The following is a 51,112-nucleotide window of genomic DNA, read 5'->3' as shown; positions in this document are numbered from 1 at the left end:
TTTTAAAGCATAACAGCAGTTATGTCTATTTCTTTTACCCATTTTTCTACTTTTATTTGTAATTCAGACAATATTTACTTGTCAAAGTGCTTTTGTCAGCTTTGCTGACATGATCTCTCAAGATTCCGAGAGATTATTATATTATTTAATTTCAATACTTTATTTAGTTTCTATTTTGTTGTATAGGCAATTTATACAGGACGTATAACCTGCCGGCGTAACATCCCCTTTACTCCCCGACCGTTACTTATTACTCAACCCCACCAATCAATTCCCCAACATCCTTAACTCCCATACTCTCCATATATCTCTCAATTCCTTCAATAACATCAACCGTTGCCCTAGGATTCATAAAATTAGCAGTCCCAACAGCTATTCCCGTAGCTCCAGCCAACATGAACTCAATAGCATCTTCCCCATTACATATCCCTCCAAGACCTATAATAGGCAATTTAATGCTATTATATACCTGATTCACCATTCTTACTGCAACAGGTTTTATAGCAGGTCCCGAGAATCCTCCAACTCTATTAGCAAGTACAGGTTTCCTCTTATAAATATCTATCTTCATACCTAGCAAAGTATTAATTAATGAAACACAGTCCGCCCCACCTGCTTCTACTGCCCTAGCTATTTCTGTAATATCTGTCACATTAGGACTCAATTTCACTATCAAAGGTTGTTTAGCATATTTTTTCACCTCAGATGTAACATACTCAGCCATTTTAGGGTCAGTCCCAAATGCTACACCACCCTCTTTAACATTAGGACAAGATATATTAAGTTCTATCATATCTATATCTGCATCTTGAAGTTTCTCAGCCACCTCTACATATTCATCTACAGTTTTTCCAGCTATATTAACAATAATTCTGGTATCATACTTTCTAAGAAAAGGAATATCTTCCTCTATAAAAACATCTACACCAGGATTTTGTAAACCAACTGCATTAAGCATTCCACCATAAGTCTCTGCAATTCTTGGTACTGGATTTCCTAACCATTCATTACTTGCAACTCCCTTAACAACTACTCCCCCAAGTCTATTAAGGTCTACAAATTCCGAGTACTCTTTCCCAGACCCAAAAGTTCCAGAAGCAGTCATCACGGGATTCTTAAAATCAATCCCTGCTATATTTACTGAAGTATTCATTAAAATATTACCTCCTTAGCATCAAAAACAGGTCCATCCTTACAGACTTTTTTATGAACATATCCTAACTCATTATCTGCTTTAATCTTACATATACATCCTACACAAGCCCCTATACCACAGCCCATTCTTTCTTCTAATGATATCTGAGCATCTACTTCTAATCTCTCAGCCATATCTTTGACAGCAGCCAACATAGGTTTTGGTCCACAAGAATATATGATACTTCCTTTAGCTCCCACTTTTTCCATCAACTGAACTACATTTCCTTTTTCTCCAACCGAACCATCATCAGTCGCAACATGAACTTCTGCATATTTCTCAAATTCCTTCGTCAAGAACGACCCACTTCTGAATCCAAGAAAAACTTTTTTCTTACCAGGAAGATTCTTCACAAGCTCAAGAAGAGGTGGCGCACCAACCCCACCACCAACAATAATACTCTCTTCACAATCTTTAATCTTGAACCCATTACCTAATGGACCTAACACTTCAATTCTATCCCCTGAATCAAGGTCAGAGAATTCCTTAGTTCCCATACCAACAATCATATAAACAATCGTAACTAATCCACACTCTCTATCCACTTCACAAATACTTATAGGCCTAGGCAATATCCTACTTTCAGCCTTACAATAAACATTAATAAATTGTCCTGCCTTAGCATTAACAGCAATCTCTTCCTGCCTAATAACCATTCTATATACATTATCCGCTATTTCCACATTAGATATTATCTCTGCCTCTTGCTTATCTCTAAAATTATCCTGACACATAATATCTCCTTTCCAGATGTTATTCATCAACTTACTATTTGCACTATAATCCCGTTCTAACACTTTACCCTGACCCCTAAATTGTACACATCCGTATCCTCATGTTTCAAATCTGTACACAAGATATCTAACAATCCTCTAGCTGTATCAAGAGAAGTCAATACTGGTACCGAAGCTTCTATTGCCGCTCTCCTAATCCTGAATCCGTCTCTTGTTGAATCATTTGCTTTAGTAGGTGTATTTATTACTAAGTCTAACATACCACTTCTAATTAAGTCTAGAATATTTGGTACGCCTTCACTGATTTTCTTTACGATACTTACATCTATATCATGTTCTTTTAGAATTTTTGCAGTACCCTCTGTTGCGAGGAATCTATATCCCTTATCAGCAAATCCTTTTGCTATAGGTATGAATTCTTCTTGGTCATAAGGTTTTATAGTAGCTAGGATTGTTCCACCTTCTTTTGGCATATTCATACCAGAAGCTATGAATCCTTTGAACAATGCCTCTTCAAAAGTCTTTCCAACTCCTAGAACCTCACCTGTTGACCTCATTTCTGGTCCTAAGCTAACTTCTACATCAGGTAATTTTTGAGTAGAGAATACTGGTACTTTAATGGCTATTGTATCTGCTTCTTTATATAATCCTGTTCCAAATCCTAACTCACTAAGTTTACTTCCTAGCATTACTTTTGTTGCTAGGTCAATCATTGGAACTCCTGTTACTTTACTTATATATGGAACTGTTCTAGAAGACCTAGGATTTACTTCTATGATATATACTTCATCCTTATATTCAATGTATTGAATATTAATCATACCAACTACTTTTAGAGCTTTTGCTATCTGTCTGGTATGATGAAGAATCTTGTCTTTTATTTCCTGCTCAATATTTTTGGATGGATATATTGATATACTATCTCCTGAATGGACTCCCGCTCTTTCAAGATGTTCCATGATTCCAGGTATTAAGATATCTTCTCCATCACATATTGCATCTACTTCAATCTCTCTACCTATCAAGTATCTATCAATCAATACTGGGTTCTTGCTGTCTCTTTCAAAGGCTTGTACTAGGTATCTTTCCAATTCTATCTTGTCGTAAGTAATCTCCATACCTTGTCCACCAAGTACATAGGATGGTCTTACAAGTACAGGATATCCTAATATTTCTGCTTCTTCCAATCCTTCCTGTAAATTCCATACCGCTTTACCCTTAGGTCTTTCTATTCCAAGAGACTCCATTAATTCATCGAATTTTTCTCTATCTTCTGATTCATCTATTTGCTTAGGCTTAGTTCCTAACACATTTACATTCATTTCATCCAGAAATCCAGCTAGCTTAATGGCTGTTTGTCCTCCAAATTGAAGTATGACACCATCTGGGTTTTCTTTTTCAATGATATTAAGTACATCCTCTTCTGTAAGCGGTTCAAAATACAGTTTATCAGCTGTATCAAAATCTGTACTAACCGTTTCTGGATTGTTATTGGCTATTATTGTTTCTATTCCTGCTTTTTTCAGTGCTAATATACTGTGTACACTACAATAATCAAATTCTATTCCCTGTCCTATCCTAATAGGCCCAGAGCCTATAACCATTACTTTTTTGTTATCTGAAACTTCTACCTCATCATATTCATCATATGTTGAGTAATAATATGGTGATAGAGCTTCAAATTCACCACCACATGTATCTACCATCTTAAATACTGCTTTTATATGGTAGGCTTTTCTAAGATTGTATACTTCTACTGGTTTACAATTTACAAAATCCGCTATAGCTTTGTCAGAGAAACCTTTTTTCTTAAGATATAACATCCATTCTCTATCTACATCATCTATTGTCTTAGTTCTGAGTTTCTCTTCCTCATTAACTATTCCTTTTATTTTATTTACAAAGAATTCATCTATTCCAGTAATTCTACATACTTTATCTATTCTATAATTTCTTCTTAGAAGCTCAGCTAAGTCAAATAATCTTTCATCATCAGGTATCTGTACTCTTCTTTTTAATTCTTCCAAACTTCTTGTAGCTGCTTTTTTATGATATAGTGAGTATTCTCCTATCTCAAGGGAACGAATTGCCTTTAATAATGCTGATTCAAAGTTATTTCCTATTGCCATAACTTCTCCAGTGGCCATCATCTTAGTTCCTAATGTCTTTTTAGCTCTTCTGAATTTGTCAAAAGGCCATTTTGGTATTTTTATAACACAATAATCAAGTGTTGGTTCAAAACATGCTTTTGTCTTCTTAGTTACCGCATTACTAATTTCTTCTAGTCCATAGCCTAATGCTATCTTAGTACTTACTTTGGCTATTGGATAACCTGTTGCTTTTGATGCTAGAGCTGAAGAACGACTTACTCTTGGATTGATTTCAATTACTGCATATTCATAGCTATCTGGATGAAGTGCTAACTGGACATTACATCCTCCTTCAATCCCTATAGCATTTATTATGTCTATAGACGCTTTTCTTAACATTTGATATTCTACATCTGATAGAGTCTGTGATGGTGCTACAACAATACTATCACCTGTATGTACTCCAACAGGGTCAATGTTTTCCATATTACATACAGTTATACAGTTGCCAAAAGAGTCTCTCATAACTTCATACTCTATTTCTTTCCAACCTTTTATTGATTTTTCTAATAAAACCTGTCCAACTCTGCTTAATTGTAGACCTTTAGCTAGTATTTGTTTTAATTCTTCTCTGTCTTCAGCAATTCCTCCACCACTTCCACCAAGTGTATAAGCTGGTCTTACTACAACAGGATAACCAATCTTAGCAGCAAAATCTACACCTTCTTCCATACTGGTTACAATTTTGCTCTCTATTACAGGCTGGTCAATTCTCTCCATCAATTTCTTAAAATCTTCCCTGTCTTCTCCTTCTTTTATTGCCTCTATGGACGTTCCTATCACACGAACGTTATACTTATCTAGTATTCCACTATCATAGAGTTCAACAGCTATATTAAGTCCTGTTTGACCACCCATACCCGCAATCAAACTATCAGGTCTTTCAATATCAATTACTTTTTCTAGATACTCTATAGTAAGTGGTTCTATATATACTTTATCAGCTACTTCTTTATCTGTCATTATCGTAGCTGGATTACTGTTAACTAATATAGTCTCGATTCCTTCTTCTCTCAGTGCTTGACAAGCTTGTGTCCCTGAATAGTCAAACTCTGCCGCTTGTCCAATAACTATAGGTCCTGAACCTATTACCAATACTTTTTTTATGCTCATATCCTTAGGCATCTAATTTACCTCCTTGGTCATTCATTATGTCAATAAATTCATCAAATATACCATCTGTATCATATGGTCCTGGACAAGCTTCCGGATGAAACTGTATACTATACATCTTATACTTATTATGTCTCATACCTTCAATAGTATTATCATTCATATTTACATGAGTTACACTAACATCCTTTGGCAGACCCTCATCAGTAACCACATAACCATGATTCTGTGATGTTATCATTATTTTGCCAGTTTTCAAGTCCTTAACTGGATGATTAGCCCCTCTATGTCCAAATTTCAGCTTCTCAGTATTACCACCAAGAGCTAGAGCTAAAAGTTGATGTCCCAAGCATATACCAGTTATAGGCTTTTTCCCAACTATCTTTTTAATCTCCTCAATAGCCTCTGGTATATCCTTTGGATCTCCAGGTCCATTAGACAAGAATACTCCATCAGGTTCTACCGCCAACACATCTTCTGCTTTCGTATTAGCTGGAAAAATAGTTAGTTTGCATCCTCTACTCTTAAATGAATCAATAATATTTTGCTTAATTCCAAAATCCATCATAGCAATATGTAACCCATCACCATCTTCAATCTGCACTTCCTTAGTAGTAACTTCTTTTACCGCACTATTATTATTAAATCCATCCAACTGTAATTTTATCTGACTATCAGTTAAATCCCTTAATGTTATAATCCCCTTCATAGTACCATAGTTTCTAATTATCTTAGTCAATGCCCTAGTATCTATACCTTCCAAACCTAATATCCTATTCTCTTTCAAATAAGTATCAAGTTCAAACTCACATCTCCAGTTACTAGGAGCATCACATTTTTCCCTAACAATAAATCCTCTAACCTTAGCTCCCTTAGACTGCATATCATCCAAATTAATACCATAATTTCCAATCAAAGGATACGTCATAGTAACAATCTGTCCATAATAAGACGGGTCAGTCAATACTTCTTGATATCCTGTCATTCCAGTGTTAAAAACAACCTCTCCAACTGTCTCCTTAAGATACCCAAAAGCTCTCCCATGAAATACAGTCCCATTCTCAAGAATCAATCTAGCTCTCATATAGTAAACTCCTTCTAAGTCATCAATTATCTATCATCATAAACCTTATCTTTAATTTATTATTTTAATTATCCATACGTGAGTCCATCATCCAATACCGAAGGTAGTAAAGGGGTATGTGAAGCAGCGAGCCACGGACGGCGAGCTATCTTACCCTATTCAAATCATCTCTCATACTAATCACAGCTTCTCTAGCCGCCTTACCGAATTCCTCAACCTTGAACTTATTCCTATAAGCTTCCTTAGTATAAGCCGCAATAATTCCTCTAGAAGAGTTAACTATAGCTCCCAATCCATCTTTATTAAAACATCCAGCCAAATCTTCCGCTGTAGCCCCTTGTGCACCATAACCAGGTACCAAGAAAAACGTCTTAGGCATAATTTTTCTAAGCTCAGTACTCTGCTTTGGATAAGTTGCTCCTACAACTGCTCCTACTCTGCTATAACCAAGCTCACCCATTGATTTCTCTCCCCAACTAGCTACAAGCTTTCCTACTCTCTCATATATCTTTTCACCTTCTACAACAAGGTCCTGTATCTCTCCACTATTTGGATTAGATGTCTTTACTAGCACAAACAATCCTTTATCATACTCATTACAATTTCCTATATAAGGCTCTATGGAATCATAACCTAGATATGGGTTTAGAGTTATGAAATCCTCTTTATATACTTCAAATGCTTCTTCCTCAACTTCTACTCTACCAATATGTCCATTGGAATATGCTAAAGCTGTTGAAGCTATATCACTTCTTTTTATATCTCCTATTACTATAAGACCTTTTTCTTTTGCATAATTTATTGTATCTATATAAGCTTTCAGCCCATCAACACCAAATTGTTCATACATTGCAACCTGTGGTTTTACAGCAGGTATTAAGTCATATACATTATCTATTATTTCTCTGTTAAAGGTATAAAATGCATCAGCTACTCCCTTAAGACTCTTTCCATATTTCTCATATGAACTTTCTTTTATATATTCTGGTACAAAATTCAATCTAGGGTCTAATCCTACAACAGTTGCATTATCCATCTCTTTAATCTTTCTTATTAATTGATCTACCATTATTATCTTCCTCCTTATATCTCTTTAATTGAAAACTACTTTTCCATTTACAATTGTATATTTAACCTTTCCTTTTACATGTTTTCTATGGAAAGGACTATTTTTGCTTTTTGAATGAAATCTGTTCACATCTATTTGATATTCTTCTGTTGGATTAATAATTGTTATATCTGCGATTTTCCCAATCTCCAGTGTTCCTTTATTGATTCCTAACATCTTAGCTGGGTTATAACTCATTTTCCTGATAAGTTGAAGGGGTGTTAATATCTTTGTTTCAACTAGTTCAGTTATTCCTAATGCTACAGCTGTTTCAAGTCCAACTATACCATTTGGAGCTTTTTCATATCCAAGATTTTTTTCATCAATATGATGTGGAGCATGGTCAGTGGCGATTATCTCTATTACTCCATCTTTTAATGCTTTTTTTACCGCTTCTACATCTTTTTTACTTCTTAATGGCGGGTTCATTTTTGTATTCGTGTTTTCTATTGTTACATCATCTTCTGTCAAAGTATAATGATGTGGGCATACTTCAGCAGACACATTTAAACCACTATCCTTAGCATTTTTTAGAAAGTCTATACTCTCTTTCGTACTAATATGACAGATATGAAGTCTAGCTCCTGTTCTTCCTGCTATAATTATATCTCTTGATACAATTATATCTTCTGATTCTGGTGGAATCCCATCTACACCTAATTTATTAGCAATGCCTTCATTCATAATTCCTATTTTAGCTAAATTGGCATCTTCGCAATGTGATAATACCGGTATATTTAATTTTTCAGCTTGTATCATAGCATCATTAAGTATCTTTGCATTCATTACTGATTTACCATCTTCACTTATAGCACATATCCCTGCCTCTACCATAGCTTCAATATCTACTAGCTGCTCTCCATTTTGTCCTAATGTTATTGCTCCTATTGGTAGAACATTTACAACAGCTTCCTTTTCTGCTTTTTGTTTTACCATCTCTACTAGCTCTTTTGTATCTATTGAAGGGTTAGTATTAGGCATAGCACATATCGTTGTAAAGCCCCCTGCCGCTGCACTTTTACTTCCTGTTGCTATAGTTTCCTTATGTTCATATCCTGGTTCTCTTAGATGTACATGTACATCAATAAGTCCTGGTGTTACCCATAATCCTTCTGCATCTATAATTTCATCTACTTCACAAGTAATGTTTTTTTGCATCTTTACTATTACATCATCATCAATAAGTAAGTCTAGTTTTTTAACTAAGTCGTCTTTTGGATTAATTATTGTTCCATTCTTAATTAATAATTTCATTAATTCAACCCTCCTGAGTTTATTTGTAAATAATGAAAAAGGGAATACACATGGTATAATCAATTACCAAGTATATTCCCTAATATTACAAAGTTCATTTTTTTCAATTACAAATGAGGACAGAATTGCCATAATAATATTCTCTGTCTTCATACTATTCATTATGCAGTTTGTATATTTTTTTATACAATAAAAGAACGCACCGATGTCTCGCATCATAATTTCCTCCCTTGCTGGTCTCTCTGTACCAAATTAAAGGTCGACTTGCGTACTGTCGAATTAGTTTTATATATTTTTATAAATGATATCATAATCTAATATAAAAGTCAATATTTTCATTAGAACTTCTTAAAGTAAATCACCAACAAAACCTCATAATATATTATATTGCAAAAGGGAGTAAAAGATCAATATTAAGTAATAAAACCCTTTAACTCCCTTAACTTTAAATAGTACAAGAAAAATAATTTTTAATTCATTGTTGAGTATGAGTACTTTTTATTATCTAAAAGTATCATAATCATCTTCTGTAATATCATTCAATACTTCTCCAGCTTCATCCTCAAAGGCTCTAGCCTGAGATAAATCTTTTAAAGAAATTATACCAACTACGTTCTTATCTTCTACAACAGGAATTCTTTTTACTTGATTATGTGACATTAAATGAGCTACATCTTTTACATTCATATCAGGTGTTGCTGTTATAACATCTTTTGACATGATATCTTTACACTTTGCATCTTGAGCATTAATATCTTCTGCAATAGTTTTTAAAACAATATCTCTATCAGTTATGATTCCAACTAGCTCATTATTATCTTCTACAGGTATTGAACCAACATCCTCATCTCTCATTTTTTTGGCAGCTTCTTTAATAGATGTATCTTCATTAACGGAAACTATATCAGATGTCATTATTTCTTTAGCTTTCATGTTTATACACTCTCCTTCTAATAACTTATACCATTTATTATTAGAAGAAAAGCTATATAATATACACAAAAAATCTCCAACTAAGCTTGATTTACTTAATTAGAGATTTTTTAACTATATCCTTATACCATGACTCTTATAAATGGGAACAGTAAACATTATTCCTTTTCCTGTTTTATCAGTATTTAAGTCAAGGATTATTTCAATTTCATTCATTACATTTATTGCAGCTTCTTCAGTAGGCAGTGCAACAAAAATAGTCTTATTATATTTTTTGTTATCAGCATTATTCATGTAGTTAAACATCTTAGAAGACATTTTTATATTACACCCTTCTATGGCTGATAATCCAAATGTATCAATGACTGTATATCTAGATATTCCTAGAGCCGCTAACTTTTTCTTGACACTCTTGGATTTTTTAACATCATTTATAACTATAAAAAGAATATACTTACAGTTTAGCATATATCATCCTCTTTTCTTAAATAGGATTTTTTAATAATATTCACTTTCGAATTCCTTAGCCATAACTTTTTTGTTTTCTCTACTTTCAATATGACGTTGTAACTCTCCGCCTCGCATATGTGTAACAGGTAATACAAACATAATACCTTTATTAGGTTTTTTCATATCTCCACCTATTACTCTTTCTATATGGTTCATCACTAGTTCAACCTGCTCTTCACGTTCAATAACAGAGAAAACTGTTTTGTTATAATGAGTATCACCATCAATAGATTTCATAAAACCACCAATTACAGGTATATTATAGATCTCTTTACTTATTGCTGTAGCACCCATACTATCAATGACAGTTGCCCCTCTGATACCTAATTGCTTCATTTTAAATAAAACTTCAGGTAAATACTCAGGTTCATTTAATACAATAAACAATACGTACACACTATCACTCCTTCATGTTTTATTATATAAAGTCCTCATGTTAAGGACTGTTACTAGTCAACGATTAGTTTAAATAGTATCTATTACTATTATATGCCATTCCCTATTTAAAATATTATTATACTATTCACACTGTGATACTTCAACTGGTTTTTCATTTTTGAATAACATTTTTAGAAGAGGTGGTGTAACGATTGTTGAAATAACTACCAATAAAACAATACTAGTAAAAGTCTTATTAGTTATTATATTGCTTCTTAGTCCTTGATTGGCAACAATCAATGCTACTTCTGCCCGGGCTATCATACCCACACCAATTTGTAATGATTGTCTTCCTTTGAATCCGGATAATCTTGCACCAAGACCACAACCTACCATTTTACCAATTATCGCAATTATTACTATCACTAGTGCATAACCTATATAATTAACAATATCACTTTTTATAACAGCACTAAGTCCAATACTTACAAAAAATATTGGTGTAAATAATGCGTAAGCAAATGATTGTATTTTACTAACAACACGATGTCTATATGGTGTTGTTGCTAGTGCTACACCTGCAAAATATGCACCTGTGATTGCTGCTACACTAAACATCTCAGCTAAATACGCAAAGATAAAACATAATATTATAGCAAATGTTACAATTCTATCTCTCCATACTGAGCCTTGAGCAAATTTGGTGATTCCTTTTGAGATAATTATACCTCCAATGACAGCTATAACAAAGAATGATACAATTCTTATCATTAATTGTTTTATATCAGTATCACCTGAAGGATTAACCATACCTGATACTACAGCTAATAAAATGATTCCTACTACGTCATCTATTATAGCAGCACCCAAGATAGAAATTCCTTGTTTACTAGCTAATTGTTTCATATCTCTAAGAACTGAAACAGAAATACTAACAGAAGTAGCTGTTAATATGGTACCTATATATAATGCAAACATTAATTGATGATGTGAATCTCCATCAGGTAAAAAATTCTTAAAGAATAATAATGGAACTAGCGTTCCTAGACCCAACGGCAATAATACACCACCCATTGCAATTATTGAAGCACCTTTTCCTGATGCTTTAAGTTCCTTTAGATCAGTTTCTAATCCAGCTAAAAACATTAAAAATACCACACCTATTTGAGATATCCCATGTATTAACTCACTATTACCATCTATCAAATCAAATACAGTCGGACCTATAATAATTCCAACTAATATTTGTCCAAGAACTGGTGGCATCGAAGCTTTCGAAGCCAACCATCCACCAACGGCAGCGGCTACTAATAGTATTGCCAGTTGTAATAAAAAATGATACTCTTGTGCATGTTGCATCATTGCTGAAAAATCCATTTTTTATGCCCCCTAATATAAATTTAAAATAGCACAAATTAGATTCTACTACTATTATGTGGGATATGCAATGGTAATAATGTTGAATATCACAATGTTTTTGATATATTTTTAGTTAAATATATCTATGCTTGGACTAATCTTATTAAATCTATTATTATAGGTAGTAAAAGTGCATAATAAAAATGGGTGCTTTAATATTTTCATAATAACTGATGAAATTATACTCTATATAAATAAAACTGTCTCACAATATATTTTACATTTATATCTTAGTAAAATATACACTTATGAGACAGTTTAGATTAACTTGAAATATTTTTTAATTTTTGGGCTTGATCTGCTGTTACTAGACTATCAACCACTTCTTCTATATCTCCATCAAGTATACCATCTAGTCTATGCAATGTTAACTTGATTCTGTGGTCAGTGACTCTACCTTGTGGGAAGTTATAAGTACGTATTTTTTCACTTCTATCTCCTGTACCTACTTGACTTTTTCTATTCTCAGCTAATTCTTTTTGCTGTTTTGCTTGTTCCATATCAAATAATCTAGAACGAAGTACTTTTAACGCCTTATCTTTATTTTTAAGCTGAGATTTTTCATCTTGGCAACTAACTACTAATCCAGTTGGCAAGTGAGTAATTCTAACAGCAGAGTCAGTCGTATTAACACATTGCCCACCATTACCAGATGCTCTGAATACATCTACTCTAATATCATTCATATTAATCTCAACAGCTACATCTTCAACTTCAGGTAATACTGCTACCGTTACTGTAGAAGTATGGATTCTTCCTCCTGACTCAGTAACAGGAACTCTCTGAACACGATGTACTCCACTTTCATATTTTAATTTTGAATAAGCACCTTTACCTGTAATCATGAACACTACTTCTTTGAACCCGCCAACGCCGCATTCGTTAAAACTTATCAGTTCAACTTTCCATCTATTTCTTTCAGCATATCTTGAATACATACGAAATAGGCTTCCTGCAAATAAAGCAGCTTCATCTCCACCAGCTCCACCTCTAATCTCAACAAAAACATTTTTATCGTCATTAGGGTCTTTTGGTAATAATAATATCTTTAATTCTTCTTCTATCTCAACTAGTAGTTCTTTACTCTCATTTAGTTCTTCTTTAGCCATTTCTTTCATTTCTGGGTCTTCTTCTTCTTCAAGAATTGCTAAACTATCTTCTAAATTAATTTTAGTATTTTTGTATTCTTTATATTTATCAACTATAGGTAATAAATCGCTATGCTCTTTCATAAGCTTACGCCACCTATCTTGTTGACTAATAATATCTGGATCATTAATCATTTCAGATATCTCTTCAAATTTACTAACAATACCGTCTAATTTACCAAACATAACTACACCTCTCTATTATATGCACCAGCTACAACTCTATTGACTCCTGCTAGATCCTTGTATATCTTAATATCAGTGTACCCTAATGCATTTAAAATCTTCTTCACTTCACCACTTTGGTCATATCCTACTTCATATAAAATATAACTCATTATTTTTGTTCTTTTTTTAACCTCTTTGGAGATTTCCCTATAAAAATATAGTCCATCTTCTCCACCATCTAATGCTCCTATAGGTTCATGTTCTTTCACTTCAATCATCAAATCACCTATATCTTTACTTCGAATATAAGGTGGATTAGATATAAAAAGCTGAAATTCATGTTTTTCATCTATACCTTCAAATAAGTTGCTTCTAACAAATTGTATTCTATCAGCAACATTATTAATGATTGCATTTTTTTTAGCAATTTTAAGGGCTTCATCTGATATATCCACAGTAGTAGCTTTTACATCATTACAATTATAACATATGCTTATTGGAATACACCCAGTGCCTGTCCCAATCTCTAATATATTAGTTATATTGTTTTCCCTAATATATTTAATTGCTTCTAATACAAGTACTTCAGTATCTTGTCTTGGAATCAACACATTCTCATTAACTTCAAATGTTAATCCCATAAATTCTTGATATCCAATTATATATTGAAGGGGTCTACCCTTAGCTCTCTCTGATATAAGATTATTATATATATTATATTTTTCTTCTGATATTAATTCATTACCATTAATTATAATATATACTTTATCAACTCCAAGTACATGTTCTAGTAATAAATCTGCATCTAATCTAGCATCAGTAATGTTATTACTTGATAAAGTCTTAACTCCATCATCCAATGCGTTCCTTATGGTCTTCTTCATCGTTAACTAAGACCCCTTTCAAAGAAGCAATTGCAACTTCTATCTGTGAACCATCTGGTTCTCTTGTTGTTAATTTTTGTAACCATAATCCAGGTTTTGCAATAACGGCTGCAAGTTTTGATTCTGATCTGCCTAACCATTTTATAATTTCATATGACAATCCAGCTATTAGTGGTAAGCATAATAATCTTACAGCAAACCTTAGCCAAAATGTCCTAACATCAATTATCATTAATACTAGTATACTCATAAGAACTACAATAAGCAAGAAGTTTGTCCCACATCTCTTATGGTATCTTGAATGTTTCTTGATATTTTCGACAGTAAGTTCTTCTTCGTGTTCTAGACAATTTATAGATTTATGTTCTGCTCCGTGATATTGAAAAACTCTTTGTATATCTTTCATCAATGATATTATTTTCAGATATACAAGGAATATAACAACTCTTATTATCCCATCTACCAAATTAATTAGACCCTCATATGGTAATTTATCCTTAACTAGTTGAGAAAGTCCTAAAGGTAATAGTACAAATAATCCTATTGCCAATATTATTGACAATACAACAGAGAAACCTACTACAACTTTATCTAATTTGTCTCCAAATACTTTAGTTAAAAATCTGTCGAATTTACCTGGTTCTTTTTCTTTCTCCTCTTCTACTTCAAAAAACTCAGCTGAATAAGTAAGAATCTTCATACCTATAACTAATGATTCCACAAATGCTAACATACCTCTGAATATGGGTAGCTTAAAAAATTTTAGTTTTTCGGAAAAACTTGTATATTCTCTTTTATCAATTATTATTTCTTTATCGGGTTTTCTGACAGCAACTGCATAGGTGTTTTTGTTTTTCATCATAACACCCTCGATAACTGCTTGGCCTCCTATATCTACTGGTTTCAATTATATCACTTCCATATTATATTATTTTTAAAACTTATTAAATTATAACATGTTATCTTTTTTTTATCTACATAATTTAATTTTGTACAAATAATGATAATTATACTATACGATAAAAAAAGTTGAGGATAATCCTCAACTTCTTAGCTAATTAGTTATTTTCTTGATTCATACCATATTTACGGTTGAACTTATCTATACGTCCACGAGCAGAGACTGCTTTTTGAGTTCCAGTATAAAATGGGTGGCACTTTGAACAAATTTCAACGTGAATGCTTTCTTCTGTTGAACCAGTAACAAACTCGTTACCGCAGTTACATTTTACTTTAGCTTGATGATATTTTGGATGAATTCCTTCCTTCATTTGTTTCACCTCTTTCAAATATTAGACTTAATATTATATGCCGACATAAGTCGAACTTATATTTTAAAACAGCTTTTATATTATAACACATGAAATAATAGTATGCAATACCTTTCATGACTGTATTTAAATAGTTTGATTATTTATCTATATTTATCCAATAAATTATTATTGATTGTATTGAAGAAATCTGTGTTATTCTTAGATTTAACAAAAACTTTCAGTATACTTTCAGTAACTTCGTCTGAACGCATATTACTACTTGCTTTCCTTAATCTATAAATAGCATCCATTTCTTCTTTTGTATAAAGTAAATCATCTCTTCTTGTACCGGATTTGGCAATATCAATAGCTGGGAATATTCTTTTTTCAGAAAGTTTTCTATCAAGAACTAATTCCATATTACCTGTTCCTTTAAACTCTTCAAAAACTACTTCGTCCATCTTACTTCCTGTTTCAACAAGTGCTGTAGCAAGTATTGTAAGACTTCCTCCTTCTTCGATATTTCTAGCTGCACCAAAGAATTTCTTAGGCATATGAAGTGCTGCAGGATCAAGACCTCCAGATAAAGTTCTTCCACTAGGTGGAATAGTTAAGTTATAAGCCCTAGCTAGTCTTGTTATACTGTCAAGTAATATATATAGATCTTTTTTCTGTTCAACCATTCTCTTGGCTCTTGCCAACACCATCTCTGAAACTCTTTTATGATGTTCAGGCAGTTCATCAAAAGTAGAATATATAACCTCTACATTATCACCATTAATAGAACGTCTTATATCAGTTACTTCTTCTGGTCTTTCATCAATTAATAAAACTATAAGATGAGAATCAGGATGATTTGTTGTTATGGCATTAGCAATCTTTTTAAGCAATGTTGTTTTACCTGCTTTTGGAGGTGCCACAATCATACCCCTCTGCCCTTTACCAATAGGTGCAACAAAATCAATTAGTCTGGTGGAATATTCTGAAGAGATTGTTTCAAGAAGAACCCTTTCATTAGGGAAAATAGGTGTTAAGTCTTCAAAATTAGGTCTTTTAGCAGCATTGGCAGGTGAATCGCCATTTACAGACTGGACATATAGTAATGCTCTAAATTTTTCATTTTCTTTTGGTACTCTTATATTACCAATTATTAAATCTCCAGTCTTTAAATTAAATCTTCTAATTTGTGATGGTGACACATAAACATCATCTTCACCTGGCAGATAATTAGCACATCTAATAAAACCGAATCCATCTGGTAATACTTCTAATACTCCATAAGCTATTTCGCCGCTATTTAGATCTTGGAAATCTGAAGGTACAGTTTTAGTAGACTTATCTCTATGTACTTCTTTTTTAATTTCCTTGTTATTATCATTAGATATTTTATTTATATCTTTTTGAACTTCTTTTTGAACTTCTTTTTTATCTTCTATTTTATATTGCTGTTTTTTGTATCCTGTTTTCTTAGGAACAATTCTGTCTTTATTAACAGATCTCTCTAATTTTTGTTCTACCTTAGGTTCTTCTTTTTGTTCCACTTTTTCAAGTTTTGGCTGCGTTTTCTTTACTTGTTTCTTCTTTGTTTTAGGTTGTGACTTTTCTTTCTTTTCTGGTTCTTTTTTTGGTTGCTTTTCTTGTTCCACATTTTGCTCCTGTTTTTCTTCTTCTTTCCCTTGTTGTTTAGCTTCAACTTCCGTAAGAATTTGCACAAGCTCTGCTTTCTTAAATGTTGTAACGCTTCTAATGCCAATTTCTTTTGCTTTCTTGCGAAGCTCAGCTAAAGTGAATTTTTTGAAATCTGTACTCATTAGAGCACCCCTTCCGTATTTAATTAATTATTACTCCAACCGAAACTATGTAAATATTATATCAAATATGTTATATTAGTTAAACTTAAGTTATTAATAAAAATTTTCCAATATAAATATATACCAATATATACCAAAGTTTGTCCCATGATGATTATTTACAACATAATATTAATTAAATTAATTATTATCTAATTATTTAATATATAAACACATTTTATATTGGGATTAATAATGATAAGTCATATGAAATATAAATTGGATATGCTTATATTGAACTTATTTTGTATAAATAATGTATTCAATATAATGTCTTAGTCTTAGCAATGTTAATAGTCTATATAGCCTATATTAGTATATCTGTTGTTTTTTATACTTTATTAAACAATTTTATACATTATATATATTATACCATATAAAAGCAAACCAATGTTTTTTATGGTATATTTTTTATTTTTTTATTTGAATGATGCTAATTCCTCCTTATTTATTTTATGTTATTAATTATTAATAATTATTTCTACCTTAGGAATATTCTATATTTGATATTCAAGTTATTTTATCATAAACACATATAATAATGCAAATAATTCTATGACAAAATAAGTGATGCAACTCTAAAAAATATTAGTAATGTTGTCACATCTACAATAGTAGTAATCATTGGACTTGCCATTATTGCTGGGTCAAGTCGTAATTTCTTGGCTACTATTGGAAGTGTTCCACCAATGATAGCTGCAAATGTAGTAGTACATATTAATGTTAACCCTACCATTATTGCTTTTGATACTTCACCATCAGTAAGATATATTCTAATACAATTCATTATACCAAGTGTAGTACCAACCATTAACCCTACTCTTATTTCTTTCCATAATACACGAAAGAAATCCATGAATTTTATTTCTCCCAAGGTTATACTACGTATCACTAAAGTTGCTGATTGAGCACCTGCATTACCTCCTGTAGACATAAGCATAGGAGTATATATCGCTAATGCAAACTGTATAATCAGACTATTATTATAATTCATTACCATTTCAGTTAAATAAGCCGAAAACATAAGTACTATTAACCACGGTAATCTTTTTTTCGCTAACACTAATACAGATGCATCAAGATATTCTATTTCTGTAGGTTCAATAGCTGCCATACGTTGAAAGTCCTCAGTTGTTTCTTCTTCAATAACATCCACGATATCATCAATGGTGATAATACCAACTAATCTATTTTCATTATCAACTACTGGTAATGATAAGAAATTGTATTTTTTAAATACTTCTGCAATGTACTCTTGATCAGCATGGGTATTAACAGATATGAACCCTGTCTCCATAATGTTAGATATAACTGTTTCTTTGTCACTAAGCACTAGGTCTTTTAGAGATATTATTCCTTCAAGAGTTCTTTTTGAACCTGTTACATAACTTGTATAAATAGTCTCTTTGTCAAGACCAATACGTCTAATTTTATCCATAGCCTCATTAACTGTCATTTCTTTATTCAGACCTACGAATTCTATAGTCATCAAACTACCAGCTGAATCTTCTGGATAATTCAAAAATTCATTAATAAGCCTACGTTCAACAACTGTAGAGTGTTGTAATATCCTGTTAACTAAGTTAGCAGGTACTTCTTCAATTAAATCTATCTTATCATCAAAATTCAATTCATTAATTATATCTGCAAGTTCCTTATCACTAACTAAAGAGGAAATTTCTGATTGTCTCTCAACATCAAAAAAAGAAAAGACTTCTGCTGCAATTTCTTTTGGGAGTAAGCGAAAAATTAATAATGATTCCTTTATCTCTATATCTTCAAGCAATTCAGCTATGTCAGCCTCTTGGAGGACTGATAACTCATTTCTAATCTTAGTTAATTGTTTTTCCTTTAATAGCTCTCTTAGTGTTTTTAAATCCATATATATCCTCCCTTTATGTATTCTACCATAAACGAAACACAAAGAGCCAAATGGTGTTAGTACTCGTAGGTTTGAGATGGTAGATAATATTTAGTTTTATTATGATAACTGCACCCAGGTCCTGCATCCATGCTACCATCTCCTTTCCAAGTTAAGTTTATTTTTAACTTATTATCATTCACTTAATTTAATTAGTTAATTTATATTTTTACCTTTTCATTAGTACTTTACTACACTCTTTCCATATTGTCTAGTTTTTTTAATATATTCATTTAATAAACTATTGGTGACAAATTATTTTTTTTTACGCAATAACTCATTTTATGGTATAATTTGGTTAGCAACAATATTGCGCAAACATAATTTTAGGGGGTAACCTATGCAGTTTTTTGTAATAATCTTTAAAAACTTACTTGGCTATGATGGGTTAATTATTATTTTAGCCATTGTTAATCTATTTTATATTTTACCTAGATTAAAAAAATCTAATGCTGAATTAGAACATTCTTTGCAGCCAACTATCTATCTTCCCATAGAAAAGATAATTAATTCAATTAGGCAGAATAATAATTCTGAATTAGATCTACACTTATTACGTAAACTAAAAGAAAAAGAAACAAAGTGCTATCACGTATTTGTTTCAATAACAACTATTTTCCCACTTATGGGTATACTGGGAACCATAATCTCTTTGCTTAGGCTTGTTTCATTTAATAGTGATACAATTATGTTAAATTTCACTACGGCTTTAACTTCGACTTTCTGGGGACTAGTATGTGCTATAATTTTTAAAGCCATTGATGGAACAGTTTCACCCAAAATAGCTTTTAATGATGATAATTTCAATCTATTGATTAGTAGAATTGATAGATATACAAGTAAAGGTGATAATTATGAAACAAAAAATATTTCTTGATCTAACACCATTACTTGATGTTGTTTTAATATTGCTTTTTGCATTTATGTTAAATATAAATGCCGCTAGTTCAGAAAAAGATAACAAGCTTAATGGTGAACAAGAGTTAAACAACGAATTACAATCTACAATAGCTGAAAAAAATAAACAAATAGCAGATTTAAAAAATATTATTTTAGATTTGCAAAAAGAAGTTGATAATCTTAATAATAACATTGATGAAATGTCTTTTGATATAGCTAATGAAAGAGATACATTACTTAACGTATCAGAGAATCTTACTAGATGGTTTTCTGATAATGAAGAAGTTCTAGAAGATATTGCTGATAGCAAAGACACCCGTAAGTTAATTGATGATGATTCAATCTTAAAACAGCTGCACAAGTATGAAACTATATCTAAAAAGTATTTTTTTATTGATATAAAATTAAAATCAACACAAAATAAATTGTTTATCAATGAGCAAGATATGAGTACTTATATTACGTTGGAAGAAATAGATTCCAAAGACGGTAGAAATAATAAAAAAGAACAGATAAAAGATCTTATTGAAAGAGTTATTGATGATAGAGAAGGTGGTTATACTTTCATATTGATTACATTAAGTGAAGAGGATCACGTTTATAGATATGCCTTTAATCTATTATGGGATGCTATAAAAGATATTCAACAAAAACATGGAACAGATAAGATTTTCAAAACAAAATATGTCTTACCGATAGGTAGATAAAAGGAGAAATGAAGATGTCAAGATATAGGAAAAAAAGTAGAAAAGGTAAAGTTTTTTTAACAATTATTGTTCTTGGGTTGCTTGTGTTTTTAGGAGCTGATAATTTTGGTTTTGATTGGTTTAATTTTAAAATAGATTTGAATAAATCTTCTAATTCTGCACAATCAAATAAAGCTAGTAAAGATAAGGATAGTAAATATTTTAATATTGTAGTTAAGGATGATGAGATTACTTTAAATGATAAGTCTATGAGTATGCAGGATCTAGAGTCTGAGTTATCAAAGTTGGATTCTAATAAGTGTACAATTAATTTGATGGATAATGGGGCTTATAATGAGACTTTTAGTAGAATAGAGAATTATTTGAATGAGGGAAGTTTTAAGGTTATTACTTCTAGTGTTATTAATAATAATTAGTTTGTGTAGAATAAGACAAAGGTAGTATGTTGATACCATATAAAATGATAATCACTCTTATTACATTTGTTGCTTTTATCTGATTAAGATGTTGCAACAACCTGTAATAGTCGTTCTTATCATTTTATATGGTATCTTTGTGTATTGGGACTCTGTTGCGAGTTAATACCTTTGTTTAAGTATGTGATAAGTATTATTGGTATATACCATAAAAATCGGTAAAAAACATAGTATAAAATTAGAAATTAGTGTACAATATAGTTATAACTATCTAAGGAGGGATACTAAATGAATGTAAAAATAATAACAGACAGCGCCTGTGATCTACCTGATGATATAATTAGTAAATATGATATAGACGTTTTACCATTGATTGTTTATATGAATGATAAAGAGTATAAAGATAATGTAGATGTTAAACCAGCAGACCTATTTAAATATATGCGTGAGGGCGGTATAGCAAAAACTGCTCAGGCAACATATGAAAGTATTGATACAATGTTTAGGAAATATGTGGATTGTGACAAGCCATGTATTTATATATCTTTCTCTTCCGAATTATCAGGTACATATCAAACAGCTAAGATTGTTGAACAAGATATTAAAGAGGAATATCCGGATTTTGATTTAACTGTTATTGATTCAAAGGCTGCTTCTCTTGGTTTTGGTCTAATAGTTTATTTGAGTGCTTTAACTGCTGAAGATGGTGCTTCAAAAGAAAAAGTTATAGATAGGATACTTCACTGCAAGAAACATATGGAACATATATTTACTGTTGATGATTTAGAATATCTATATAGAGGTGGACGTGTTTCTAAAACTGCTGCGGTAATTGGATCAGTTCTTCATATCAAGCCTATTTTAGATGTAGAAGATGGAAAACTAATACCTGTTGAAAAAGTTAGAGGCAGAAAAAAATCTATTAACAGAATGATTGATATTGTTGAAGAACGTGGTGATAGATTAGGGGAACAAATCGTTGCTATTAATCATGCTGATGATATGGAAACAGCTTTGAAAGTGAAAGCTAAATTAGAAGAAAAGTTTGGAATTAAGGAATTTGTAATTAGAGATGTTGGTTGTGCTATTGGTGCTCATTCAGGTCCAGGTACTTTGTCAATATTCTTTCTAAACAAATTAGATTAATATACATTTTATGCCTTTAGCTGTAAATAGCTAGAGGCTTTTAATTTATGACAATTATTATAACCATTTTTTCCCAATATTACTTTATCTTTTCACTATACTTCATGCATAATACATTATTTTTAGGAGAAATTAATATTATGGTTAATACATAAGATGATAAGCAGTTAAAATGATATGATAGTCATTATAGATATTTGTGTATTAACCATTAGCTTTTTCTATATTAATGTAACATGAGAGGAGTCTTTTTGATGCAATCAGGTAATTATAACGCTAGCATAGGATGTACAGTAGGTGAATGTAAATATCATACAGATAATGATTATTGTTCACTTGATCACATCAAAGTAGTTAATTCCAGTATTTCTAATTTGGATAATTTAACTAATTCAGTAAAAACACAAGAAATTACAGATTGTGGTAGTTTTGAAGCTAGATAATTTTATTAGTTAAACAAAAAAAGTGGCTTTCTCATAATACACGTATGAAATCTTCTAGTAAGATTTACATTTTATGAGTCAGCCACTTTCTTCTTACTTATTCAAAATCATCTGGATTCAACTCTTTTGCAAATTCATCATAATCATCTTGAGGATTTGGATAAGGGGTGTTGGAATTATCTAACTTAGAACTATAATCAGGAATATCAGTATTATAATTATTGTTCTTATTCTTGTAGTTTTCTTCATTTTTATGCATGATATTACTCCTATCCATAAACTTATTCTTTGTTGAATTAAATAGTTACATAAGTATTTTAACCATTAATTTTTACATTATTACATAAATCATTTCATTTATTCTTGTATATTTCAATTACTTATCCCAAAATAATTAGCTTTTCCATAATATAATATAGGAGGTGATTTATGTGAGTCCTTATATCAAGACAGAAGAGAAAAAACATTACAAATTAGATAAAAATCCTAATCAACAACAATATAATCCTTGGAGTGTTTTCCCTAATTACATGGAAAGTTATTACGAAAGTAATCCTCAAAAACCAAATAATTATAATAATGCTCCTCCAACTCAAGAACCATCTGACTATAATAATTGTAACTATCAACCTGATGAACAGATGCCTGATGATTATGGATATGATCCATGGTCAGTATTACCAGCATTTAAGTCCTATCCACCAAGAGAAAGGGAACGTAATCGAAAAAGACCTAAAAAGGGCGGTAAAAAAGATCCTTCATTGAAGTATATTCCTGCTCCAGTTATTAAAGATAATATTGGAAAGGTTATCAACACTTATATTCCTGGTTATGGTAGGGTTAATGTCTATATTAAAGGAATTACTCGAGATGGAATGGTACATCTAGTGATTCTTGATCCACAACCAAATGACTATATCTATATTCATAATTCTGATATGGTAGGTATTTACCCACCAACATTATAACTAAACGATCTAATTAATGTTAAAAGGGGCTGTTGTACTAGCAAATGAAATCTACTAGTGCAAAGCCCCTCATGTTATATTATTATTAAGCATATATATTAATTACTCAACTATCCCACTTCAATATCCTATGCAGGTAAGCTAGTTAAACATTAAGTTCTTCAGCATATTTTAATATTCTCTCTAGCGTCTTATTCTCATTTTGTTTTACTTTGTCAAAATCCATATGTGGAATATATAGAGTTTCAAGATAATCATGAGATTTTTTTGCATCGTTAATAGTAGCTATTGCAGTTTCCAAAAGTTCTCTAAATACTCTATAATCATATTGTAATACGTCAAAATACTGATTTAATATAGTATAATCAATATATTTATTCATATCTATTATCTGAGAATTAACAACTTCTAAATTATGGAAATCATTAGTTGTTATAAATGCCACACCAAGTTTTTTAATTACTAAATGCTCAATTTTGTTTTCAGGATTTATAGGGCAATAAAAAGCTTCAACATCTAGCCCTTTTTTTATAGCATCTTCTATAATAAGTTCAAGTAGTTTTGATGTATTAGTACCTGGTTCCCCGATTATTCTATATACTTTGTCATTACAACCAACAACTGAATCCAGATGATGAACAAATCCTTTTGGTGTTATGGCACTGGCAAATAGTTTTCTTACTTTGCCAATTTTTTTTGATACATTCATATTCCCTAATATCTTGGAGATAATTTTTTGCGCTTCAATATAAACTCCTGCTTCGTTAACTGCATCTTGGTGTATTAGCTCAATGTCAGTATATAGATTCTTTGCAGCTGCTAAATATCTATAGGTACGTTTGAATAATTTACCTACAGCAGCATTGACATCTAGAATTTGTTTTTTATTTTTTACTATGCCATCTTCATTCCAGAAATCACCTAGATGAATAATCTCATCTACTGCTCCAGGATTTTTAGGGTCAACTACATGTGGTGATGTTCCATCAATTATTGCAAATTTTATTGCTGGTATAAAAACTCCGTCTAGTGAGTCGGGATCTGATGAACAGTGCAGATATTCAATATCATAGTTTTTTTCTTCCATGACTTTGCCTATTCTCTTCATATAGGTGGATTTACCTACTCCTGGTCCTCCTTTTAGACAGATAATTCTAGTTGCTTCATCTTGTCTTAGAATATTGTCATAGTATGAAAAAAATCCTTGTGTGGTATTCCCCCCAGGAAACAAATGTCTGATTTTACTTGTTTTCTCCATAAAACAAATAACCTCTCTAAATAATTATTTATATATTAATAATATTATTAGAGTGGTTAGAAATATGTGATAAAAATTCCGAATATCATCTGCAATATAATTATTAATTTTATACACATATTTTAATAAGCTCATTGTTATATATGTTTATAACAGTTATAAATTATTGACACAATCACATGTTGCTGATACAATAAAATAATATTATAAATATTATCAATATTCTAAGTTAATTTTACTAATCAAAATATAAACACTCATATATTAATACAAGCTTTTTCTAAAATAGTTTAATCAAGGAGGATTAAAATAAATATGAATAGTAAAAAACTATCGATTAGTAGTACTCCAATTATTGGCTATGTAGTTCATGCATTTCCATTATCAATAATTTTTAATTATGATAAGTGTATGCCTTGGTTTTCTTGCAACTATATTCAATTAATATGTAATACTAAGTTAAAAAATAATTTCTTTGACTTTTTCACATTATGTACTGCAACAGAAATCCCTTGGATTGGTTCTATATATCCTGGTATACCCTGGCTTAATAGTCATTCAATAGATAATTACACATTAATCGATTGCAATATCAATATAAACCGATCGATAATTAATTCATTAATACGAGATAACTATATAGTTTGTCATCTTGATGAATTCTATGTTCCTAACAGACCTACATACCAAAAAAAACACTATTTCCATGAGAATATGATTTATGGTTTTGATAATACAAAAAAAGAATATGATATATTAGGTTTTGATAATAAGGGTGTTTTTAACAGTACCAAAATAAGTTATAATGAATTTGAACAAGCTTCAAGTGACCTAGTTTCAAAAAATCATGACATAAAACTTTTACATATAAAAGATGATTTTACATATAATCTAGATTTGAATTGTATAAGAAATTCATTACTTGATTACCTTAATGGGGAAAACTCTAGCAGTAGGTATACTATACTAAGAAACCCTACTACAGACTTTGTATATGGAATTAATATATATGAACAATTAATAAAATATCTCAAATTATTACACAATAATATGGGAGTGAGTGATATTAGACCTTTCCATTTATTATGGGAGCATAAAAAATGTATGGTACTAAGAATAGAATATATCATGAGTAAATACAAAGAATCTGTATATGATTTAGAAACAATTAATAACGAATATCTTACTATTCAGCAGATTTGCTTATCAATACGCAACTTAACCTTGAAATACAATATTACAAGCTGTGTTGACATTATAGAAAAAATCATACCTTTATTAGAAGATGTTTGTGATAGAGAACAAAAAATCATACCTAGACTTATTACAGAAATAGAACGTTATTTAAACGTCTAGTTAACTAAATTTTCATCATCTAATTATTATATTAATTTTACTAATAAGACGGTTAATCTAATATCACATACTAGATTAACCGTCATTTATTTTTAAAACAAACCTCCATAGTATCCATAGCATTACTTAATAATGCTTAACTATTACTCTTTATTCACTTACCACTTCTATAGCCTTATCAATAAATAAAATTCCTTCTAGATGATCTATTTCATGACACAGACATTTTGCTAAATCCCCTGTTCCAACTATAGTAAATTTCTCATTTTTTTCATTAAGAGCTTCTACTTTGACTTTCGCTGGCCTTTTTAATCTACCCCATTTTCCTGGGACACTCAGACACCCTTCTGTCACTTCCTGTCTTCCACTACTTTCTACTATACGAGGATTTATTAATTTAATAAGCCCCTCTCCCATATCTATTACAACTAATCTTTTCAATATTCCTACTTGGGGTGCAGCTAAACCTGCCCCATTACCTGTATTATACATTGTATCAGCCATATCATCCAATAGCATTAATATTTTTTCATCGACACACTTAACTTCTTTACTTTTCTTCCTTAATGTTTCGTCACCAACTATTCTAATATTTCTTATTGCCATTGTAAAACCTCTTTTCTAGATTATTTAATTTATTAAAACATGCTATAACAGCTAATTAGTTTTATATCTATAACTATTATATATGTATGATATTTTTAGTCAAGTGTTAATTAATGCAAAAATTGAAATATTATATTGAATTAATTCATAAGTGAACATATTATTTTTTTTTATTTATTGTTCATATAATTCCTTCAGTATTCTATAATCTTCTCATATGATTTATCCTCCGAAAAAATAGACATATGATTAGAAGAATTAACATCTATCATTCGAATATCTAGTATCTGTTTCTTCCATTCTTTCCAATAATTGGTATTATTTATATTATTATCGTATTAATTTACTATTTAAATCTTTTATTCATCTTTAATTAATACTATCAAATACTTATAATATATTAATTTTATTAAATGTATTTTCCATAGTAGAATACTCAAGCATTAAATCGCATTTATTGGGATAACATATAGTAAATATACTTCCATTTAGTTTAAAGGTTTTTGCTTTAAACATGGGAAAGTTTTTATATCTACTAATGATACAATTATTGTCACAATCTAAACTATTTACTTCATATATTTTTAAAGGTGTTAAAAAACCAATTTTTAGAGATTTGGATAAAGCTTCCTTTATGGTCCATATAGCTATAACTCCTTCATGTTCTTCCCATTGACAGTTTTTAACTAAATTTATTTCTTGTTCTGTCATCTGTGATTTGATAGATTTTACATGATTAATGTCTATAGCTTCAATATCTATACCTATTGGATAATGTTCTTTTACTGCTGCTGCAGCTCCTATATATTTAGTATGTGTTATAGTTACTGTCAAGTTTTTATTATTGTTTTTAATAATTGGATAATAGAATATACCTTTATCAATAGATATTTCCTGCTTATCATTATCCAAAAAAGAAGCCAAAGCTCTTTTGGAAGAAATTCTACCTAATAAATATGAAACTTTTCTAGCTTCGTATTTTAATTCATCATAATACTTTTTTTCTTGTAACGATAAATAGTTATCCATGAACTCTTTTGTTATCATTTGTGACTCTCTCAATGAACATAAACTAATCATTACTGGTACTGTTTCATTATTATCAACTAATTCTGTTTCAATGTCTATATACTTCATAATTTCCTCCATATCAGATTTTGATGGCTCAATCTACTTTTCATTTACTTCATTGATATTATTTATATTGTTCCATCAATTTTTCGTATCTTTTTGAATCATCTCCAAAAATATCTAGTATAGTGTACATATTGGATTTATTCTCCATGTACAGATGATAATATTGGTATTTGGGGATCATTAATTGTAATAGTATCCACTACTTCCATATATGCTTCTCTTCTTTCATCTACTGCATAAGAATGAAAACCAAATTCAACTGGTAATTCATTATATATAATCTTTTCTTCTTTTAATAGATTCTTAGCTATGTCAGTTTCATCTTTATAACCAGCTACTACAAAGCAATTATCATAGTTATGAGCAGCAAGTTCACATCTTGTATGTTTTGCCAATATATTATCCCATATATCAGGGTTATCAAGAATAGTTAACATTCTTCCTTCATCACAATATTTCTCTAATAAGATTGCTTGACATATTATAAGTTTTAACGCATCCCTTAATGTTAAAACCCCACTTAATGTTAAACTTACATATTCTCCTAAACTAGCACCTAAGGAGTCTTTGCTAATGCGTATTGAATCATAAATATTGCAGGATATGTATATAATGTTCTATTGAATATATTACTTATTGTATTGCCTGAGTAATATAATTTTTCTATAATGGATTCGTTTATTTCTTCTCCTATCATTTCATCTAGATTATCCATATACCTTTTAAATATTTTATTTTCATTATATAATGCTTTTCCCATCTCAAAATACTGCCCTCCTTGACCTGAAAATAGGAAAATCTTTTTTTGGTTATTCTTCAATCTTATCTCCACCTTAATAAAAATCCAATATATTTTTCTGATTTTTTCTCATTCTATAGTCTATAAATATTTTTTTATCATCTATCATAAGATATACGTTATTGTACTTGAGATAATCTAACTTATGTCCTGGCTTTAATCCATAGGAATGAGCAGGGTATACTCTTATATTACCGGGTATTTCTTTTTTTATTTTCTGAATACTATGATACATCTTTTCAGCAGAACCACTATAGAATGTACATAAACCACATCCCTCACTAAATAGTGTATCCCCAGTAAACATATGTTCCTCACATAGGAAACAGGTACTTCCTATAGTATGCCCAGGTGTAAGCATACACTTAATTGATGTATTGCCTAATTTCAATATTTGATTATCACTTATTTTAATCTGATTCCTGCAAGTGAAACCAAAGCATTCTGATTCATCTGCTGATATATATACATCTACATCATACTTATCAACTAAAGGATTTACTAAATTTATATGGTCATAATGAGCATGAGTTATTAAAATACTTTTGAGTTCTATTTGATACTTAGTGATTGCCAACTTGTATCACAAACAACTCCTTACCATACTCAACTAATTCATCTGGCTTAACTTCAAATTGTGTTTTACTTTGTTCATACTTAATTCCTCCTTCAAATTATAATGAGGTTATTATGTACTGCCTTATATTGTATATGATAATTTACAACCACCATTACTATGAACATAAAATCTTACGCACAAAAATAAGCTAATCATTGTATATTAGCTTATTTTTGCATTAAAACTATATTTTGCCAACAATACTTTACTACAAATTAATTATAAATCAGCTTCCTAATTTTTCTCCTTCTGGGTCTTCCCATAGGTATGATCTTTTAACTGCTTTTTTCCATCCTGCATATTTCTTTTCTTTATAATCATTTTCCATTACAGGTTCAAAATGCTTATCTATTGCCCACATATCAGCAATCTCTTCTTTACTATTCCAGAATCCAACTGCTAAACCAGCTAAGAATGCTGCACCAAGAGCTGTAGTTTCAGTAACTACAGGTCTATCTACTGCAACTCCTAATACATCTGATTGAAACTGCATCAAGAAATTATTGGCTACTGCTCCACCATCAACTTTTAGAGCTTGAAGTTCTATACCTGAATCCTCTTGCATTACTTCAAGTACATCTCTTGATTGATAAGCGATTGATTCTAATGTAGCTCTTATTATATGATTCTTATTGGCTCCACGTGTAAGACCTACTATAGTTCCTCTAGCATACATATCCCAATATGGAGCACCAAGTCCAACAAATGCAGGAACTACATACACTCCATTAGTATCTTCTACTTGAGTAGCAAAATACTCAGTATCCTTAGCATTCTCAACTAATTTCAATTCATCTCTAAGCCATTGTACAGAAGCTCCAGCTACAAAAATACTTCCTTCAAGAGCATATTCTACTTTTCCATCTACTCCCCATGCAATGGTTGTTAATAAACCACTATCAGAATTAATCAACTCCTGTCCTGTATTCATTAACATGAAGCAACCTGTACCATATGTATTTTTCGCCATACCTGGTAGAAAACAAGCTTGACCGAATAATGCTGCCTGTTGATCTCCTGCAATACCAGCTATAGGTATCTCCGCTCCACCAAAAGTCTTAGGATCAGTGTGTCCATAAATCTCACTAGACTGCTTTACTTCTGGTAACATAGAAGCTGGTATACCTAACTCTTCAAGTATTGTTTCATCCCATCTTAATTCCTTAATGTTATATAGCATTGTCCTTGATGCATTAGAATAATCTGTTACATGTACTTTACCTCTAGTAAGATTCCATATTAACCATGTATCAATATTACCGAATAACAGATCTCCATTTTCCGCTTTTTCTCTAGCACCTTCAACATTATCAAGAATCCACTTAACTTTTGTTCCTGAGAAATAAGCATCTAATATTAGACCAGTACTTTCTTTTATGTAGTCCTCTAATCCTTTTGCCTTCAATCCATCACATATATCAGCAGTTCTTCTACATTGCCATACTATAGCATTGTATATTGGTTTCCCAGTATTTTTATCCCATACAACAGTTGTTTCTCTTTGATTAGTTATACCTATTGCAGCTACTTCATCTGGTCTTATTCCCGATAACTCTAGTACTTCTCTTGCTACTCCACTTTGAGTTCCCCAAATTTCCATAGCATCATGCTCAACCCAACCTGGTTTTGGATATATCTGAGTGAATTCTTTTTGACTTGTATTTACTATCTTACCTTCATGATTGAATATTATTGCTCTAGAGCTAGTTGTTCCTTGATCTAATGCCATGATATATTTTTTATCCATAATTCTTACCTCCATTTTCTTAATAAAGTTATTTAGTTAGAATATCCCCATAATGATAAAAGCACAAATGAATATTGAAGCAGCTGGAGGATCAATGTGTGAGTCAGCATTGGTATTAAAGTTCAATGCTACAATTTCAAAAATTATTGCCGCCAACACTGCAAAAAGTGCTCCTATATAAATACTACCTGACATAAAGCCTGCCAATCCAGCAATACAAGTAACATGATGTGTTGTTGGAACAGAAAATCCCATTTGTACAAATATTAAAGAAGCTGCACTTATACAGAAACCTATTGGTGCTATTTTAGTAATAATAGCAATATAAGAGACTACTATACCCAATCCTAATGCCATGACTATATCATATGTTATTGTTTTTGATGTTGGCAATATACTTCTCTTAGTCTCTGAAGTTGCTGCCACTTCTGCTGTTACTGGATTTCTAACACCTAACAATCCTGTTTTACCAAAAACTAATCTAGCAATTATTCCCGATGTGACTACAGTCATTGCAACAGTATCAGTTTGAAGAGCCCATACTGTAGAGTAAAGATAATTTACTAACTGTCCTAATATCCCAAACAAACCTCCAACAATCAATACACTTATATCTTGAAATTTATTTAATGGAACTAAGGTATTCATTCCATTGTCCAATAATTTCTTTTTATTGGCTGCAAAAGCTGCTGCTGCTACACCACCAGCAAAAGCAATATGTGGTCCCAAGAAAGCCCCAAAAGTAATATCATTCAAAATTGTTGGAGGACCTCCAGCACATACTACCCCAATTCCAATAAGCCCTACAAAACCTGTAAAAATAAATGCTGGTGTTGCTCCAATCAATGCACCTAAAACTCCTCCACCAAACGCAATTAAAATTAACTCTAGACTCAAAAAAACTCTCTCCTTTCAATAAATGTTTTTAATTACCTTTCCAATGTTACCTTAAAACTCAACCCATCATCTGCCCTCCTACCTAGTTTTGTTTTTCTATGTAAATGTCCGCCTCAAAACTTACATATACCAAATCTCTTCTGTACTAGCAGAAATCCCCTCAGCACCAGCCTTAAGACATTCAATTACATCTTCTTTATTTCTTATTAGACCTCCAGCTATCAATGGTATCTTAGTTCGGTCGTATATTTCGTTAATTATCTTAGGTATGGCTCCAGGTAATATTTCTATGGTATCTGGCTTAGTTAAATTTACAGAGTTAATTCCTGTTTCTAATGATTTGGAATCAAAAATAAAAAGTCTTTGAATTGCCCACAAATTCAAATTTTTAGCTTTTTTAATTAGATTACTTTTTGTTGTAATAATTCCATCAGGCTTAATCTGCTTGCTAATATATTCAAGTGCTGTTGAATCCTTAGCAAACCCTTGCAATAAGTCAAAATGAATATATATATCCATATCATTGTCCTTTATTTTTTGTACTATTTCTTTCAAGTTAAAGATACTTCCCGTAAGTAAAAAAATAACTTTGCAAGGTGACTTAATAGCCAAATCGAGTTTATCCAACTGATTAACGGCTGCAATAATAGGGTTCATTTCTGTTTGATTATGGAAACTCTTAACTTGTTTATTATTCATTACAACATCTCCTATACTTAAAAGTACTAATCATAATATTTTGGGCATAAAAAAACTACACTAAGCTAACCTATAAATAGGTTTACTTGTGTGGTTCTCCATTATCTCCAACCGAGTATTATGTTTTCTATGTTTATTTTACATCAGTATATGCTATATGTCAATGTTTTTGCTGACTATTATATTATTTTTATAAACAAACAATAATTATATGTAGTTAACCATTGTATTTATCCACAAATATTTTATATTTTTTTTTATTATTTTATATTCTATTAATAAAAATATATACACTTAAAAAATATTATTTTTAATTAAATATATTTACATATTTTTACTTTCATTATAAACAAGAAGTTATTAAAAAATAACTTCTTTTTTATAATGAAAGGTCTAATAAATAATTAGATTACTAATAAACTTACTCAATCTCTTTTTTAGATATTGAAGTTTTGACTTGTGTATTTGGTAATTTGCCTAATTTACCATTTAAACTATTAATATCATTAATTTCTCCAACTACTGTAATACTTATTACTGAAATTCCTTCTTCAATAAGAGGTAATCCCATTCTTCCTTTTACCATATCTTTGTAAGAAGAGACTATAGCATTAAAGGTATTTTGTGTATCTTCTGGTCGTTCTAATATAGCACTTATTACAGCAACTCTTTTCAATGAAATCTTATCCTTTCTTAATATACATCTTAATTCTATCTACATCTTGTTTTTCACAATTCACTATTATACCATATTTTTCATCTATACCTATTCTATATCTTCCACTTACATAGTTTTTAGTTCCTGTAATGTATGACCATCTTCTTTTGAAAACTTCACAAATAGCTAATTCAACATGGAATTTATTGTGAACATCCCTAACAATATTTTCAAGTTCCTGTCTACACATATAGATCTCTTTCTCCTTGGGATATTCTTTTATAATAATCATTTATTACACTTAATAATTTATTATTTTTATAAAATTCCATGTTATTGATTTCTTCAAATTCTTTTTTAATAAGTTCTTCTCCTATTATCTTAGTTTCTTCTGAAGCATAATCATCTAAGTATTCTCTAAATGTAAGTACAGCATTCAATTTGCAGAATTTACCTTCTGTTCCTGTTTCCAACAGATCCATTATCTTATCTCCTGTTCTACCACATCTATAACCAGCAGTACAGAAGGATGTTATCTTACCCATTTCAGCTAGTTTATTAACAACTTGATCAAGTGTTCGGTTGTCTCCAATAGTAAATTGCTGTTTATCTTCTTTTTCATTGTGAGCGGCTTTATCATATGCACCTATACCTATTTTTGTTGAAGCATCTAATTGTGTGCATCCAACTTTTACAACTTCATCTCTTACCTCTGGACATTCACGAGCAGTAATTATTAATCCAGTATAAGGTACTGCAAGTCTTAGAACTGTAACTAATTTTTTAAAATCTTTATTGTTAACTAGATATTTGGAAGCTATACTAAGTTCTGACCCTGAAGCTGGTGTAAGTCTTGGGAATGAAATTGTATGAGGACCAATACCAAATTGTTTTTCAAGATCATCAGCATGATATAATAACCCCATAACTTCAAAACGCCAATCGTAAAGCCCAAAAAGAGCTCCTATAGCTACATCATCAATACCTGCATCCATTGCTCTATGAAGAGAGTATAATCTCCATCTATAATTGGCTTTTAATCCTTTTGGATGAACTGATTTATATGTATCTTTGTGATATGTCTCTTGGAATACTTGATATGTACCTATACCTACTTCCTTTAACATCTTCAAATCTTCTATGCTCATAGGTGCTGCATTAACATTTATTCTCCTTATATATGAATTTTTTCCACTCCTTGATTTCTTCTTAACATCATATACTGTTTTCATGCTTTCGGCTATATATTTAGCATCTGTCTTTGGGTGTTCACCATAAACAACGATGACTCTTTTGTGCCCTTGACTTAGAATATAATCTGTTTCTTTTCTTATTTCTTCTACAGTTAATACTTTTCTATCTTCTCCAGCATTTTCTTTCCTGAATCCACAGTATCTACAACTGTTCACACATAGATTACCACAATAAAGTGGTGCGAAAAATACAATCCTGTTGTCATATACTCTTCTCTTAACTTCCGCTGCAACTTCGTACATTTCTTCCCACATATCTTCGTCATTAACATTAAGTAATGTTGCAGTTTCATCAAAGCTCAATCTTTGAACTGCCAAAGATTTATCAAGTATAGCTCTGATTTTCTCCTTGCTACAGTCTTTATTAGTATTTAGCTTGTTATGTATTTCATTTTCGTTAATAAAATCTTTACCATTAATTAAGTACTTATCAATTTGATCTTGTTTTATAACTTGGTCTATCCAACTTTTTGTATCCATTTGTATAACCTCCTATAATTTAAAAGATCTCCAGAACAAAGAGTGGCTATTCCCACATAAAAGATTCATAAATAACAAAAAAAACTTCCATAAAGGAAGTCATGCAAATAAAAAACAGCTCAAAAAACTGTTAAATAACAATTCTGCACAAATTCCTATCAAATAAGATATCTCTTTTCTGTAAGGTCTTTGATTTTACCTTCAGTTTAACTAAGATATTTCTCAGAAAAACTGAAATTTATTCTAAATTAATGATATCACTTTGTTTATTTTTTGTCAATACACGTGGTATAAACCTTAATTATTGCTACTAATTCCTTCGATAATATTAATATTTACTACATTTACAAGTATATGATAAAACCGAATCTTCAATAACTGGTTCAATAGTCATATGACATAAATCCCCCTATTAAAATCACTCCTTTTATAATAGAATATAACTATTGTAAAAAGAAAAGGCTTCATATAAAATAGAAAGAAATGAGATATAATTTGTCTAATTGCATCAATTTAGGATGCTAACAATAAAATAATAAACTAATATTAGTAAATATTGTAAGATAGGAGATTTTATATATGAATTTAATAAAATTGGCTTTACGTATCGATTTATTGATTTATGCATTGATATTGAACGTGGTAATGTTTATATACATTCATGTACAACATAGAAGAAAACAATATTCAGAAAAATTATTTCAAAGAGCTCTTTTAGCAATATCATTATTAATAATATTAGAATCAGTTTCTTGGATTTCAGGTGAAATAAACAATGCTTCTCAAATTCCAATTCATTATTGGAGTAATGCAATATATTTAGGATTGATAACATTGCCAGGATGCGTTGGTCTTACTTATTTGGATTATAAGATTTATAGTCAAAAAAAAGCTAATAAAAGAAAATTTTATTATTATATGATTCCAACCTATATAAGTGTTATATCTGTAATTTATAATCTCTTTGTACCAGGTTCTCTATTTTATATAGATGCTCAAAATCATTATCACAGAGGTTTTTATATTTATGCTAATGCATTTTTTATGTATTTCTTTATGCTAGTAGTAGTAATACTGTTCTATAAGGATAAAAAGAGAATGTCTGCACGGGTGTTTAAAGCTGTAGGTCTTTATTTTATCGCACCTATATTGGGAATAGCGCTTCAGCTAAAAGCATATGGTACTTCTTTTTCTATGCCATCTCATACTCTAAGTTTATTTTTAATATTTTTGTTATTAGAAAGAGATGAAATGATGCGTGATTCTTTAACTTGTCTATATACTAGACATAATTTTGAAATGCGCTTAAAAGATAGATTGAAAAAAAAGCAATCATTTTCTCTCGTTGTTATAGATTTGAATGATTTTAAATCCGTTAATGATACTTATGGACATATTGAAGGAGACAAAGTACTGCAAGTAGTATCTGAGATATTACTTAATTGCACTAATGTAGAAGATTTAGTGTGTCGATATGGAGGGGATGAGTTCTTTATGTTGATTGAGCATCGTTATGAACTTACTTATAAGGTAATTGAGCATATTAAAGCTGAATTAGAAAAGCATAACAGTTATAACGACAAGTACAATATAGAACTAAGTTATGGGCAACTATTAGTTAGAGAAGATAATACAATGACTATGGAACAGCTTATTGCTGAAGTGGATCATAGAATGTATGCAGATAAATTAAGATGTAAAGCTCTCAATGCTTCCGGTATTTGAGATAACTGTCCATAATATATACTTTCTCCTTCAGATTCAGCTTTGATATAAGGTTTAATATATAATACCACCAAATCCTTTGATAATATTTTCTCTTAACGAGTTAATTATATTTGCTATTGTTGAATCATGTTATATTCTTTTTTCCATTCTTTTAATATTTCTCGCCATTCTAGCTGTAATTTATCATCATGACAGCTCTCAATAGCTTGAATAAAATTATCTATGCACTCTTTATCTGCTTTTTTATATAGAATATCTGCTTTATCTTTCAAAAAAGCAAATAAATAGAATGGATCTTTACTTTCCCTATATTTATTAATTGCATTTGATATTATGTTTAATGCAACATCCAATTCACCTAATCCTGATTTAATCAATGCCATATTCTTTAAATTCCATATATTTTCTTTATCATACACTTCATCTAATTCTTCTAATGCCCTATTATATTCTTCGATACTTATGTACATTTTAACAAGTAAATTATATTCAAATGGATTTTTCTTCTTCTTAAAATATTTTTCTTTGTATAAAAACCAGCATTCCTCTAAATATTTCAATAATAATTTATAATCATCACCATTGTTTTTACGCAACTTTATTTCAGATATATATATTTTTATTATTGAACTTAACATATCCTTCTTTTTTAACTCTACAGGATGCTCGATGGTTCTAAACCATTCATCAAAAAACTTTCCTTCTTTATAGGAGATTGTTTCAGCTAATTCCCCCATAATATAATATATGTGTTCAAATACTCCATTTTTAGAATATAGCATTACAATTTTCTTAAAATAGTCAAAATTAGACCATAAACAAGAGTTTAAATTTCCAACTGTATTTAGAGGTCGATTCTTTACAAGATTCACCATTTCAAGATAAATAGCGACTGGCATTTTTTGATAATCAGCATTTTCTAGAATATTTTTTACAGCATTATCAAGCTTAGCTTTTTCTTCTCTACTTACATTTTTTTTAGTAAGCCACTGTCTATATACTCTTAAAAGTTGTAATAGTGTTGATGACTCATTTGGTTTTTTTTCAAGAATCTCTTTTAGTAATTCGATTGCCTCGTTATAATCATTGTTCCAATTATAAAATTTCGCTATATGATGCTTTACTAATAACTGACTTTCATCATCAAGTTCTTTTTTCTGTAAATTCTTAAGTTCTTTAATTGCATCTGAAACTTTTTCATTTCTTCCTTGCTTACTTCTTTTATCTTGTACAATAAGTTCTAATTTTTCAATATACAACTTTATAGAATAATAATTTTCTAATTTATCTTTTATTAATAATTTTTCGATATTATTTATATGCTTATCTATATTTTGATGATTTGAAAAAAGTAAAATGCTGTTATAAATTAAAATATTAAACTCATTATCTGTACTAGCTTTCAGCATTCTATAAAGAAAATCTTCATGAAAGGCAAAAAACGAATAAAATTGAAGACTTCTTTTTTCATTTTCAGTTATCAAAAATTCTTTTATTTCTGGTACAAAAACTAGCCCTTCTTTATTACTGTTACTTGAAATTATAGCTTTTATAGAATTTAATATAATATCATGTAAATAGTAATAACCCTCCTCATATTTTAAAAAACACTTTTTTATTAAACAGGGTATCTCATCTAAAATACACTTTTTTAAAAAGCTTTCTTCCAATTCATTTTTTCCTAGATTAGAAATTAAAATGCATATATTATTATTTTTAGAATAATAGTCACCTATAATCTTATTACATATTCTCTCAGATTGAGTCAACTCATCGTCTTTTAATTTAACTAACTTTTTTATATCCTTAAAATCTTCAACATTTAATCCATTATCTTCATCTAGTAAAAACATTTTCAGAATCATCAACATTAATGGGTGATATTCTAACTGACTAAGCAAATCTTTAAATCCGCATTTTTGAAATATTGATTCATAAAATATTTGTTCTGCCTCTTCTTTTTTCATAAACTCAAGAGGTAATTTTTTAGTAGTTCTAGAACCCAATTTCTGTTGTGAAATAATAATCACTTTAGATTCAAACATATTATTCCTGCTAAATATTTTAATTAATTCATTTACTCCATTAAAAGCATTATCTAAAATTATAAGACACTTCATTTCTTTCACTTTACTAATTAAATCAATCTTTTCTCCTGATATCCCCCTTATAGACTTCAGATTTATTACTGAATTCTTATTACACGAAATCCAATATGTTTTTTCGAACATATAGGCAACATCATTAACAATTCTTTTAGTCAGTTCGGTTTTTCCAATACCACTGATCCCATATAATTGTATAATATTTTCATTTTCTAATAATTCCATATAATCTTTTTCAATATCTTTTCTTTGAACATAGTCTTCTCTTACCCTAGGAATTTCATCTAATAATATACTCTCTATCCTATTGTTTTCCTCATAGTAAATATTTACATCTCTTCCTGCCATATTACTATTATGTAGTTCATTTTTATTTTGAAACATTTACATCTCTCCCAGCCATATTGCTACCATTTAATTTATTTCTTTTTTGAATAACTTTATTGTCAATATTTTTTGATACTTTAATTACCTTACTTGCAGTAAAAATTGAAATTATTAATCCTAATATAGAACATATTCCACTAATTAAATTAAATTTTTCCATGTTATCTCCTTTATTTAATATATTAAAATAATAATACACTATCTAATCTACAGATTTTGTATACAAAGCCTAATTAAGGATGATGGATAACGTTTCCCATTTCAGACGTCTCAGAACTGGACCCTCAACGCCCTTCTTTATGTGGGTGCTCCCACTCAGTGAAGAGATGTGCGTAGCGAACAGGAGTATTTTGTTAGACGAAGTTATTTGTGACGATTTGTTAAAAATTCAATCATGTATTTCATTATTTCTAATCTATACTCTTCCCCCTTTATATCATCAATTAATTTAAATGATAACAATATGTTTTGAACATCTAATAAACTATCGTGATAATCCTTAAGCTGTATAACTGATTTATTATAGAGATAAAATAATAAAGCAGTTATTAATTCAATAACTATTCCTGACGAACTTACAAGATATGAAATATTTCTAACCTCATCAACAAAATAACCTACAATAAGGCCTCCGACAATGAGTATAATTCCAATAACACTCATACTAATAGAAATATAAAATGAGCTTTTATTACTTTTCTTCACAAGCTCATAATATTCTTCAAGATTTCGAATATTGATTCCAACTAAACTGTCAAAGTATTGTGAATGTCTCTGTTTTTCGTTATCTTTCATCACAATCTCTTTTTGCTTATTTAGTAAATCGATTTCTTTTTGTAATTTTTTCTGTTTAGATTTAGTAAAGCTTGCCAAAACAAATATAATACTAATAAATGTCAGTATATAATTAACATAAATATTTATATTTACAACCTTTAAATAACCAAGCAAACAAAATATACCCATACTCATGAAAAAATATCTAATTCCTTTACTTACACTAGCATCAGATTCCAATTCAGATTGCAATTTATTGATTTTAGATTCAAAATATTCCAAATTCAATAAGTTATTTGCAGTGTTAGAATCTGGTATAATTATATCCTTTTCTTTTTGTTCCGTTCTTTCATTATTTATTTTATTATTATTTTCTTCCAATTTTACTTCCCCTTTCGACACTACAAAGCATATATTTTCCAGTAAATGATTCTTTCAATGGAGGTCCAATAAATTTCTCTAAATTACACATTTCAATTCACTTAAATCTCCATTATAAATCAACAATATAAAAAGACCAAAAAGCTAGACCTCGATAGCGGATATATACTATAACATTTCATATTTTAAACGTTTCAGTACCTTAGAAGGAGTTGTTCATGCCCTGATTGAGGGCTAATGCAACCACTGTCCCGACGTGCTTAGGTGATATAACCATACGGAAACTACCACTCATTATAAAATGTATACTTTTTGTACTTTATTAATCATTAAAATTCTCAACTATATATTTTCTCTGATTCTCACTTCTAATCATTAAATAAATAAGTAACATAAGCCATAGGTACAGGTATACTTATCCCCCACTTCCTCGCCGTTTCGGCAGTACCGCTCTGTATGATCACTTCGAAGAAACCCAGTTACCTCAATTTCAAATTCGTACTCCTCATCATACCATTTTTTCATGATTAACCTCCAAGTTCTAATTATGGGAGCAGCTTAATAAAAAACTCACTCGCATGTTATCGACGTGCTAGCACCTTAGAAATCGTAGCTAATGCCCTGAGTAAGGGCTAATGCAACGATTGTCGTGACTGCGCTTAGGTGGTGGGATGTATGAGGACAAATCCCTAGAGAAATACCCTTGTTCGAATGAATGATAACACATTGTTAAGTAAAGTTGGCAACGGAAGCTTTGAATTCATCATAAAACTATTGTGGCTATAAGTCCATACTTAGGATGTAGTTCACCGTACAGCACTAAACTGTGGTTTCTCTATAACACTTTTTCCATTTTATATACTTTTAACCCCATATGATTACATATACCCGTGGTCTTATTGAAACCCATCTTTTGATAAAAAGCAACTGCATACAATGAAGCCTCAATACTAATATAATTTGAATTGTATTCTTTCGCTTCAATTTCAAATCTTTCGAGTAGTTTCTTTCCAATACCACTTCTGTGTTGTGTTCCATCCACAAAAAGACTACTTATTCTGTTCGCCATTCCGCATATCATTCCTACTATTTCATCTTCTTCAGCAACATAAAATATAGGCTTCTTACTAAATTTATCAAGAAGCTGTTGTTTAGTATTTTTAGTAGGGTCAAAATAGTCTAATGTTTTAGTTATAGCCTCTTCATCATAAAAATCTAAACTGTTGTATCTTCTAAATGTTCTCATTGCTAAATCAGCAACATCTATTACATCTCTTTCCTCTAATCTTCTAATCTTCATTTTCTTCAAAACCTCTCATCTTATATAATATTAACAGTTATAAAAAACCGCAATCATTTATGATACAATCCACTTTATCTTTAAAAAAATCTATTTAACCCATAAATATGGACATAATAATACCTAGTTGACAATTTAACTTAACGATTCGGTATTTCCAACGTTCTCTCTTAATTTTCCCCAAAGAGAGTAAATGTGCGTAGCGAACGACAATATTTTGTTATACGAAGCAATTTACTGAAATCACCGTATACTATCTGTTAAACCATTCATTCTAATAATGTCTAATTCTTCAGCATTAAATACACCAGCTTTGAACATTTTCATATATTCTCCAGAAAACAGGACTGTCAAATATTAGAACATTATCTGAATTAATAGTTACTTTAATACCCGCATCAAATAACTTTCTAATAGGATTCTTCTTTATTGACTCTACCCTACCTAATATTACATTACTTGTCGGACAAATATTAAGTTGAATATTATTATCAGCTCCAGTTCATAACTTGCGGTGATTGATACCTGACTTTCCTTCAAACACCGTTCCTATATATTTATTAACCCAACTATGCATTTCATTCATGTTCTCAAGTTTATGATTTAAACAAGGAATCTTCATACCAGTTTTTTTATATATATAATCTCTATTCCCTCCAAGGTTAAAGTGATTATGTAAGTCTGCTTTTGGTATACATCTCAAAATTTCTATATCATTCATTAATAATGCACTAATTTTTCATTATCCCCATAGCTTCACCCAATAGAAAGTGAATGTGCGAAGGGAGCTGCAATATAGTGTTAGGTGAAGTTCTCCCACGGAAATCAACCGATACAGACATACTAATAAACGTCAGCTTTCTAATTTATTATTTTTTTACTGAATATTTTAATATATTAACAATAACATTTTTTCTATAGAAAAGTTACCTCAAGAAAATACTACTTTTTTGTTATATACTTATTCAGCCAATCCTTATATACATCCAATTGTTCATTAGTATGAAAATAATGCTCACCTTCCTGCATAATCTCTATCTCGCACTGAAATATCTTAGCAAAATTCTCTATTGTTTCAAACTCACATAAATCATCTTTTGCACCATAAAGGATGGCTGTAGCAATATCCCATATATCTACTGGGTGATCCTTAACATAACTATAATAATCCCAATAAAGAACTTGACCAATAGGTGTTTCAATTTCTTTTTCTTTTTGTAAAATTTCTGGAGTTATTCCAAACCACATCATCATATTGCTAATAATTCGTCCCATATCCACAACAGGTGCCAAAAAGAGACACTGCTCTAACTGTTCTTCCTTGTATGCCAATAAACTAAAGTATGCTCCCATACTGCACGCAAAAAGACTTATATTTTCCCATTTTTGTTTTGCATAAAAGATAATCTTTTTAAGGTCTTGTACACAAAACTGTACTTTACAGGGTGTATTCTCTTCCTTCCGTTCACCATGCTGAGCTAGATCAAAACTTAATACCTGATAATCTTTTTTAACTGCAGTTTCTGCAAGTAATTTAATAACTGTATCTTCTTTATCAGACATATTACCATGCACTGCTATAAAGACATGTGATTTTTTCTCCCCCCATTCAACTGATGGGATACCCTCTATCTTAATTCTTTTCTTATACATCGTGTCTCCTAACTATTTTTTATTAAATTTACTATTAATTATAGTATTAATAATTTACAAATAAACCTTTATTTTTATATCCTAGGTCAAAACCTAGTGGGGTAATTCACCTAACGTCCCGTATTTGCGACGTCCCAGTACCTTATAGATGCTCGCTCATGCTCTGAATAAGTTCTAATGCGTGCGCCATCCCGACCGGGCTTAGGTGGTAGAATGTGCGTAGCGAACGGAAATATATTGTTATCAGACATTGTGCACGGAAACAGTCTATCGCTTTAATTAAAATAGTATAGTTTATTTCTCACAAAAAGCATATATGACAGACATCTTAATATAAATTCCATCTTCTCGTCTAAATTCTTTTAGCCCTTCGTATACATCTATTTTAAAACTATCTAATTGGCTCATACCCATTTTTGCAATCTCTTCTATAATACCTCTAAATGCATTTGAATTCATTTCATCCCACCATTCATCGCTATTCCTATAAATAACATGTGGTTGTTCTTCATGAACTCTTATATTATGAAAACCACTTTCCTTGAGCATATTGATTATACTTTCTACTGTATTGTATTTAATCCCTGTCGAAGAAGTATTCTTATCTATATATTTGTCAACTATTAGAGTAAGCCATTTTTGATCAATTTGTTCACCCCAGGTGCTAAAACTTAACTTGCCACCCTTTTTAAGCATCTTAGATATATTATTCAATTTTTGTTCACTATGAAAGAGATATGTAATAAAAAAGCCAGAAATAATATAATCAAAAGTTTCTTCATCAAATCTTATATTTTTTACGTCCATCATATAAACTTTTGCATTCTCAATACTTTTTTCTAATAATTCTACTTTTGTCTCATGTACCATTTTTCCAGATAAATCGATACCAATTACCCTTCCATCAGACCCTACTTTTTTAGTAGCTGGAAACAGAGATGCACCTCTACCCATACCAATATCAAGTACTACACCACCATCCTTTATATTTGATAGTTCAACTAAGTGTTCTCCAAATACATTCCAATAACTAGGACCTACCTTACTAAATTTAGTAGCAACTATATCCCAAACGTTAGTATGTTGTCGTTTCTTATCCATGCAGATACCTCCTGTTAAATATACTAGTGAACAATGTTTTATAACGTTTCGTATTTCCGACATCCACTCTGACTCACAACGTCTTTTCCCTAAAGAGAGTGAATGTACGTAGTGAACGGAAATATTTGTTATACGATGACTTAACCAAATTTTTTCCCTTCTATAATTTCATTTAGCTTTATCATTTCTTGTTTGTCTAGTTGTAAATTATAATCATTAATTACTTCAACAAAAAGAAATTTTCCTTTAGCCAAAATCTTAACTTTATGTTTATATTCCTTTACTTCTATAATATTTGTTAAAAATATCTTCCTACCAAATAAATATATACAGTCTTTATATACACCATCTGCATTTCTCAACATTGTCATCTCTAATAATAATATCATGAATGAAGTTACAACAATAAATAATAATAAATCATCAAATCTATAAATAATGAATCTCAATGATATAATGCTTATTAAAAGACTAATATAAAATGTACACCTTTTGTATCTTCTATTCTCAATAAGTATATATCTATGCCCTGATGGCTTATTAAACAATATTCTAATTATATTAATCATACTAACTATTACAATAATACTTAATAAAAAATATATATCCCAACTATTTCTTGTTATTAAACTAGGATTAATTATTTCTTGATTTATCAATATTAAATATGCTCCTCTCATTATAGCCCTAATAACAATTATACATATGAATGATAATATAACTTTTGTAAAATAATTAGGTTTAATCAATACAGTCCTCCTCATCAATCTGCACGTAACCATGCCAATTGCTCTGTAGTAAATAGATTATGGTTAAAATATATCTCTTCTAGATTCTGAATTTCTGCTAAGTGAGTAATATTTCCATCTTCTAACTTTTTCAAAGTGAAATATACATATTTAAGAGACAAGCATCTCTTTAATGGCTCTAATGAATTAAGAGACTTGTTACCCACACCTTATCACTATAAATCAACTGTTGGAGTGTTTTTGATGATGGTAACTTATCAATAAAATAATCAAATACTTCCTGCTTTAAACCACTTATTATTATCTTTTTAGCATTTGGATAATTTGAGATTAAATCAATATCTTCTTTGCTACAATTACCTCCCGATACATCATTCTGTCTTAAATCAATAGAATTAATGTCATCAAATTTTCCATTGGAGTACTCAATTAATTTACAATTCATATTGCCCCTTCTATTATATTACGTCTAACGTTTGGTATTTCCCACTTTCGCTCGACCCACAAAAACTTTCCCCAAAGAGAGGGAATTGGCGTAGCGAACGGAAATATTTTATTATGCAATGGATTGAGATGACCTACTCAATTACACTTCGACTATCATCCTATCATATGCAAATTCTACATCAATTCCTTTTTTCTTGTATATTTCTTCTACTCTTAATAAATCATTATAAGATAATCTATCAGGTTCTTCAATATGACTTAAAACGATTTTATCTGCTTTTATATTTTTAACTATGTCTATTGTTTCCAAAAAAGTACATTCAGATTTTAAAGCGGGGTGATTTTCAGAAATATTTTGTTCACCAGTTAATGGATTATTTTTAAAAACTCCTGCTGGTACTATAGCTAAATCTAATTTCCCCAAATTTTTTGGCACTTTCCAGCCAACCAGTTCATCCATTATTATTAAAATTCTTGTAGTTAAGTTACTAATTAGATATCCATATACATACTCTTCACTTAACCTAATAGCTTGTATTGTAAAATTATCTATTACAAATTTAAAATTATCTTTTAATATAGTTCTATTAATAATTCCTAGGTATTCAAAGTAATCAAAATGTTTCATTGTCCCTAATTGTTCCTCTAAACCTGGTTTAACCCCTTCAGGAATTAATAATTCTGTATGCATATTATTTGGTGGAAAATTTCTCCAATCATAGTTCATTTCAAACACTCTTCTCCCCATAGTATGATCAGGGTGCCAATGTGAATATGCACAATATTTCACCGCAGTTATATTACTTCTATTAAGTTGATGTACAATATCCTCCGGAGTATCTATTAATAAGCCAATATCGTGAATAAAAATACTTGGTCCCATTCTTGAATATGGTATACCTTTTATTCTTGCTTCATTACAAACATTACAGTTACATAAAGGCCTTGGAATTGTTATTGCTCCACCTGAACCTAATATTTCTACTCTCATCTCCATCTCTCCTTATAAAATCTCAATCTGTTGCATAACGTACCTTGTTTGTAAAACAGACTGATAACTTTCTAGCCCACCGTTATCAACAATAATACCAATTAATTCATTGTTGGATATCGAAATACCTTCTACACAAAAAAGAATTTCTCTTATATGGTCAAATTCTACATTTTCTATAAGATGATAGTTGCTCCTAATTTAATAATCTCATTGAATTCTGATACTGACTCAATTTCATGGCTATAAAACTGATTTGTTGATGAAAAATTCCATCCATAATTAACTGCATAGTGAATCAAGGCTTTAGCAACTGAAGGTAAATATAGATTACTATCATGATAATCTTTCCTATCAAGATAATATTCACACAACGTATTTTTCAAACTCTTAGGCTGACTCGCTTTGAATTTTCAATTACTATGTAAATTATTATCACTTACAGAGATATCTCTTTTCTCCTTCTTATCATGATTTCATAATAATCCTCCAATACATACTAATTAAGCGATACAGACGATACAGAACAAAAAATTCCACTTAACGTTTCGTATTTTAGACGTTCACTCTGACCTTCAACGCTTTTCCCAAAAGAGAGTGAATGTGCATAGCGAACGGAAATATTTTGTTAGGTGAAGTCATTAACGGAAGCTATCAATAACTATATTTCGAATTTTCTTAATATCTGCAATATAATCTTTATTCATATAAACAATTATTTCTGGTATTCTACCAAAATTATCACTTTCCCTTACCACATTTAGAGCTTCTCTACTAACCACTTCTTTAGTTTTGATTTGTTGAATTCATATGATAAGAATTCATGTTTTTGGTTATAAAACGACCGTCAATTGAAATTACTAAATTCAACAACAATTGACTTTGCACTGTTAAACCACTCTTGCTCAAGATTTCTTTTAGTAAAATTGCAATGTTCATTAGAGATTCAGGTCTTAAATGAACTCTTCCACCATAATTTGTATCACTGGGCATGTATAGAAATGCAGAAATTTGATGGTCTATACAACTTACGTCCTATTTCTTTCAACTGACTCTCTTGGGAGTTATGACCTAAATAGCTCCCCCTATAATACTCATAATCAATATTATAACCACTACTATTATAACTTAATAATCTATTAACATCAATTTCAATTACATATTTATTTATAAATTTCTTTAATGGACTATCCAAATTTAATACTTTCTGTAAACTAATTAAGTCATGAGTATTTATAGATTATTATCTATCGATGTAGTAACATGTGAAACTAATAATTCAAGATTATTTATTTCTATATCATCAGTACTAATCCCAAAATGTTCCTCAAAATCATTAGCACTGATATAATCAGTTTGAGACTAAATCTATTCAATTCATATTCTTCAATCTGAAAAACCTCATTTAAAAACATTAACGATTTTTGTCTGTTTCTTATACCATATATCATTATTTTTTCTACTCATATAATAAACCTATACACTAGTTAATGATTTTACCTAACGTTGCGTATTTACGACGTCCCTGAACCGTACCCACAGTGCCACTGAATTTATATTTGATTATTTTTCCGTAGTCGTAAAAATATATATGCAGATACAGAGCGAACGGAAATATTTTGTTAGAAGATGTAAAATCATGACTAACTGGCATGTACTATAACTTAATTAGCTCATTAAATCTTTTCTTATAATCTTCAATAATTATTTTAACTGGTGGACTTATCTGATTAGGAATTTCATCAACAGCAAAGTATTTTACCTCTTTACCCTCTGATAAATCTACCTCTATTATTCCACTATACCTTTTGCAAATATATGTCACTGTCACATTATATACTTCGTTACCATCTGGATACTGATAATATAGTTCTTTTCCCGAATATACATTAAATAATCTAAGCTCATTGCATTCTAATCCAGTTTCTTCTTTAACTTCTCTAATTGCATTTTCTTCAAGGCTTTCTCCCAGTTCCATCATACCACCTGGTAATCCCCACATATCATTATCTTGGCGATGATGTAATAAAATCCTATTATCTTTATCCATGATTACTACATTCGCTCCACATGCTATTACTGGTCTTGTTCCAATTAGTTCTCGTAAATCATCCATATAATTAGCCATTAGTACTCTCCTTAATAATTCTAATATAAAAGACATCTATACTGCTACATTATCTTATTTTACCATATAAACAGACTCTATTGATAATATTTATAACATATAATGATTCAAATTTATTGGTTTTATCATTCTATCAATGTTCGGATATTATTAGAATGATTTTATGTCTTCTAACGTCTCCGTATTTCCGACGTTCCAGCACCTTAGAAGGAGTTGCTCATGCCCTGCCAAGGGCTAATGCAACGACTGTCGCGACGCGCTTAGGTGGTGGAATGTGTGAGGGCTGACCCCAGAGAAATGACCCTACCCGAACGAAAATATTTTGTTAGAAGATGTTATCCCCTTCAGCTTCAAAGAACTACCCTTATATCTTTCAAATTAATCTATTCAATTAGTCTCCATATGTAAATTCTTAAATTCCTGTTAATTCTTTAAAGTTAGGTAATCCTTCAATCCAATCACAAAAATCTCTCCATTCTGGTAGTCGATGAGTTTTTCTTTGCGAATAAATAGTTTTTAATTGACAGTAATTTGTTGTTAATCTAGCAGTCAATTTAAATCCACATGGATTAGAATATAGTAATTTTAAATAATTTTCCTTACTCTTTGTTTTATTATATGTATCTTGTAATTCTTTCATTATGTCTATAATCCTATTATCTACATAATCAGCATATTGTTTGTCTAATTCAAATGACTTTAGTCTATGCATAGTAGATTGACTTGATACAAATGTTATGAAGTTATACCTTTCCATTTCAACCCAAGCTTTATTTGTAAAAGTCAGGTCAAAAGATACTAATATACCTTTTAAGAAATTATCATGGCCCTCACCTTTATTACATCTTCCTAATTTTTTTGTAGTATTAGTTAATTCACAACTTAATGATTCTATATCAATACTCATAGGATATTTACTTGCTTTAATACTTTCATTCATATCATACACTTTAACATTAGTAATCATTATTATTTCATCCTTTCAGTCTACTATAAACTGTTCTTGTATTGTTACCCAGTAATCTATCTGCATAATATTGAAATTATGATAATTATGTAACCCTCTATTAATAAAAGACCCCAAAACCTTTCTCGAAAGAGAGTGAATGTGCGGAGCGAATGGAAATATTTTGTTAGGTGATGTCCGACAGTTAGCCTATATATATTTATATTTTAACTTCTGATTATCCCATTTAATCTCACTTCTGTGTTTCTTTAACCATGCATTTAATACTTCTTCAACTTCATCTATTTCCATATTCCAATTTATATTGCTAACTTCTTGTAGTATACTTTTCAAGTGTTCATACCTAGTTCTATAATAATAGCTATTCGTAGCAATATTTTTTTTATACATATCAATGTTATTGGGGAACAATCCATACTTGACCTTATTCATATCATATTTAGTAGGCTTAAATTCAGTATCTTTCCAAACTTTTAACTTTCTTATTCTGCCTCTACCCATCATTTGTATCACTTCATTATACCTATTTTCAGGTATAATCCAACCTGCTATCACTTCTGGTTTAATACATTCTATAAAACCATGCAAAGCTAATGACAAATATTCAAATTTTCTATTCTTCTCAGGTCTAACTAATAGCTTATCTGCTTCTTTAGTTAAAATTACAGTTATGGTATTTTGAGTCCTTTCGTTCTTAACCAAACCATAGAAACTATTTAAAAATTCGCTGGTATTAGGACCATAACCTTGAATATAAGTTAGTGTATTACAATAACCGTCTTTAAAATGAAATTTATTATCTTTTATGGTACATATACCCATTTCATCTGCATACACCCTACCCATTTCTACTAAATCAGGATGTCCAATCTCAATAACTGATTCATAACCTGATATTGACACTGAAATAAACTGTTCATCTCTTTTCCTAGGCTTCATTAACCCTACTTTATCCAACTCTTCTATGTACTTAATATCTGTTCCATAATATATTATTCCTTTATCATTTACATTCATGTTATTTCAACCTTTATATACAGAGGATTTTACCTAACGTTACCGTGTTACGTCCCCCAACCTCTAGAAGGAGGCGCTCATGCTCTGATTAAGTGCTAATGTGCCGACTGTACCTTTAGGTCTTAGATTGGGGGATGTTGTAAACACATTGTTAACTGATGCCTCTATGCGACCTATGCCATTACACTTA

The 51,112-nt window shown here is 30.3% G+C and carries 53 protein-coding genes and 1 pseudogene; 8 read left to right on the top strand and 46 right to left on the bottom strand.

The window, feature by feature from the left end:
• Nucleotides 1-250: 250 nt before the first annotated feature.
• The 17 genes from N4A55_RS07145 to mgtE form a co-directional block, all read right to left on the bottom strand.
• Nucleotides 251-1,153 (bottom strand): dihydroorotate dehydrogenase, encoded by a 903-nt coding sequence (locus N4A55_RS07145; protein WP_293754899.1) that lies wholly within the window; start codon nt 1,151-1,153, stop codon nt 251-253.
• Nucleotides 1,153-1,992 carry a dihydroorotate dehydrogenase electron transfer subunit gene (locus N4A55_RS07140; protein ID WP_293754897.1) on the bottom strand — a complete coding sequence of 280 codons (840 nt, stop codon included), beginning with the start codon at nt 1,990-1,992 and terminating at the stop codon, nt 1,153-1,155. Before N4A55_RS07140 ends, N4A55_RS07145 begins: the two co-directional genes overlap by 1 nt.
• Complete coding sequence (gene carB / locus N4A55_RS07135) at nt 1,986-5,204, bottom strand: carbamoyl-phosphate synthase large subunit (protein ID WP_293754896.1); 3,219 nt, start codon at nt 5,202-5,204, stop codon at nt 1,986-1,988. Before carB ends, N4A55_RS07140 begins: the two co-directional genes overlap by 7 nt.
• The gene (locus N4A55_RS07130; protein WP_293754895.1) at nt 5,197-6,276 is read right to left on the bottom strand and encodes a carbamoyl phosphate synthase small subunit; all 1,080 of its coding nucleotides are present in this window, start codon (nt 6,274-6,276) and stop codon (nt 5,197-5,199) included. The genes carB and N4A55_RS07130 overlap by 8 nt, the downstream gene beginning before the upstream one ends.
• Before the next feature lie 145 nt (nt 6,277-6,421).
• On the bottom strand, nt 6,422-7,345 hold the full coding sequence (pyrF, locus tag N4A55_RS07125; RefSeq protein ID WP_293754894.1) for an orotidine-5'-phosphate decarboxylase: 924 nt from the start codon (nt 7,343-7,345) through the stop codon (nt 6,422-6,424).
• Between the two features lie 24 nt (nt 7,346-7,369).
• Nucleotides 7,370-8,638 (bottom strand): dihydroorotase, encoded by a 1,269-nt coding sequence (locus N4A55_RS07120; protein WP_293754893.1) that lies wholly within the window; start codon nt 8,636-8,638, stop codon nt 7,370-7,372.
• A gap of 63 nt (nt 8,639-8,701) precedes the next feature.
• The gene (locus N4A55_RS07115; protein ID WP_293754892.1) at nt 8,702-8,857 is read right to left on the bottom strand and encodes a hypothetical protein; all 156 of its coding nucleotides are present in this window, start codon (nt 8,855-8,857) and stop codon (nt 8,702-8,704) included.
• Between the two features lie 282 nt (nt 8,858-9,139).
• On the bottom strand, nt 9,140-9,571 hold the full coding sequence (locus N4A55_RS07110) for a CBS domain-containing protein (RefSeq protein WP_293754891.1): 432 nt from the start codon (nt 9,569-9,571) through the stop codon (nt 9,140-9,142).
• A gap of 114 nt (nt 9,572-9,685) precedes the next feature.
• On the bottom strand, nt 9,686-10,039 hold the full coding sequence (locus N4A55_RS07105; RefSeq protein ID WP_293754890.1) for a P-II family nitrogen regulator: 354 nt from the start codon (nt 10,037-10,039) through the stop codon (nt 9,686-9,688).
• 30 nt (nt 10,040-10,069) lie between these two features.
• Nucleotides 10,070-10,477, bottom strand: a complete 408-nt coding sequence (locus tag N4A55_RS07100; RefSeq protein ID WP_293754888.1) for a hypothetical protein — start codon at nt 10,475-10,477, stop codon at nt 10,070-10,072.
• A 123-nt stretch (nt 10,478-10,600) separates the two neighbouring features.
• Nucleotides 10,601-11,836, bottom strand: a complete 1,236-nt coding sequence (locus tag N4A55_RS07095) for a cation:proton antiporter (protein WP_293754887.1) — start codon at nt 11,834-11,836, stop codon at nt 10,601-10,603.
• A gap of 305 nt (nt 11,837-12,141) precedes the next feature.
• On the bottom strand, nt 12,142-13,212 hold the full coding sequence (gene prfA / locus N4A55_RS07090; RefSeq protein WP_293754886.1) for a peptide chain release factor 1: 1,071 nt from the start codon (nt 13,210-13,212) through the stop codon (nt 12,142-12,144).
• A 2-nt stretch (nt 13,213-13,214) separates the two neighbouring features.
• A complete protein-coding gene (prmC, locus tag N4A55_RS07085) occupies nt 13,215-14,078 on the bottom strand; it encodes a peptide chain release factor N(5)-glutamine methyltransferase (protein ID WP_293754885.1) in 864 nt (287 codons plus the stop codon).
• Nucleotides 14,047-14,985, bottom strand: a complete 939-nt coding sequence (locus N4A55_RS07080) for a DUF1385 domain-containing protein (RefSeq protein WP_293754884.1) — start codon at nt 14,983-14,985, stop codon at nt 14,047-14,049. Before N4A55_RS07080 ends, prmC begins: the two co-directional genes overlap by 32 nt.
• A 151-nt stretch (nt 14,986-15,136) precedes the next feature.
• The gene (gene rpmE / locus N4A55_RS07075; protein WP_293754883.1) at nt 15,137-15,349 is read right to left on the bottom strand and encodes a 50S ribosomal protein L31; all 213 of its coding nucleotides are present in this window, start codon (nt 15,347-15,349) and stop codon (nt 15,137-15,139) included.
• 143 nt (nt 15,350-15,492) lie between these two features.
• Nucleotides 15,493-17,142 (bottom strand): transcription termination factor Rho, encoded by a 1,650-nt coding sequence (rho, locus tag N4A55_RS07070; protein WP_293754882.1) that lies wholly within the window; start codon nt 17,140-17,142, stop codon nt 15,493-15,495.
• Nucleotides 17,143-17,734: 592 nt separating this feature from the next.
• Nucleotides 17,735-19,063 (bottom strand): magnesium transporter, encoded by a 1,329-nt coding sequence (gene mgtE / locus N4A55_RS07065; protein WP_293754881.1) that lies wholly within the window; start codon nt 19,061-19,063, stop codon nt 17,735-17,737.
• 379 nt (nt 19,064-19,442) lie between these two features.
• Here mgtE and N4A55_RS07060 point away from each other — a divergent pair, with 379 nt between their 5' ends.
• The 5 genes from N4A55_RS07060 to N4A55_RS07040 all read left to right on the top strand — a co-directional run bounded on the left by N4A55_RS07060 (nt 19,443) and on the right by N4A55_RS07040 (nt 22,714).
• Nucleotides 19,443-19,979, top strand: a complete 537-nt coding sequence (locus N4A55_RS07060) for a MotA/TolQ/ExbB proton channel family protein (RefSeq protein WP_293754879.1) — start codon at nt 19,443-19,445, stop codon at nt 19,977-19,979.
• Nucleotides 19,957-20,709, top strand: a complete 753-nt coding sequence (locus N4A55_RS07055; RefSeq protein ID WP_293754878.1) for a hypothetical protein — start codon at nt 19,957-19,959, stop codon at nt 20,707-20,709. The genes N4A55_RS07060 and N4A55_RS07055 overlap by 23 nt, the downstream gene beginning before the upstream one ends.
• A 14-nt stretch (nt 20,710-20,723) precedes the next feature.
• A complete protein-coding gene (locus tag N4A55_RS07050) occupies nt 20,724-21,125 on the top strand; it encodes a hypothetical protein (RefSeq protein WP_293754877.1) in 402 nt (133 codons plus the stop codon).
• Between the two features lie 288 nt (nt 21,126-21,413).
• Nucleotides 21,414-22,271, top strand: coding sequence for a DegV family protein (locus tag N4A55_RS07045; RefSeq protein ID WP_293754876.1), 858 nt, complete (start codon nt 21,414-21,416; stop codon nt 22,269-22,271).
• A gap of 254 nt (nt 22,272-22,525) precedes the next feature.
• Entirely contained in the window at nt 22,526-22,714 is a 189-nt protein-coding gene (locus N4A55_RS07040; RefSeq protein WP_293754875.1) for a DUF1540 domain-containing protein, read from the top strand.
• Between the two features lie 97 nt (nt 22,715-22,811).
• Here the strand turns inward: N4A55_RS07040 and N4A55_RS07035 are convergent, their stop codons facing one another.
• Nucleotides 22,812-22,973 (bottom strand): hypothetical protein, encoded by a 162-nt coding sequence (locus N4A55_RS07035; RefSeq protein ID WP_293754873.1) that lies wholly within the window; start codon nt 22,971-22,973, stop codon nt 22,812-22,814.
• Nucleotides 22,974-23,145: 172 nt separating this feature from the next.
• Between N4A55_RS07035 and N4A55_RS07030 the strand changes: the two genes are divergently transcribed.
• The gene (locus N4A55_RS07030; RefSeq protein ID WP_293754872.1) at nt 23,146-23,682 is read left to right on the top strand and encodes a hypothetical protein; all 537 of its coding nucleotides are present in this window, start codon (nt 23,146-23,148) and stop codon (nt 23,680-23,682) included.
• Between the two features lie 145 nt (nt 23,683-23,827).
• Here the strand turns inward: N4A55_RS07030 and N4A55_RS07025 are convergent, their stop codons facing one another.
• Entirely contained in the window at nt 23,828-24,940 is a 1,113-nt protein-coding gene (locus N4A55_RS07025) for an ATPase (protein WP_293754870.1), read from the bottom strand.
• Nucleotides 24,941-25,255: 315 nt separating this feature from the next.
• On the opposite strand from N4A55_RS07025, the gene N4A55_RS07020 reads away from it, so the two are divergent.
• Nucleotides 25,256-26,296 carry a hypothetical protein gene (locus tag N4A55_RS07020; RefSeq protein ID WP_293754868.1) on the top strand — a complete coding sequence of 347 codons (1,041 nt, stop codon included), beginning with the start codon at nt 25,256-25,258 and terminating at the stop codon, nt 26,294-26,296.
• Between the two features lie 150 nt (nt 26,297-26,446).
• On the opposite strand, the gene def is transcribed toward N4A55_RS07020, so the two are convergent.
• The 11 genes from def to hydG all read right to left on the bottom strand — a co-directional run bounded on the left by def (nt 26,447) and on the right by hydG (nt 35,191).
• Nucleotides 26,447-26,902, bottom strand: coding sequence for a peptide deformylase (gene def, locus N4A55_RS07015; RefSeq protein WP_293754866.1), 456 nt, complete (start codon nt 26,900-26,902; stop codon nt 26,447-26,449).
• Between the two features lie 390 nt (nt 26,903-27,292).
• Entirely contained in the window at nt 27,293-28,039 is a 747-nt protein-coding gene (locus N4A55_RS07010; protein WP_293754865.1) for a 4'-phosphopantetheinyl transferase family protein, read from the bottom strand.
• A 137-nt stretch (nt 28,040-28,176) separates the two neighbouring features.
• Nucleotides 28,177-28,614: an acyltransferase domain-containing protein gene (locus N4A55_RS07005; protein ID WP_330666344.1), complete on the bottom strand. Its 438-nt coding sequence runs from the start codon at nt 28,612-28,614 to the stop codon at nt 28,177-28,179.
• Entirely contained in the window at nt 28,596-28,859 is a 264-nt protein-coding gene (locus tag N4A55_RS07000; protein WP_293754863.1) for an acyltransferase domain-containing protein, read from the bottom strand. The genes N4A55_RS07005 and N4A55_RS07000 overlap by 19 nt, the downstream gene beginning before the upstream one ends.
• A gap of 13 nt (nt 28,860-28,872) precedes the next feature.
• Nucleotides 28,873-29,415 (bottom strand): MBL fold metallo-hydrolase, encoded by a 543-nt coding sequence (locus N4A55_RS06995; RefSeq protein ID WP_293754862.1) that lies wholly within the window; start codon nt 29,413-29,415, stop codon nt 28,873-28,875.
• Nucleotides 29,416-29,683: 268 nt separating this feature from the next.
• A complete protein-coding gene (gene glpK, locus N4A55_RS06990) occupies nt 29,684-31,204 on the bottom strand; it encodes a glycerol kinase GlpK (RefSeq protein ID WP_293754860.1) in 1,521 nt (506 codons plus the stop codon).
• Between the two features lie 36 nt (nt 31,205-31,240).
• Nucleotides 31,241-32,101, bottom strand: coding sequence for a hypothetical protein (locus N4A55_RS06985; protein WP_293754859.1), 861 nt, complete (start codon nt 32,099-32,101; stop codon nt 31,241-31,243).
• Between the two features lie 120 nt (nt 32,102-32,221).
• Nucleotides 32,222-32,800: a glycerol-3-phosphate responsive antiterminator gene (locus N4A55_RS06980; protein WP_293754857.1), complete on the bottom strand. Its 579-nt coding sequence runs from the start codon at nt 32,798-32,800 to the stop codon at nt 32,222-32,224.
• Between the two features lie 421 nt (nt 32,801-33,221).
• Nucleotides 33,222-33,476 carry a TM1266 family iron-only hydrogenase system putative regulator gene (locus tag N4A55_RS06975; protein WP_293754855.1) on the bottom strand — a complete coding sequence of 85 codons (255 nt, stop codon included), beginning with the start codon at nt 33,474-33,476 and terminating at the stop codon, nt 33,222-33,224.
• A gap of 7 nt (nt 33,477-33,483) precedes the next feature.
• A complete protein-coding gene (locus N4A55_RS06970; RefSeq protein WP_293754853.1) occupies nt 33,484-33,708 on the bottom strand; it encodes a hypothetical protein in 225 nt (74 codons plus the stop codon).
• A complete protein-coding gene (gene hydG, locus N4A55_RS06965) occupies nt 33,701-35,191 on the bottom strand; it encodes a [FeFe] hydrogenase H-cluster radical SAM maturase HydG (RefSeq protein WP_293754851.1) in 1,491 nt (496 codons plus the stop codon). The genes N4A55_RS06970 and hydG overlap by 8 nt, the downstream gene beginning before the upstream one ends.
• Before the next feature lie 579 nt (nt 35,192-35,770).
• Between hydG and N4A55_RS06960 the strand changes: the two genes are divergently transcribed.
• Nucleotides 35,771-36,916 carry a GGDEF domain-containing protein gene (locus tag N4A55_RS06960; RefSeq protein WP_293754850.1) on the top strand — a complete coding sequence of 382 codons (1,146 nt, stop codon included), beginning with the start codon at nt 35,771-35,773 and terminating at the stop codon, nt 36,914-36,916.
• A 116-nt stretch (nt 36,917-37,032) separates the two neighbouring features.
• Here the strand turns inward: N4A55_RS06960 and N4A55_RS06955 are convergent, their stop codons facing one another.
• The 16 genes and pseudogenes from N4A55_RS06955 to N4A55_RS06880 all read right to left on the bottom strand — a co-directional run bounded on the left by N4A55_RS06955 (nt 37,033) and on the right by N4A55_RS06880 (nt 50,922).
• The gene (locus N4A55_RS06955; RefSeq protein WP_293754849.1) at nt 37,033-39,408 is read right to left on the bottom strand and encodes a hypothetical protein; all 2,376 of its coding nucleotides are present in this window, start codon (nt 39,406-39,408) and stop codon (nt 37,033-37,035) included.
• Nucleotides 39,395-39,571, bottom strand: a complete 177-nt coding sequence (locus tag N4A55_RS06950; protein WP_293754848.1) for a hypothetical protein — start codon at nt 39,569-39,571, stop codon at nt 39,395-39,397. Before N4A55_RS06950 ends, N4A55_RS06955 begins: the two co-directional genes overlap by 14 nt.
• A 203-nt stretch (nt 39,572-39,774) precedes the next feature.
• Nucleotides 39,775-40,569 carry a TRADD-N-associated membrane domain-containing protein gene (locus N4A55_RS06945; RefSeq protein WP_293754847.1) on the bottom strand — a complete coding sequence of 265 codons (795 nt, stop codon included), beginning with the start codon at nt 40,567-40,569 and terminating at the stop codon, nt 39,775-39,777.
• A gap of 396 nt (nt 40,570-40,965) precedes the next feature.
• Nucleotides 40,966-41,094: pseudogene (locus N4A55_RS06940) on the bottom strand (TIGR04076 family protein); the annotation flags it as partial.
• A gap of 310 nt (nt 41,095-41,404) precedes the next feature.
• A complete protein-coding gene (locus N4A55_RS06935) occupies nt 41,405-41,869 on the bottom strand; it encodes a GNAT family N-acetyltransferase (RefSeq protein ID WP_293754845.1) in 465 nt (154 codons plus the stop codon).
• 298 nt (nt 41,870-42,167) lie between these two features.
• Nucleotides 42,168-42,353, bottom strand: coding sequence for a hypothetical protein (locus N4A55_RS16920; RefSeq protein ID WP_443083822.1), 186 nt, complete (start codon nt 42,351-42,353; stop codon nt 42,168-42,170).
• Between the two features lie 458 nt (nt 42,354-42,811).
• Nucleotides 42,812-43,522 carry an alpha/beta hydrolase gene (locus tag N4A55_RS06925; RefSeq protein ID WP_293754844.1) on the bottom strand — a complete coding sequence of 237 codons (711 nt, stop codon included), beginning with the start codon at nt 43,520-43,522 and terminating at the stop codon, nt 42,812-42,814.
• Nucleotides 43,523-43,816: 294 nt separating this feature from the next.
• Nucleotides 43,817-44,623: a class I SAM-dependent methyltransferase gene (locus N4A55_RS06920; protein WP_293754842.1), complete on the bottom strand. Its 807-nt coding sequence runs from the start codon at nt 44,621-44,623 to the stop codon at nt 43,817-43,819.
• 140 nt (nt 44,624-44,763) lie between these two features.
• The gene (locus N4A55_RS06915; RefSeq protein WP_293754840.1) at nt 44,764-45,372 is read right to left on the bottom strand and encodes a hypothetical protein; all 609 of its coding nucleotides are present in this window, start codon (nt 45,370-45,372) and stop codon (nt 44,764-44,766) included.
• A gap of 178 nt (nt 45,373-45,550) precedes the next feature.
• Nucleotides 45,551-45,817, bottom strand: coding sequence for a hypothetical protein (locus tag N4A55_RS06910; protein ID WP_293754839.1), 267 nt, complete (start codon nt 45,815-45,817; stop codon nt 45,551-45,553).
• Between the two features lie 141 nt (nt 45,818-45,958).
• Nucleotides 45,959-46,810, bottom strand: coding sequence for an MBL fold metallo-hydrolase (locus N4A55_RS06905; protein ID WP_293754838.1), 852 nt, complete (start codon nt 46,808-46,810; stop codon nt 45,959-45,961).
• A gap of 176 nt (nt 46,811-46,986) precedes the next feature.
• The gene (locus N4A55_RS06900) at nt 46,987-47,196 is read right to left on the bottom strand and encodes a hypothetical protein (RefSeq protein WP_293754836.1); all 210 of its coding nucleotides are present in this window, start codon (nt 47,194-47,196) and stop codon (nt 46,987-46,989) included.
• 596 nt (nt 47,197-47,792) lie between these two features.
• On the bottom strand, nt 47,793-48,005 hold the full coding sequence (locus tag N4A55_RS06895) for a hypothetical protein (protein WP_293754835.1): 213 nt from the start codon (nt 48,003-48,005) through the stop codon (nt 47,793-47,795).
• Nucleotides 48,006-48,467: 462 nt separating this feature from the next.
• Nucleotides 48,468-48,938 carry an NUDIX hydrolase gene (locus tag N4A55_RS06890; RefSeq protein ID WP_293754834.1) on the bottom strand — a complete coding sequence of 157 codons (471 nt, stop codon included), beginning with the start codon at nt 48,936-48,938 and terminating at the stop codon, nt 48,468-48,470.
• 412 nt (nt 48,939-49,350) lie between these two features.
• A complete protein-coding gene (locus N4A55_RS06885; protein ID WP_293754832.1) occupies nt 49,351-49,905 on the bottom strand; it encodes a hypothetical protein in 555 nt (184 codons plus the stop codon).
• 189 nt (nt 49,906-50,094) lie between these two features.
• On the bottom strand, nt 50,095-50,922 hold the full coding sequence (locus N4A55_RS06880) for a hypothetical protein (RefSeq protein ID WP_293754831.1): 828 nt from the start codon (nt 50,920-50,922) through the stop codon (nt 50,095-50,097).
• Between the last annotated feature and the right edge of the window lie 190 nt (nt 50,923-51,112).

The sequence above is a fragment of the Vallitalea sp. genome (assembly GCF_025211055.1).
Taxonomy (GTDB): domain Bacteria; phylum Bacillota; class Clostridia; order Lachnospirales; family Vallitaleaceae; genus Vallitalea.
This window is presented reverse-complemented; position numbering and strand designations above follow the sequence as displayed.

What these genes read in the sequence shown, in the direction of transcription:
- N4A55_RS07145 (WP_293754899.1), bottom strand. Translation starts at nt 1,153, where the DNA reads ATGAATACTTCAGTAAATATAGCAGGGATTGATTTTAAGAATCCCGTG.
- carB (WP_293754896.1), bottom strand. Translation starts at nt 5,204, where the DNA reads ATGCCTAAGGATATGAGCATAAAAAAAGTATTGGTAATAGGTTCAGGA.
- N4A55_RS07130 (WP_293754895.1), bottom strand. Translation starts at nt 6,276, where the DNA reads ATGAGAGCTAGATTGATTCTTGAGAATGGGACTGTATTTCATGGGAGA.
- pyrF (WP_293754894.1), bottom strand. Translation starts at nt 7,345, where the DNA reads ATGGTAGATCAATTAATAAGAAAGATTAAAGAGATGGATAATGCAACT.
- N4A55_RS07120 (WP_293754893.1), bottom strand. Translation starts at nt 8,638, where the DNA reads ATGAAATTATTAATTAAGAATGGAACAATAATTAATCCAAAAGACGAC.
- N4A55_RS07115 (WP_293754892.1), bottom strand. Translation starts at nt 8,857, where the DNA reads ATGATGCGAGACATCGGTGCGTTCTTTTATTGTATAAAAAAATATACA.
- N4A55_RS07110 (WP_293754891.1), bottom strand. Translation starts at nt 9,571, where the DNA reads ATGAAAGCTAAAGAAATAATGACATCTGATATAGTTTCCGTTAATGAA.
- N4A55_RS07105 (WP_293754890.1), bottom strand. Translation starts at nt 10,039, where the DNA reads ATGCTAAACTGTAAGTATATTCTTTTTATAGTTATAAATGATGTTAAA.
- N4A55_RS07095 (WP_293754887.1), bottom strand. Translation starts at nt 11,836, where the DNA reads ATGGATTTTTCAGCAATGATGCAACATGCACAAGAGTATCATTTTTTA.
- prfA (WP_293754886.1), bottom strand. Translation starts at nt 13,212, where the DNA reads ATGTTTGGTAAATTAGACGGTATTGTTAGTAAATTTGAAGAGATATCT.
- prmC (WP_293754885.1), bottom strand. Translation starts at nt 14,078, where the DNA reads ATGAAGAAGACCATAAGGAACGCATTGGATGATGGAGTTAAGACTTTA.
- rpmE (WP_293754883.1), bottom strand. Translation starts at nt 15,349, where the DNA reads ATGAAGGAAGGAATTCATCCAAAATATCATCAAGCTAAAGTAAAATGT.
- rho (WP_293754882.1), bottom strand. Translation starts at nt 17,142, where the DNA reads ATGAGTACAGATTTCAAAAAATTCACTTTAGCTGAGCTTCGCAAGAAA.
- mgtE (WP_293754881.1), bottom strand. Translation starts at nt 19,063, where the DNA reads ATGGATTTAAAAACACTAAGAGAGCTATTAAAGGAAAAACAATTAACT.
- N4A55_RS07060 (WP_293754879.1), top strand. Translation starts at nt 19,443, where the DNA reads ATGCAGTTTTTTGTAATAATCTTTAAAAACTTACTTGGCTATGATGGG.
- N4A55_RS07055 (WP_293754878.1), top strand. Translation starts at nt 19,957, where the DNA reads ATGAAACAAAAAATATTTCTTGATCTAACACCATTACTTGATGTTGTT.
- N4A55_RS07050 (WP_293754877.1), top strand. Translation starts at nt 20,724, where the DNA reads ATGTCAAGATATAGGAAAAAAAGTAGAAAAGGTAAAGTTTTTTTAACA.
- N4A55_RS07045 (WP_293754876.1), top strand. Translation starts at nt 21,414, where the DNA reads ATGAATGTAAAAATAATAACAGACAGCGCCTGTGATCTACCTGATGAT.
- N4A55_RS07040 (WP_293754875.1), top strand. Translation starts at nt 22,526, where the DNA reads ATGCAATCAGGTAATTATAACGCTAGCATAGGATGTACAGTAGGTGAA.
- N4A55_RS07035 (WP_293754873.1), bottom strand. Translation starts at nt 22,973, where the DNA reads ATGCATAAAAATGAAGAAAACTACAAGAATAAGAACAATAATTATAAT.
- N4A55_RS07025 (WP_293754870.1), bottom strand. Translation starts at nt 24,940, where the DNA reads ATGGAGAAAACAAGTAAAATCAGACATTTGTTTCCTGGGGGGAATACC.
- N4A55_RS07020 (WP_293754868.1), top strand. Translation starts at nt 25,256, where the DNA reads ATGAATAGTAAAAAACTATCGATTAGTAGTACTCCAATTATTGGCTAT.
- def (WP_293754866.1), bottom strand. Translation starts at nt 26,902, where the DNA reads ATGGCAATAAGAAATATTAGAATAGTTGGTGACGAAACATTAAGGAAG.
- N4A55_RS07010 (WP_293754865.1), bottom strand. Translation starts at nt 28,039, where the DNA reads ATGAAGTATATAGACATTGAAACAGAATTAGTTGATAATAATGAAACA.
- glpK (WP_293754860.1), bottom strand. Translation starts at nt 31,204, where the DNA reads ATGGATAAAAAATATATCATGGCATTAGATCAAGGAACAACTAGCTCT.
- N4A55_RS06980 (WP_293754857.1), bottom strand. Translation starts at nt 32,800, where the DNA reads ATGAATAATAAACAAGTTAAGAGTTTCCATAATCAAACAGAAATGAAC.
- N4A55_RS06970 (WP_293754853.1), bottom strand. Translation starts at nt 33,708, where the DNA reads ATGTGTAGACAGGAACTTGAAAATATTGTTAGGGATGTTCACAATAAA.
- hydG (WP_293754851.1), bottom strand. Translation starts at nt 35,191, where the DNA reads ATGGATACAAAAAGTTGGATAGACCAAGTTATAAAACAAGATCAAATT.
- N4A55_RS06960 (WP_293754850.1), top strand. Translation starts at nt 35,771, where the DNA reads ATGAATTTAATAAAATTGGCTTTACGTATCGATTTATTGATTTATGCA.
- N4A55_RS06955 (WP_293754849.1), bottom strand. Translation starts at nt 39,408, where the DNA reads ATGTTTCAAAATAAAAATGAACTACATAATAGTAATATGGCAGGAAGA.
- N4A55_RS06950 (WP_293754848.1), bottom strand. Translation starts at nt 39,571, where the DNA reads ATGGAAAAATTTAATTTAATTAGTGGAATATGTTCTATATTAGGATTA.
- N4A55_RS06935 (WP_293754845.1), bottom strand. Translation starts at nt 41,869, where the DNA reads ATGAAGATTAGAAGATTAGAGGAAAGAGATGTAATAGATGTTGCTGAT.
- N4A55_RS06925 (WP_293754844.1), bottom strand. Translation starts at nt 43,522, where the DNA reads ATGTATAAGAAAAGAATTAAGATAGAGGGTATCCCATCAGTTGAATGG.
- N4A55_RS06920 (WP_293754842.1), bottom strand. Translation starts at nt 44,623, where the DNA reads ATGGATAAGAAACGACAACATACTAACGTTTGGGATATAGTTGCTACT.
- N4A55_RS06910 (WP_293754839.1), bottom strand. Translation starts at nt 45,817, where the DNA reads ATGAATTGTAAATTAATTGAGTACTCCAATGGAAAATTTGATGACATT.
- N4A55_RS06905 (WP_293754838.1), bottom strand. Translation starts at nt 46,810, where the DNA reads ATGAGAGTAGAAATATTAGGTTCAGGTGGAGCAATAACAATTCCAAGG.
- N4A55_RS06890 (WP_293754834.1), bottom strand. Translation starts at nt 48,938, where the DNA reads ATGGCTAATTATATGGATGATTTACGAGAACTAATTGGAACAAGACCA.
- N4A55_RS06885 (WP_293754832.1), bottom strand. Translation starts at nt 49,905, where the DNA reads ATGATTACTAATGTTAAAGTGTATGATATGAATGAAAGTATTAAAGCA.
- N4A55_RS06880 (WP_293754831.1), bottom strand. Translation starts at nt 50,922, where the DNA reads ATGAATGTAAATGATAAAGGAATAATATATTATGGAACAGATATTAAG.